This window comes from Sphingomonas sp. Leaf343 (assembly GCF_001423765.1).
Lineage (GTDB): Bacteria > Pseudomonadota > Alphaproteobacteria > Sphingomonadales > Sphingomonadaceae > Sphingomonas.
Window position 1 is genome coordinate 1 of sequence record NZ_LMPG01000003.1, and the last position, 47,230, is coordinate 47,230.

The 47,230-nt window shown below is 63.1% G+C and carries 49 protein-coding genes and 1 riboswitch; of the genes, 19 read left to right on the plus strand and 30 right to left on the minus strand.

Translation table 11 applies throughout. The annotated features are described in order from the left end of the window. Positions 1–659: 659 nt before the first annotated feature. Entirely contained in the window at positions 660–1,223 is a 564-nt protein-coding gene (locus ASG07_RS04735; protein ID WP_031392880.1) for a recombinase family protein, read from the minus strand. 146 nt (positions 1,224–1,369) lie between these two features. Beyond that, positions 1,370–1,840, minus strand: a complete 471-nt coding sequence (locus ASG07_RS04740; RefSeq protein ID WP_031392881.1) for a hypothetical protein — start codon at positions 1,838–1,840, stop codon at positions 1,370–1,372. Between the two features lie 201 nt (positions 1,841–2,041). Between ASG07_RS04740 and parA the strand changes: the two genes are divergently transcribed. Continuing rightward, complete coding sequence (gene parA / locus ASG07_RS04745) at positions 2,042–2,719, plus strand: ParA family partition ATPase (protein WP_031392882.1); 678 nt, start codon at positions 2,042–2,044, stop codon at positions 2,717–2,719. Between the two features lies 1 nt (position 2,720). Further along, on the plus strand, positions 2,721–2,990 hold the full coding sequence (locus ASG07_RS04750) for a ribbon-helix-helix domain-containing protein (RefSeq protein WP_031392883.1): 270 nt from the start codon (positions 2,721–2,723) through the stop codon (positions 2,988–2,990). A gap of 282 nt (positions 2,991–3,272) precedes the next feature. On the opposite strand, the gene ASG07_RS04755 is transcribed toward ASG07_RS04750, so the two are convergent. Next, positions 3,273–4,691: a YncE family protein gene (locus tag ASG07_RS04755; RefSeq protein ID WP_051916163.1), complete on the minus strand. Its 1,419-nt coding sequence runs from the start codon at positions 4,689–4,691 to the stop codon at positions 3,273–3,275. Continuing rightward, positions 4,688–5,164, minus strand: a complete 477-nt coding sequence (copM, locus tag ASG07_RS04760) for a CopM family metallochaperone (RefSeq protein WP_234387257.1) — start codon at positions 5,162–5,164, stop codon at positions 4,688–4,690. The genes ASG07_RS04755 and copM overlap by 4 nt, the downstream gene beginning before the upstream one ends. A 165-nt stretch (positions 5,165–5,329) precedes the next feature. On the opposite strand from copM, the gene ASG07_RS04765 reads away from it, so the two are divergent. The 6 genes from ASG07_RS04765 to ASG07_RS04790 all read left to right on the plus strand — a co-directional run bounded on the left by ASG07_RS04765 (position 5,330) and on the right by ASG07_RS04790 (position 11,480). Continuing rightward, the gene (locus ASG07_RS04765) at positions 5,330–6,499 is read left to right on the plus strand and encodes a hypothetical protein (protein ID WP_051916164.1); all 1,170 of its coding nucleotides are present in this window, start codon (positions 5,330–5,332) and stop codon (positions 6,497–6,499) included. Positions 6,500–6,545: 46 nt separating this feature from the next. Then, complete coding sequence (locus tag ASG07_RS04770) at positions 6,546–7,529, plus strand: malate dehydrogenase (RefSeq protein WP_031392887.1); 984 nt, start codon at positions 6,546–6,548, stop codon at positions 7,527–7,529. Between the two features lie 88 nt (positions 7,530–7,617). Then, positions 7,618–8,490 (plus strand): LysR family transcriptional regulator, encoded by an 873-nt coding sequence (locus ASG07_RS04775; protein WP_055843145.1) that lies wholly within the window; start codon positions 7,618–7,620, stop codon positions 8,488–8,490. Continuing rightward, positions 8,487–9,638: a TDT family transporter gene (locus ASG07_RS04780; RefSeq protein WP_055843147.1), complete on the plus strand. Its 1,152-nt coding sequence runs from the start codon at positions 8,487–8,489 to the stop codon at positions 9,636–9,638. Before ASG07_RS04775 ends, ASG07_RS04780 begins: the two co-directional genes overlap by 4 nt. A gap of 107 nt (positions 9,639–9,745) precedes the next feature. After that, positions 9,746–10,990 (plus strand): molybdopterin-dependent oxidoreductase, encoded by a 1,245-nt coding sequence (locus ASG07_RS04785; protein ID WP_197977952.1) that lies wholly within the window; start codon positions 9,746–9,748, stop codon positions 10,988–10,990. 13 nt (positions 10,991–11,003) lie between these two features. Next, positions 11,004–11,480 (plus strand): hypothetical protein, encoded by a 477-nt coding sequence (locus ASG07_RS04790; protein ID WP_031392891.1) that lies wholly within the window; start codon positions 11,004–11,006, stop codon positions 11,478–11,480. Between the two features lie 9 nt (positions 11,481–11,489). On the opposite strand, the gene ASG07_RS04795 is transcribed toward ASG07_RS04790, so the two are convergent. From ASG07_RS04795 to ASG07_RS04830, 8 genes are all read right to left on the minus strand, one after another. After that, entirely contained in the window at positions 11,490–12,854 is a 1,365-nt protein-coding gene (locus tag ASG07_RS04795) for a voltage-gated chloride channel family protein (protein ID WP_031392892.1), read from the minus strand. A gap of 23 nt (positions 12,855–12,877) precedes the next feature. Then, positions 12,878–12,954, minus strand: a riboswitch (Fluoride riboswitch). A 240-nt stretch (positions 12,955–13,194) separates the two neighbouring features. Continuing rightward, positions 13,195–13,635 carry a YidH family protein gene (locus ASG07_RS04800; protein ID WP_051916165.1) on the minus strand — a complete coding sequence of 147 codons (441 nt, stop codon included), beginning with the start codon at positions 13,633–13,635 and terminating at the stop codon, positions 13,195–13,197. Beyond that, positions 13,635–14,720, minus strand: a complete 1,086-nt coding sequence (locus ASG07_RS04805; RefSeq protein WP_055843150.1) for a sulfite oxidase — start codon at positions 14,718–14,720, stop codon at positions 13,635–13,637. Before ASG07_RS04805 ends, ASG07_RS04800 begins: the two co-directional genes overlap by 1 nt. A 555-nt stretch (positions 14,721–15,275) precedes the next feature. Beyond that, a complete protein-coding gene (locus ASG07_RS04810; RefSeq protein ID WP_031392895.1) occupies positions 15,276–16,151 on the minus strand; it encodes a replication initiation protein in 876 nt (291 codons plus the stop codon). Between the two features lie 702 nt (positions 16,152–16,853). Beyond that, positions 16,854–18,404, minus strand: a complete 1,551-nt coding sequence (locus ASG07_RS04815) for a type IV secretory system conjugative DNA transfer family protein (RefSeq protein WP_201780962.1) — start codon at positions 18,402–18,404, stop codon at positions 16,854–16,856. Then, positions 18,404–18,685, minus strand: a complete 282-nt coding sequence (locus tag ASG07_RS04820) for a hypothetical protein (protein WP_055843152.1) — start codon at positions 18,683–18,685, stop codon at positions 18,404–18,406. The genes ASG07_RS04815 and ASG07_RS04820 overlap by 1 nt, the downstream gene beginning before the upstream one ends. Beyond that, on the minus strand, positions 18,682–18,906 hold the full coding sequence (locus tag ASG07_RS04825; RefSeq protein ID WP_031393026.1) for a conjugal transfer protein TraD: 225 nt from the start codon (positions 18,904–18,906) through the stop codon (positions 18,682–18,684). The genes ASG07_RS04820 and ASG07_RS04825 overlap by 4 nt, the downstream gene beginning before the upstream one ends. A 13-nt stretch (positions 18,907–18,919) precedes the next feature. Next, positions 18,920–19,249 carry a conjugal transfer protein TraD gene (locus tag ASG07_RS04830; protein ID WP_031393025.1) on the minus strand — a complete coding sequence of 110 codons (330 nt, stop codon included), beginning with the start codon at positions 19,247–19,249 and terminating at the stop codon, positions 18,920–18,922. A gap of 174 nt (positions 19,250–19,423) precedes the next feature. Here ASG07_RS04830 and traA point away from each other — a divergent pair, with 174 nt between their 5' ends. Together traA and ASG07_RS04840 are read left to right on the plus strand one after the other, a co-directional pair. Continuing rightward, a complete protein-coding gene (gene traA / locus ASG07_RS04835) occupies positions 19,424–22,396 on the plus strand; it encodes a Ti-type conjugative transfer relaxase TraA (protein WP_055843154.1) in 2,973 nt (990 codons plus the stop codon). A 61-nt stretch (positions 22,397–22,457) separates the two neighbouring features. Continuing rightward, positions 22,458–23,186 carry a DUF6118 family protein gene (locus ASG07_RS04840; RefSeq protein WP_192143182.1) on the plus strand — a complete coding sequence of 243 codons (729 nt, stop codon included), beginning with the start codon at positions 22,458–22,460 and terminating at the stop codon, positions 23,184–23,186. 49 nt (positions 23,187–23,235) lie between these two features. Here ASG07_RS04840 and ASG07_RS16820 read toward each other — a convergent pair whose 3' ends face one another. Then, on the minus strand, positions 23,236–23,673 hold the full coding sequence (locus ASG07_RS16820) for a MerR family transcriptional regulator (protein WP_056677700.1): 438 nt from the start codon (positions 23,671–23,673) through the stop codon (positions 23,236–23,238). Positions 23,674–23,709: 36 nt separating this feature from the next. On the opposite strand from ASG07_RS16820, the gene ASG07_RS04845 reads away from it, so the two are divergent. Then, a complete protein-coding gene (locus tag ASG07_RS04845; protein WP_055843156.1) occupies positions 23,710–24,372 on the plus strand; it encodes a cation transporter in 663 nt (220 codons plus the stop codon). 79 nt (positions 24,373–24,451) lie between these two features. Here ASG07_RS04845 and ASG07_RS17460 read toward each other — a convergent pair whose 3' ends face one another. Then, positions 24,452–24,598, minus strand: a complete 147-nt coding sequence (locus ASG07_RS17460; protein ID WP_156349056.1) for a hypothetical protein — start codon at positions 24,596–24,598, stop codon at positions 24,452–24,454. A gap of 194 nt (positions 24,599–24,792) precedes the next feature. Here ASG07_RS17460 and ASG07_RS04850 point away from each other — a divergent pair, with 194 nt between their 5' ends. Genes ASG07_RS04850 through ASG07_RS04865 form a run of 4 tightly spaced genes read left to right on the plus strand, consistent with a single transcriptional unit; the run spans position 24,793 to position 31,151 of the window. Next, a complete protein-coding gene (locus tag ASG07_RS04850; protein WP_055843158.1) occupies positions 24,793–26,058 on the plus strand; it encodes a TolC family protein in 1,266 nt (421 codons plus the stop codon). Next, positions 26,055–27,224: an efflux RND transporter periplasmic adaptor subunit gene (locus tag ASG07_RS04855; protein ID WP_031393019.1), complete on the plus strand. Its 1,170-nt coding sequence runs from the start codon at positions 26,055–26,057 to the stop codon at positions 27,222–27,224. The genes ASG07_RS04850 and ASG07_RS04855 overlap by 4 nt, the downstream gene beginning before the upstream one ends. Positions 27,225–27,227: 3 nt before the next feature. Continuing rightward, complete coding sequence (locus tag ASG07_RS04860; RefSeq protein ID WP_055843160.1) at positions 27,228–30,461, plus strand: efflux RND transporter permease subunit; 3,234 nt, start codon at positions 27,228–27,230, stop codon at positions 30,459–30,461. 3 nt (positions 30,462–30,464) lie between these two features. Further along, complete coding sequence (locus ASG07_RS04865; protein WP_031393017.1) at positions 30,465–31,151, plus strand: ZIP family metal transporter; 687 nt, start codon at positions 30,465–30,467, stop codon at positions 31,149–31,151. A 243-nt stretch (positions 31,152–31,394) separates the two neighbouring features. Here the strand turns inward: ASG07_RS04865 and ASG07_RS04870 are convergent, their stop codons facing one another. From ASG07_RS04870 to ASG07_RS04935, 14 genes are all read right to left on the minus strand, one after another. Continuing rightward, positions 31,395–31,583, minus strand: a complete 189-nt coding sequence (locus ASG07_RS04870) for a hypothetical protein (RefSeq protein ID WP_041394287.1) — start codon at positions 31,581–31,583, stop codon at positions 31,395–31,397. A gap of 451 nt (positions 31,584–32,034) precedes the next feature. Then, a complete protein-coding gene (gene arsH / locus ASG07_RS04875; RefSeq protein ID WP_031393242.1) occupies positions 32,035–32,793 on the minus strand; it encodes an arsenical resistance protein ArsH in 759 nt (252 codons plus the stop codon). Next, positions 32,793–33,116, minus strand: a complete 324-nt coding sequence (locus ASG07_RS04880; RefSeq protein WP_031393241.1) for a YnfA family protein — start codon at positions 33,114–33,116, stop codon at positions 32,793–32,795. Before ASG07_RS04880 ends, arsH begins: the two co-directional genes overlap by 1 nt. Next, positions 33,113–34,399, minus strand: a complete 1,287-nt coding sequence (locus ASG07_RS04885) for an arsenic transporter (RefSeq protein WP_055843162.1) — start codon at positions 34,397–34,399, stop codon at positions 33,113–33,115. The genes ASG07_RS04880 and ASG07_RS04885 overlap by 4 nt, the downstream gene beginning before the upstream one ends. Beyond that, complete coding sequence (arsC, locus tag ASG07_RS04890) at positions 34,399–34,827, minus strand: arsenate reductase (glutaredoxin) (RefSeq protein ID WP_082445493.1); 429 nt, start codon at positions 34,825–34,827, stop codon at positions 34,399–34,401. The genes ASG07_RS04885 and arsC overlap by 1 nt, the downstream gene beginning before the upstream one ends. An 11-nt stretch (positions 34,828–34,838) precedes the next feature. Next, positions 34,839–35,171: an ArsR/SmtB family transcription factor gene (locus ASG07_RS04895; RefSeq protein WP_055763316.1), complete on the minus strand. Its 333-nt coding sequence runs from the start codon at positions 35,169–35,171 to the stop codon at positions 34,839–34,841. Positions 35,172–35,344: 173 nt separating this feature from the next. Continuing rightward, positions 35,345–35,788, minus strand: a complete 444-nt coding sequence (locus ASG07_RS04900) for a DUF411 domain-containing protein (RefSeq protein ID WP_055763320.1) — start codon at positions 35,786–35,788, stop codon at positions 35,345–35,347. Positions 35,789–35,842: 54 nt separating this feature from the next. Next, positions 35,843–36,232, minus strand: a complete 390-nt coding sequence (locus tag ASG07_RS04905) for a DUF305 domain-containing protein (RefSeq protein WP_235516307.1) — start codon at positions 36,230–36,232, stop codon at positions 35,843–35,845. A 36-nt stretch (positions 36,233–36,268) separates the two neighbouring features. Then, the gene (locus ASG07_RS04910; protein ID WP_055763323.1) at positions 36,269–37,021 is read right to left on the minus strand and encodes a PepSY domain-containing protein; all 753 of its coding nucleotides are present in this window, start codon (positions 37,019–37,021) and stop codon (positions 36,269–36,271) included. Beyond that, positions 37,012–38,223 (minus strand): copper resistance protein B, encoded by a 1,212-nt coding sequence (locus ASG07_RS04915; protein ID WP_055843164.1) that lies wholly within the window; start codon positions 38,221–38,223, stop codon positions 37,012–37,014. Before ASG07_RS04915 ends, ASG07_RS04910 begins: the two co-directional genes overlap by 10 nt. Further along, positions 38,220–40,157 carry a copper resistance system multicopper oxidase gene (locus tag ASG07_RS04920; protein ID WP_055843166.1) on the minus strand — a complete coding sequence of 646 codons (1,938 nt, stop codon included), beginning with the start codon at positions 40,155–40,157 and terminating at the stop codon, positions 38,220–38,222. The genes ASG07_RS04915 and ASG07_RS04920 overlap by 4 nt, the downstream gene beginning before the upstream one ends. A gap of 43 nt (positions 40,158–40,200) precedes the next feature. Next, positions 40,201–40,794 (minus strand): RNA polymerase sigma factor, encoded by a 594-nt coding sequence (locus tag ASG07_RS04925; RefSeq protein WP_055763333.1) that lies wholly within the window; start codon positions 40,792–40,794, stop codon positions 40,201–40,203. Next, positions 40,791–41,231: a periplasmic heavy metal sensor gene (locus ASG07_RS04930; protein WP_055763336.1), complete on the minus strand. Its 441-nt coding sequence runs from the start codon at positions 41,229–41,231 to the stop codon at positions 40,791–40,793. Before ASG07_RS04930 ends, ASG07_RS04925 begins: the two co-directional genes overlap by 4 nt. Beyond that, positions 41,228–41,500, minus strand: coding sequence for a hypothetical protein (locus ASG07_RS04935; RefSeq protein WP_055763369.1), 273 nt, complete (start codon positions 41,498–41,500; stop codon positions 41,228–41,230). The genes ASG07_RS04930 and ASG07_RS04935 overlap by 4 nt, the downstream gene beginning before the upstream one ends. Before the next feature lie 122 nt (positions 41,501–41,622). On the opposite strand from ASG07_RS04935, the gene copC reads away from it, so the two are divergent. The 4 genes from copC (at position 41,623) to ASG07_RS04955 (ending at position 45,906) form a co-directional block, all read left to right on the plus strand. Continuing rightward, positions 41,623–41,994, plus strand: coding sequence for a copper homeostasis periplasmic binding protein CopC (copC, locus tag ASG07_RS04940; RefSeq protein WP_055763339.1), 372 nt, complete (start codon positions 41,623–41,625; stop codon positions 41,992–41,994). 1 nt (position 41,995) lies between these two features. After that, on the plus strand, positions 41,996–42,925 hold the full coding sequence (copD, locus tag ASG07_RS04945) for a copper homeostasis membrane protein CopD (RefSeq protein WP_055763342.1): 930 nt from the start codon (positions 41,996–41,998) through the stop codon (positions 42,923–42,925). 318 nt (positions 42,926–43,243) lie between these two features. Continuing rightward, positions 43,244–45,526, plus strand: a complete 2,283-nt coding sequence (locus ASG07_RS04950) for a heavy metal translocating P-type ATPase (RefSeq protein WP_200909707.1) — start codon at positions 43,244–43,246, stop codon at positions 45,524–45,526. Beyond that, a complete protein-coding gene (locus ASG07_RS04955; RefSeq protein ID WP_055763348.1) occupies positions 45,523–45,906 on the plus strand; it encodes a MerR family DNA-binding protein in 384 nt (127 codons plus the stop codon). Before ASG07_RS04950 ends, ASG07_RS04955 begins: the two co-directional genes overlap by 4 nt. Positions 45,907–46,127: 221 nt before the next feature. Here the strand turns inward: ASG07_RS04955 and ASG07_RS04960 are convergent, their stop codons facing one another. Together ASG07_RS04960 and ASG07_RS04965 are read right to left on the minus strand one after the other, a co-directional pair. Next, positions 46,128–46,700, minus strand: coding sequence for a PIN domain-containing protein (locus ASG07_RS04960; RefSeq protein WP_055763351.1), 573 nt, complete (start codon positions 46,698–46,700; stop codon positions 46,128–46,130). Continuing rightward, positions 46,700–47,182: a helix-turn-helix domain-containing protein gene (locus tag ASG07_RS04965; protein WP_055763354.1), complete on the minus strand. Its 483-nt coding sequence runs from the start codon at positions 47,180–47,182 to the stop codon at positions 46,700–46,702. Before ASG07_RS04965 ends, ASG07_RS04960 begins: the two co-directional genes overlap by 1 nt. Positions 47,183–47,230: the final 48 nt, after the last annotated feature.

A 47,230-nucleotide genomic window follows, 5' to 3' on the forward strand; every position in this document is an offset into this window, starting at 1 on the left:
GTGTGCAGTAGGCTCGTAGGCCTCGTCGATATTGAAGGCCACGGCGGCCATGTTTCATCTCCCAGGGCGGAAGCCATCTAGTGACTGCGAGTTGTAAACGCAATAAGTGAAACGAGTGTCAACGGGAAGACGTTCCACTGCGGTGATCGTCGAGCATGCTGAGCGGGGTGGGCGTAATCCAGTCGCCTCCCAGCTTGGGGTATGGACCGTAGAACAGATCACCCAGCGCACGCCGATAGTGCGCGTTCATCCAGCGCCGGCGTCGATGCTCCGGGCCATCGTGGAGCATGTGGCAGCGTTGGCAGAGCGCTGCGAGCTGGTGAAGCGCACTGTCGCTCGGATCATGGTTAAGGTGCGCACAGGCCAGGACCACCGGTGTCCACCGGCCTTGTACCAGAATGTTTTCCGTAGGCCGTCGCACGCGCCGGCCCCGGCCATTGCGCCAGCATTGCCGGTTCCGATCCCACCACCGTCCGTCGCCTAGGTGGAAGACCTTCTGCCTGTGGGGACGTCCACAATGCTCGCAGTGTCCCCCCGCCCGCACGAAGCGTACCTGGTGTGATAGCTGCACCCAGTCGATCGGGTACAAGAACACGTGCTCGGGCCGGATAGGCATCAGGCCTTCCCTGCCGAAGTGTCAGGCTGCGCAGTCCACCGCATTATAAAGCCACCGTCGCTGCGGTCAGCGCCCGGTAGAGTGTGGCATGGTGGCATTTGAGCAGCTTGGCGGCTTCGCGCACCGATGTGCCTTCGCTTATCAATCGTTCGCCGAGCGTGATCTGATCGGGGGTGAGCTTTGGCGGACGGCCAAAGCGGACTCCCCTCGCCTTAGCCGCCACTCGTCCGCTGCTGGTGCGCTGGTGGATCAGCTCACGCTCGAACTCAGCGATGCCGGCGAACACGGTCAGCACCATGCGACCAGCTGGCGAGGTCGTGTCGGCCCAGGGCTCGGCCAGCGAGCGCAGGCCGGAACCAGCCTCCTTCAGCTTCTCGGCGATGTCCAGCAGGTCGCGCGTCGAGCGCGCCAGTCGGTCGAGCCGCGTCACTACCACCGTGTCGTCGTCGCGCAGCTGCTCGATCATCTTGGCCAGCTCGGGCCGGTCACGCTTCGCGCCCGAGATCTTCTCCTCGAACGTCCGCTTGCATCCGGCCTCCTTCAACGCGGCGCGTTGCAGCCGGAGATCTTGGTCATCGGTGGACACACGAGCATAGCCAATCAGCATGTTGCAAAATTGTATCGTAATAAAAGTATTTTGCAACCGACTTTTGCGACATCAGCACATGAGAGAACACGAGCTCTAAGGGCTCTGTTGCGAAACTTAGAACATTTGAGACAGTCGACAGTTGCTATCCTGCGGCCCTCACAGCCTCATTCTTCAAGCCTGCCTGTGCGAGCCTCCTTCTTCGACTTGTCCCATTCCTTCTTGATGAGCCGTTGGGCTGCTTTCTCGACCGTATCCGCCTTTTTGAGCCAATCGGGCTTTGGAGTATGCCGCGCACTCACTAGCTCCTCGACTGCGCGGAAGAGCGCGCGATCCAGGGCATGTTTGTCCTCAGTCCCTACGTCGCGGCAGGCCGGGTTTAGGCGGAGTACGATACCAGCGCGCGCGGCATGTACCTTTCGCCAATTCACCGGCTTGGCAGGGCTAACTGCACCACGCCGCACCTCGGCCGTTAACTCTACAACCAGCCCTCGCATTGCTTCTCGCCATACCGCGCGCTCGCTGGTGACGATCTGGACGAAGATGGCCTTGTCTGCGTTCTCCTTCCCGGCCTGCGCGCCAAAACGCGCGCCAAGGTAGGCAAGCACGCCCGCAAAGGCCGTTCCGAAGCCCTGCACCCACGTCCAGCCGCCTGATCCTGACCCCCCTGATATTCCTGTCACGTATGCTCCCTTATGCCGCGAACCTCGGGTGCAGCTTACGACCACCCAACCACGCTGCTACAGGCCACGAAGGCTATCAGTTCACAAGTGAGATTGTTATCTTGCTCACTTGTGTGCTATCCATCATGTTCACACGCGAACACGTGCAGGGGCTACATGAAGACCATATCTATCATCAGCCAGAAGGGCGGAGCGGGTAAGACCACGCTTGCCATCCACCTTGCCGGTGCCGCCACCAGTGCGGGCCTCTCCGCGCTGATCCTCGACGCGGACCCGCAAGCGACCGCTAGCCAATGGAACCACTGGCGAGGCGGCGCGGACCCTGAGGTCGTAGATTGTGCCTCCCCCACCCTCCTTCCGCGCAAGGTGCAGCAAGCAGCCGATCTAGGCGCGGACCTAGTCATTATCGATACGCCCCCACACGCGGACATCATGGCGCGCGAGGCGTGCAAGGCTGCGGACCTGATCCTTATTCCTTGTCGTCCCCAAGCGTTCGACTTGTCAGCCGTTGAAACGACGGCCGAGCTGGTGAAGGCAGCAGGCAAGCCGGCCTTCGTGCTCTTCATGGGCGGTCCTCAGCGCGCGCCAACTACTTACAGAGACGCGCGGGAGCTGATTGAGGGCAGCGAAGGCGTTGAGGGTATGGGTGTGCCGGTCGCGCCCGTCATGCTCACGATGCGCGCGATCTATCACCACAGCACGGCGCAAGGGAAAACCGCGATAGAGGCGGAGCCTGACGGTAAGGCGGCGGAGGAGATCGCCGCGCTATGGACGTGGACAAGCGAACGTGTGAACTTGCCCACAAGTAAGCAGGGCAGAAAGAAGCGAGGCTGACATGAGCAAATTTGGCGCCATGAGGCAGCAGCGTGCAGAACGCGCGAAGGTGGAGCCGAGCGTCTCGACCCCAGCCATTGAGGGCTCGGCGTCGGTGCGATCGGCGGCGCGGCAGGGCAAGAAGGCTGTCAGCGCATACTTTAGTCCGGAAGTTAGCCGAGGCTTAAATGTGCTGGCGGCCGAGAACGGAACTACCCTTCAGGCCTTGATGGGCGAGGCAATCGACCTTCTCATGCGCCAGTACGGCAAGCACCCGTTCGGGGAGCGGTGACGCGCAGCTTTGAAGAGGGGTCTGCACATAGAACGGACCCAGATGTACGCTAACGCGATCGGGTGTCAGCAAACCCCCAGATTCGGGTTTCCGTACAGCTGACCAAAGCGACAGGGTTTGTCGCACACTCTGCCATCTGTTGGCGCCACGACCCAAGGCCGGAGCGCACCCTGTCCGAAAGCATGTGTTTTCCGACAGTCTCAAAACGCTGCGGCAGCCTATACCAGCGTCATGACCAAGATACCGGATACGGACAAGAGATCGCAGGTTTCACCGGAATCCTCATTTTTGCACCTGAACGACGGCGCCCGGCATCATCGGGTCGCCCGGAGCAATGACGAGGTAACGGCGCATGTCGCCTTTTGCGTCGCTGACGATCTGGCGGAGCGGTCCGAGCGTGTTGACTATCGCGCCGCCCGCCGGATTGGTCATGAACTTCGCCAGAGGCTGGATCACGCCGCTGCCATCAGCGCGGGAGGATAGCCCAAGGACATAGGGCATCTTTGGACTGAGGCCCGCAACCGCCGCCTGCAAAATCTGGACTTGGCCCTGATCGAACAGCGTGACCTGGCTGCGCCCAGTCCCGGAAAGAGTCAGCTGGATCTTCATGCCGGCCTGGGCGAGCGGCATCAGGTTTGCACGGCCATCGCCTACCGGCACCGCGCCGGGAACGTAGGCCACGCCTTGGGGCCCCTGACCGATCGGAATCGTCGCGATAACGGTGTTGCTGGCGGTATCGATCGCCGCGACTGCGTCGGCGTTCTCCAGCCCGACATACATCCGCGTACCGTCGCCCGACGGCCAAAGGCCGTGCGGGAGCGCGCCGACCGGGATGTTCGCGACCTGCGCGAAGTCGGTGGTGCGGAACACCTTGACGACGTTCTCGGTGCCGACCGTCACATAGGCGAACTGGCCAGCCTTGGTGCGGGCGATGTTGACGTGGTTGGTGATCGCGCCTGTGTCGAACGTCTTGAGCACTGCGAAGGGTGGCTTGGCGTCGAACACCATGACTTTGCCGACGTCTTTCAGCGTCAACCAGACCTGCTTGCCGTCGGGCGTCGCGGCGATGTCGGGGCAGAACGGGCTCGCCTGCTTGACGCGACCGACGATCTTCTTCGAGGCGGTGTCGATCACAACGGTCTCGGGAGAAAAGCTCGAACAGACGTAACCGTATTTCCCGTTCGGCGAGAAGATCGTCATGCCGGGGCCATTAGGAACGGGGATGCGCGTAGTCGGCGCGAAGGTCTTGCCGTCGAGCACCTGGATATAATCCTCGCCGCGCACCGCGACCCAGACTTCGCGACCGTCGGGGCGGAAGAACGCTTCGTGCGGCGATCGGCCCACATAGGTCGTATGCTTCACGGCATTGGTCGCAGTGTCGATGAACGTCACCGAGTTCGAGCCGATCGAGATCGCCGCCAGCGTCTTGCGATCAGGCGAGAAGCCCATGCCGTGGACGAGCAGCTGTCCCTTGTAGAGCGGGCTGAGGTTCGCGGGGGTCTGGTCGCCGAGTTTTATCACGCCGAGCAGCGTGTTGGTCGACGGATCGATCACCGACACGGTGTTGGAGAACTGGTCCGAGGTGTAGAACCGGTCCTGCGCGCTGACGGGGACGTCGGGGGTCGCGTTCGGCACTTGCTGGGCAAACGCAGGGCCCGAGAAACACAAGGCGGCGCAGGCGGTTAGGGTGAAACGCTTCATGGACGGTCTCCGTGATGGGGGTGACCGGTCGCGGTCGGTTCGGTGTGAGGCAGCAACGCGCCGCCTTCGGATAGGATGCCCTGCATCACCGCGATTTCCTGACGCTGTTCGACGATGATTCCCTGGGCGAGCCGGCGCAGGCGTTCATCCTTGCCGAACCGCAGTTCGACTTCGGCCATGTCGATCGCACCCTGATGATGCGGGATCATCATTCTTGCGAAGTCGCGATCGGGATCGCTTGAATAACCGGTCATCATCGCGCCGTGCATCCGCGCCATCGCCGCATCCATTGCGGACGCGAAACCGTCCGTTTGCGCTAACGCACCCGTCGATACGGACACGGCTATCGCCGTTAGCAAGGCCGTGCGAGATTTCATCGTCATGCCTTTAGTATTCCCATTTATGACACGCGAGCGATGAATGCCGAGCGTGACAGCGTAAATGATCGCGGCGCAGCCATCGATCCAACGCATAAGCATGGTTGTTCTGATCATCTAAAAAGAACGGTAGACAATCTATGATCGCGTTTTCGTATTGAAACCATCGTTACCATGCGTTGGACGCAGGGGAGATATCGGTCGATCTAGCGGCATCGGACTGGCACGATCACCCGCCGGATCCGCGATAAGGATCAAACGATGAAAGCTGCGATCGTTCTGGTTGCCGCGATGTTGGCCTCCGTAGCCCCAGTCCCGGCGATCGCTCAGGCCTATTGGGCTGCACCTGCGGCGGACGACTTTCCCTGCGATATCAAGGCGGTTCAGGCACCGTGGTCGAAGGCTGATATCGACCTTAGTCATCATGACCGGATCTATGTGTCTGACCCGACATCGACAAAGATCGTTGTCATCGATCCTGCAGCGGGCAACGAACTGGGACGCATCGACCTCACCAAAAGCGCGATAGCTGAGCCCAGCTTTTCCAGCCCCAAAGTCCAGCACCTGGCTGCAACGCGTGACGGGCGGACCCTGGCGGTATCGGCATTAGCGCAGCACAGTGTGACGCTCGTAGATCTGGCCACGAACACGGAACGAGGCCGGACCGTGTTCCAGACGTCGCCTACCGCCGTCGCGTTTACGCCCAATGGGCACGAACTCTGGGTTTCGCTCGGCGATGAACATGCCATCGCAGTCGTGGATCCTAAGACCGCGCGGGAGATCACCCGCGTACCAGCAAGTGGCGGAGCGGGCGCGACCATCCTGTCGCCAAACGGACGCTATGCCTTTGTATCGCTTACTGAAAGGCCGTCCATCCTGGTTGTCGACGTCGAGCATCGGCGCGTCGTCGGACACGTTGCCAGCAACGGTGCAGGTGAGGGAGCAATCGCGGTCTCGCCAGATGGCAAACAGATTTGGGCAACACGCCGCGAGAGCGGCACGACCACGGTTTTTGCTGCCAAACCGCCGTTTGCGGTACGCGAAGTGATAAACACTGGTCCAGCAACGGGCGCGGTCAACTTCGCCCAGCGCGCGGACGATTCCTTTGCCTATGTCAGCATTGGCGGCGATCAACCTGCAATCAAGGTCTATAGAACCGACAGCCTGGAGGCTGTGGCAACCGTCCCGCTACAAGCGGCTCCAAGTGCGGTTTGGCCGTCGGGCGATGGTACGAGAATCTATGCCAGCCTGGCCGGAACCAACAAGGTCGCTGGGATCGACACGCTGACGTACACCACCGTGTCGACAATCCCTATCAGTACGGATGCGCAAAGCCTGATCTACGTTCCTGGTGCCGTGCGATCAGGAAAAGGTCTCGCCAATCTGGTGCCATCCGGGCGCGATGCGGCGCTTGCCGTGGCGGCGCGTTGATCGGTCTTACACCGTCTGTAATTTCCCAAGGAAAGCCCTTTCTAAAATGACCAAGCCCCCCGTCAGGATCGCGATCAGCGGTGCCGCAGGACAAATTTGCTATTCGCTGCTCTTCCGGGTTGCGCAGGGTGACGTGTTCGGACCGGACCAGCCCGTTATCCTTCAACTGCTCGACGTGCCGCAGGCTATGGACGCCGTACGCGGCGTGGTCATGGAACTGGAGGATTGCGCGTTCCCGCTACTGGCAGGTGTGATCATTACTGATGATCCGATGGTGGCTTTCAAGGACATCGATGCGGCCATGCTGGTTGGGTCTCGTCCCCGCTCAAAGGGCATGGAGCGCCGTGATTTGCTCGCTGCCAACGCAGCGATCTTCAAGACGCAGGGCGCAGCATTGGACGCAGTGGCCAAACGTGACGCCAAGATCCTGGTCGTCGGCAATCCCGCCAACACAAATGCCTGGATTCTTGCGCAAAGCGCACCGGGTTTTCCTGCCGAAAACATCACGTCGATGATCCGCCTCGATCACAACCGCGCGCAGGGACAGCTTGCGGCCAAGGCGGGTGTAGGTGTCGATGCGATTACAAAGCTCGTCGTCTGGGGAAACCATTCGCCGACGATGTTTGCCGACTGGGGGAATGCCGAACTCGATGGCCAAAAGCTTGCCGACCGTATCGGAAACGAGGCCTGGTACCGCGAAACCCTGATCCCCACCGTTGCGCAGCGCGGAACCGCGATCATCGAAGCACGGGGTGCGTCCTCGGCCGCGTCGGCCGCAAATGCAGCGATCGACCATCTGCGCGACTGGGTGCACGGCGCAGGCGATAATTGGGTGTCGATGGGCGTGGTGTCAGATGGCTCCTACGGTATCCCGCAAGGACTGGTGTGCGGCGTGCCGGTGCACTGCATGAGCGGTGGGTATGCGCGTATCGAAGGCCTGACCCTCGATCCGTTCCAGCGATCGATGCTCGATCGCACGATTGCCGAACTGGTCGATGAACGTGAGGCGGTTATCGACATTCTGAAATGACCAATCGGTATATCTGATTGGAATGACCGTAATCTTTGGTTGGTTCGATTGATCTCCTTTCCCTATCATTGGGGCAAGGAGATCGGGCATGACCCTCGAACAACTCAGGATTTTCGTCGGTGTCGCAGAGCGCGAGCACATGACGCGCGCTGCCGAAGCGCTCAATGTGACGCAGTCGGCCGCAAGCGCTGCCATCGCCGCGCTAGAAGCTCGGCACGGCGTGCCGCTGTTCCACCGGGTCGGCCGCGGGATCGAACTGTCCGAAGCGGGCCGCATGTTTCTGATCGACGCGCGCGCCGTCCTTGGCCGTGCGGCGAGCGCGGAACTTGCACTGGCCGAATATGCCGGGCTGGAGCGCGGCACACTGCGGCTGGTCGCAAGCCAGACGATCGCGGGCTATTGGCTGCCCCGCCAGCTAGCGGCGTTCCATGCGCGCTACCCCGCGATCACGATCGAACTGGCGATCGACAACACGGAAGGGGCCGCGGCGCGCGTGCTCGACGGCGCAGTCGAGCTCGGCTTCGTCGAAGGTGTGATCGACGAGCCCGCGCTCGCGCATTGGACGGTCGCGAACGACCGCATGGTGCTGGTTAGCAACCGCGCTGCCGACACGATCGACGAGGACTGGATCCGCGCCGCGCGCTGGATTATCCGCGAGCAGGGATCGGGCACGCGCTCGTCGTTCGAGGAGGTGTTGCGCCAGCGCGGCGTCGATCCGTCGGACCTCACCACCGCGCTGACCCTGCCGTCGAACGAGGCGGTCCGCAGCGCGGTCGAGGCTGGCGCAGGCGTCGCGGTCCTGTCGCAGCATGTCGTCGCACCTGCAATCGCGGCCGGAACGTTGCACGATCTGCCGCTCGGTCTGCCGCGGCGTCCGTTCTACGCGCTGAGGCACAAAGAGCGCTATCGTACCCGGGCGGCCGATGCGCTGACCGATCTCATCAAGGAGACTGGCAAGTGACCGCCGATTTGAAACCCGTTCTCGATGGCCTGAAGCCGCTCAGCCGGCTCGACTCTCCACGCGAGATGATCCGGCAGTTCACCCCCAACTGGTTCGCCGCGACGATGGGCACCGGCATCCTCGCGCTGGCCTTGCCGCAGGTTCCGGGGGTCGGCGCATCGCTGCACCCGGTCGGCGAGGCACTGTGGTATTTCAACATCGCGCTCTTCACGCTGTTCGCCGGGCTCTACACCGCGCGCTGGACCATGTTCGGGCACGAGGCGCGGCGGATCTTCGGGCACAACACCGTATCGATGTTCATCGGTACGATCCCGATGGGCCTCGCGACGATCATCAACGGGTTCCTGGCGTTCGGCCTGCCGCGGTTCGGCGCCGGCGTGATCCCGATCGCCGAGACATTGTGGTGGATCGACGTCGCGATGTCGCTCGCCTGCGGTGTAGCGATCCCCTACCTCATGTTTACCCGGCACGAACATTCGCTCGACGGCATGACCGCGGTGTGGCTCCTGCCAGTGGTCGCGGCCGAGGTCGCAGGCGCGAGCGGAGGCCTGCTCGCACCGCATCTGGCCGACGCCCATCATCAGTTCGTGGTGCTGGCGACCTCCTATGTCCTGTGGGCCTATTCGGTGCCGGTCGCGTTCGGCATTCTCGCGATCCTGATCCTGCGGATGGCTCTCCACAAGCTGCCGCACGAGAGCATGGCCGCCTCGAGCTGGCTCGCGCTCGGTCCGATCGGCACCGGTGCGCTCGGGATGCTGGTGCTCGGTAGCGACGCGCCCGCGATCCTCGCCGCCAACGGCCTCGGCCAGATCGGCGCAGTGGCGCAAGGAATCGGCACGATCGCCGGGCTGTTGCTCTGGGGCTTCGGCCTGTGGTGGCTGGCGCTCGCGACGCTGATCACGATCCGCTACTGGCGCGCGGGCATTCCGTTCAACCTTGGGTGGTGGGGCTATACCTTCCCGCTCGGCGTCTACACGGTCGCGACCTTCAAGCTCAGCACGACGCTCCAGCTCGGCTTTTTCGGGATCGTCGGCACCGTCCTCACGATCGCACTCGCCGCGATGTGGCTGCTGGTCGGCGCCAAGACGGTCGCAGGCGGCTGGCGCGGAAACCTGTTCGTGTCGCCCTGCATCGCCCAAGCCAATTAAAGGGCCGAACTGATCGTCCTGCCGGATCGAACCGGCGCATCCGATCGACCCGTACCGGGCAGACCGGCGGACAGGTCGCGCATACAGATCATGACAGAAACGGGAGAATGTTGGTGGACAGCCTGGATATGAAACTGGCGCAGGAGACGAACCGCCGTCGCTTTCTCGCAGAGGCTGCGATCGGCAGCGGCGCGCTGATCGCCGCACCCGCGCTGGCGCAGAGCATGGTCGACCTGCATCTGCCGGGTGGCCCATCGGAACGGCCGATGACCAGTGCGTTCCCCGGCAAGGGCAGCATGATCCTCCAGCGGATCCACCCGCCGCTGCTGGAAACGCCGATGAGCGTGTTCAATGGCGACGTCTTTACGCCGAACGACCAGTTCTTCGTCCGCTGGCACTGGGCCGACATTCCGACCGCGATCGATGTCGAGGCATTCCGGATCAAGGTGCACGGCGCGGTCACGCGGCCGCTGTCGATCTCGCTCGCGCAACTGCTGAAGTTGCCGCGCGTCGAGCTGGCGGCGATCAACCAATGCTCGGGCAATTCGCGTGCGCTGTTCCAGCCGCCCGTCGCGGGCGCGCAGTGGCGCCACGGGGCGATGGGCAACGCCAAATGGCTAGGCGTGCGGCTGCGCGATGTGCTCGACATCGCCGGCGTGAAGCCGGGCGCGGTCGCGGTACGGTTCGGTGCGCTCGACCAGCCGGTGGTTGCGGGCGCACCGGATTTCGCCAAGTCGCTGTCGATCGACCACGCACGCGACGGCGAAGTGATGCTCGCCTTCGGGATGAACGGTGAACAGATGCCGCTCCTCAACGGCTTCCCGGTCCGGCTGATCGTACCCGGCTGGTATTCGACCTATTGGGTCAAGATGCTGAACGACATCGAGGTGCTTGCCGCGCCCGACGACGGTTACTGGATGGCTAAGGCGTACAAGATCCCTGACACTCCAGGCGCGAACGTGCGGCCTGGCCAGAAGGATTTCCCGGCCGTCCCGATCAACAAGATGATCCCGCGCAGTTGGGTCACGAGCCTCGACGAAGGGCAGGCGATCGCGTTCGACCGGTCGATCCCGCTGGGCGGCATTGCGATGGGCGGCGATTGCGGCGTCGCCAAGGTCGATGTGTCGACCGACAACGGCAAGACCTGGTACAAGACGACGCTCGGCCCCGATCACGGCAAATACAGTTTCCGCCGCTGGGACGCGCAGGTGCCGCTCACGCATGCGGGTCCGACCAGACTGATGTCGCGCTGCTGGAACACCGCCGGCATCGCGCAGCCGATGACGCCGATCTGGAACCCGGGCGGGTTCATGCGCGGCAACATCGAAACCACCAACATCGTCGTCGGCTGAGGAGCGCTCCCCCATGAAAACGCCTTCCATCGGCACGCTGTCGTTCGGGTTCGTCGGCGCGACCGTCGTTCTTCTACTCGCGATCGGTGCCCCGAACAGCCGCATCGCCCCGCCGCCTGCCGCCCCGACCGCACCACCGCCGCCAAGCGTTTCGGCGCGCGGCTTCTCGCTGGCGTCCACCTCGGTCGATCTCCCGACCGACGAAGGGCAATATCCCGCCGGCCCGCATGCCGACGTCATCAACGCCAACTGCACCTCGTGTCATTCGGCGAGCATGGCGCTGAACCAGCCGCCACTCTCCTCCGATCAGTGGACCGCGGAGGTCACCAAGATGCGCGAGGTCTACAAGGCTCCTGTTGCACAGGCTGACGTGCCGGCGATCGTCGCTTATCTGACCGCCATGAGCGCAAAGCAGCCGGGCGCCGCGAAGGGCAAGGCGCAAGACCCCGATCCGAAGGCTGCGCCCGACGTATCGGGGGGATCAGGCTAAGCACATCACTCACGACACGCGGTTCTGCGCGCGAAGTGCTGTGCGGCGTGTACGTGTCTCGCGCAGTGTTGCATTGGGCGCGAGGCCGTTCGCGGGCACCTTGGGTATCGCAACGCGCTGCGACAGGTAGATGCCATTGTGGCCCGAGCAGAGATAGGCCACGAAACAGGCGACGGCGATCGGCACCGCATAGCTGGCGCCAAACAGTTCAATCCCCATGAAGGTGCAGGCGAGCGGGGTATTGGCAGCCCCGGCAAAGACCGCAACAAAGCCGATCGCGGCGAACAGGCCCGTCGGTACGTCCAAGAAAGGCGCCAGCGCGTTACCGAGCGCCGCGCCGATGAAGAACAACGGCGTGACTTCACCGCCTTTGAAACCCGCACCGAGCGTGACGACAGTAAACAGCAGCTTGATCGCCCAACTCCACGGATGCGTGTCTGGTCCGAAGAAGCTGGCGATGGTAAGGCTCTCGGGCCTCGCTGCCAGGACACCCAGGCCTAGATAGTCGCGCGTGCCGAACAGGAAGACGAGCGCGATAACGACGACCCCGCCGATCACTGGACGTAGCGGACCATAGGGGACGATCCGCTTCAGACATCCCCCGACCACGTGGTTGGCTTCGGCGAAGGCCAAACCGACCAATCCGAATATGATCCCCGCAATACCCGCCTTCGTCACGAGCAGCGCATCGACCGGTATCAACGCACCGATCGGGTAGACACCGTGATGGATACCCCAGGCGAGGCACGTCCAATCGCCGACTAGCGCTGCAACGAGGCAAGGCACTAGCGCGGAATATTCAACGCGGCCGATCGCCAGCACTTCGAGCGCGAAGACCGCGCCTGCGATCGGCGTGCCGAAGACCGCGCCGAACCCGGCTGCGATACCCGTCATCAACAGGATGCGCGTGCCGCCCGCATCGAGGCGGAGCGCGCGGCCGAAACCGCTGGCAAGGCTTCCACCCAATTGGACGGCGGTGCCCTCACGTCCGGCCGAGCCACCGAAAAGATGCGTCACCACTGTGCCGAAGAAGATGAGCGGCGCCATCCGCAGAGGCACCCCGCCGCCAGGCTCGTGGATCTGCTCGACGATCAGATTGTTGCCGCCTTCCACTGTGCGCCCGGTGACATGGTAGAGGAATCCGACAACGAACCCGCCCACCGGTAGCAGATAGAGCAGCCAAGGCGATGCAAACCGCAGTCGCGTAACGGTATCGAGACTCAGCAGGAACGCCGCACATAGCGTCCCGACGAGTGCCGCCATGGGCAGCAAGATCAGCGCCCAGCGCAGGACAGAGATCGCATGGTCGTGACGATCGCGCATGAATGCCGCGACATTCAGCGTGCCGACGAGATTGCGAAAGGTAGCGCGCACAATTCCTCCTTGCTGCCTGAAGGCGCCAAGTAGGAATCATCAGCTCTTATCAGAGCGGTTCGGCCAAATTGCCCGGCAGAAATCCATTGCCAAAGTCGATCTATGAGACGTTTGCCCCAACCGTCAATGGGCATGTTGGTCGGGCAAATGCTCGGACCGGGCAGTCGGCAGCGTCTATCTAAGCCCGTTATTATGTACCGACCCCGGGTACGCTGCATGCGGGACCGATCGGCTTTGGCCCACGTCGTTTTTGGGCTTCGTCACAAGGGGGTGATACCGCACGAAAGCCGCGGATGCGCTGCGGGGTCTGATCGGCTCGCAGCAAACCTAGGGATGGCTGCTACGAGCGTGCCGTCCAGATGCCGACGAGCGCGGCCAGTGACACGAGCATGAGAAACCCGTTCATCACTAGGAGCAACGTCGCTGGCAGGCGCTTGATGTCCGGTCGTGGCGGCGGGGCGCCTGCGCCCATCTCTCGCCACACCGCAGCGGCGAAGCAAAAGGCGCTGAACAAGATCAGCATGGTCCCGGTCGCCGTCGCCAGCCACGGGAACACGACGTCCTTGAGCAGCGCGCGCGCGCCGATACCGGAAGCGAGCGCCGCCAGTCCGGTACGTACCCAGGCAGCATAGGTGCGTTCGCCGGCGAGGATTGTGCGGTCCGCGGCAAGCTCTGTGCGACGGTCGGCGCTGTCCACCTGCTGGACTGCGCTGTCCTTCAGCTTGCTCGCGCTCTCCGCCAGCTTCGCATGGGCCCGATCGGCGTCGTGCGGCGCGTCCATCAGCCAGCGGTAACGGCGATGCGATGCCAGGCAGTCGAGAGATAGCCGGCGAAGTTCCAGATCGCCTCGGGCCGTTCGGGCTGCATCTGCCCGGCACCGTCAACGGCGCGCACGATCAGGACGTGGAGTCCGGGAGACAGATCGACCGTGACGTGCCACTGCGTCCAGCTCCAAGGCGCATCGGGTTTTGCAGTCAGTTCCGCCTGCAGCCAGTCGGTGCCGCCATTGACGGAGACCTCGACGCGCGAGACCGCTCGGCCGAAGGCGACCGCATAACCCGCGATTTCGCACGCGCCGGCGCTGACATGCGCGCCGTCCACCGGCGCGCAGATCGCAGCATTGAGCGGCATCTCCTCGATAGTCAGACCCCGATCCCAGTCCGCGTCCTCCTTCGCTACCGATGCCGGAAAGAGCTTGTAGTCCTTGGCCTGGATCGGCGCATCGGACGGGCGATCGCGCACCTCGATGCGCGTCAGCCACTTGGCGCTACGAACGCCCGCATAACCCGGCACGACGAGCCGCAGCGGTGCGCCATGTTCGGGGGCCAGCGCCTCGCCATTCATGGCCCAGACGATCAGCACGTCGGGCTCTAGCGCCTTGGCGATCGAGATCGAGGCACCGAACGGTGCCGTCTCACCATCGACATCCACGTTGTCGGCCCCCGTAGTGCCGACGAACGACGCGCCGTCCTGGATGCCGGCTGCGGCGAGCACGTCGCACAGTGCGACGCCGGTCCACGCCGCATTGCCAATCGCGCCCACGTCCCAGGGATCGCCCGAAGTCTTTTCCACGTCTTGAAGATGTGCCCGACGATTGCCGGCGCACTGCATGGTCGCGGTCACTGTCCGGGTCGCAAATGCCGTTTGAAGTTCGGCAACCGTGTAGGAGCGCGGGCGGTCGACTAAGCCGTCCAGCGCTATACGATGATCGTCGGCCAGCTCCGGCGTTGGTCCGTGACTGCGGATGTAGAAGTTCGCCTGCGGCGTCAGGAAGGACGTGATCAGTTTATCCGGGGGCGTTTCCGCATTGAGCGGCTCCGGACAGCGGAGGATCAGATTCTGTTCGGCGCGATCGGATGCGGTCATGCAAGCGGCCTACCATGATGAAATCAGTAGCGAAATCGATCGTTTTGCTGGGCGATGTCACCCAGACTCTTTCGATAGCCTATCCCTTTCTAGACGGCGGTGGAGCGATCACCATGCCGTCGCGCGAAAGGCGCCGAGCGCCAGACAGCCTTTCCCGTAGATCGTCGCGATGTGACTGGACTTGCTACGACGGCTTTGTCCCAAAAGTCGTCGCTAGGTACTAGGGATGACGGAAAACCCTGTCGCCATCGCAGATGCGCGACAAACGGGTGATTTGCGCCGCCTGAACCCGGATGAGGGCGCTTAACGTATATCTGGGTCCGTTCTATGTACCGACCCCGAAGAGGGGGCGATCCGAATGATCCGTCCCGAGTGGAACATGCAAGGGCTGGGTGAATGCCCGGCATCTGTAACGGGCACCCCGGAATCCGCCAGCCCACTTGTTGGCATGTGAACATGATAGCACGAGAACACGAGAACACGATGGAACGTGAACACGTGTCTGGCATGTAGAGGTTGGTAGCAAAGCCTATCGGTGAGTTTTGGGGTAGCGGCTCACCTTTGGGCCGACGCGCTGAAATCTACCAGCACGGGCAGTTCGGGAATTCCGCCGCGCAGCTTTGCCCGTCGTACAATGCTGTGCTGGTCGATCAGGTTCTGTGCGTCGCGCTTGCCGCTGGACGTTTTTGGGAACCAGTGGAGTGCCACCCGTTCGACCTTGCGCCCGTTCTTGATCGGCGTGAAATCGACATAGAAGGGGCAAAGCTTGTTAATTTCCTCGACAGCCACCTTCAGACAATATTTGTTCATATCAGCGAAGCGTTCGAGTTTACCTTCAGGCACGTTAAGCAGGCCGCGCAGCTCTTCGATCGTAAACTCCTCTTTCTGTTTGTATTCGAGACCAATGCGCCGCTCGATCATTTCATAGAGACAAAGTGCGTATTTTGACTCGAAGCAATACATTACCTGCGTCTTGAGACGGGCATAAACCTGACTGTTCCGCAGTATCTCGATTAGCTCTTCTGGGATACGATAGTGAAGGAAGCCGTCTTTTTCGAGGCTTTCATCACTTGGGCCGAGCAGCTGGACACGGCGCTTGTAGCTCTTGCCATCCTTGCGGATCGTGACGATCGCGATGGTGCCCATGAGGCGCAGCAGTGAACTCTCTATGCGCTCGTTGCCTTGGTGCGTCCCTTTCAGTCCGGATTTCGCAATGCGATGGATGATCGGCTCGCCAATGCGTTCCCAGGCATTGGCGATCAGCAGGTTGTAGATACGGCGATCCGCGAGGGTGAGGGGGCTTAGCTCTACAATATCGACCAACTCGCCGGGCTTGACGATTTCACCGTAGTTGGCGGGATCAAAAGGATTTCCACGTCCCTTCTGGGCCAGCGTGCGGAATGTCATATCGACCACGGCAGGTTGCGACATAGGCTTGACCAACGGTGAGCTAGAGGAACTTACCAACTCACCCTAATCACGAAAAGTGAGCTAGGCAAATGTTTCAGCTCCCCCGTGGAGCAGAGAGGCGGATACCCCAAAACTCACCGATCCTTTTAACCCAACCATTGGGGTACCCCAACACTCACTGGACCCTGCCCGAACACTCACTTTTACCGACCCCAAAGCTCACCGCATGCTACCCCGAAACTCACGCGAATCGACCCCAACGCTCACTATTGGAGGCATTTTTCGGCAGAAATACGGACCTTTCAGGGCTCTGAATCTTGAATCAGAAGAATTAGAGAATCTGAACGGCGAAAGGTGAGCTTTGGGGTGGCGAGCCTGTGGATAACCACCGTCAGAATAGGCAAATGGAATCGGCCTAATGGCCGATGCACTATTCGTCTGGTGCCAGCTGCGCTGTCACCAGAGCGGCGCAAACGCCGCGTGCTTAGCGGAAAAAGAAGAAAGGCAAGCTGGCGACCAGATACTACGCCAGAGCCGACCAAGAGCGCCATGAGGGCAGGGAAGAGGGCTTTGCCACGATCCGCACCCTTGCAGCACCGAACCTCGCTGTTGGTGCTTAAATCAGCTCCTTCGCGATCGGTTTCGTAGATCGTCAATCCGATCACCAGCTCCGTCACCTTCGGAAGGTGAGGCGCTACCCCAAAACTCACCTTTCGCACATCGTCACGCAGGATCGAACAGGCCAGTGAACTCGCGTTGATCGTAGTAGCGGATTTTCTCGACCGCGAGCGGGTTTTCGCCCTGGCGGAGCAGCAGAAGCTGATCGGGCCGCATTCGCATGATTTCGTCCGGTGTGGCGAGCCGGCGAGCGGAGACGTGCCCGCTGACACTCTCCGAGGGACCAGCGCGGTTTTCGCCCCAGCCGGTGCCGCGCGACGTGCTGACGGTATCATATTCGATCGTGGTGTCGCCGATCGTGCGCGAGAGCATGTCGGCGGTGGCATGATCGTTGACCCCGAACGTCTGGATCACGCCGGCGTTGGACATGAAGGTGCCGGCGCGCTCGCCATAGGTGGCCTTAAGCTGGTGCATGTCCTGGAGGATCGGCCAGAGCTGGAGGCCATAGCCCGCCATCAGGCCCATCGCGCGTTCAACCGGTTCGAGACGGCCGAGCGCGGCGAACTCGTCCAGCAGGAACAGCACGGGCCGGGCAGGACGGGCGGTGGACCGCGCCATGTCGGTGACGGCCTGGCTCACCAGCAGCCGCAGCCAGCGCGCATAGGTGTCGAGCCGATCGGGCGGCAGGCACAGGAACACGGTGGCGGTCGTGTCCTTCAGCCCCGCGAAGGTGAAATCCGACGCGGCGGTGCTGGCGACGATGCGAGGGCTGTCGAGAAAGTGGGTATGGCGCTGTGCCGAGGACAGCACGCCAGCGGCTTCGCGATCGGACTTGCCGAGCTGGCGGTTGGCCGCGCGCGCTATCAGGCCACCGGCCCCGGCGCTGTCCTGCATATCGGCCAGCAACGCGGCGAAGCCAGCAGGGGCGAGCGTCAGCTTGTCGCGTATCGTTGCCAGCACGCGGCGATCGGCGGGTTCGTGGACGACGGTGTGCAGAATCAGCCCGGCGATCAGCGCCTTGGCTTCCTCGTTCCAGTGCGCTTCGCCCGATTGTCCCGGCGCGTCATGCACCAGCGCGTCGGCGAGGGTGTTGGCATCTTCCGCGAGATCGAGGCTGGCGGGATCGAGCCGGTCGAGCGGATTGTAGCGGGCAGGCGGCTGACCCGACACGCCGAACGGATCGAGGCACCAGACCTTGCCCTTGGCGGCACGCGCACGGGCGGTGACGCGAGCGTTCTCGCCCTTGGGGTCGATGCAGATCACCGAGCGATCGAGCAGCAGCAGGTTGGGGATAATCGTACCGACACCCTTACCTGAGCGGGTGGGTGCCATCGTCAGCAAATGCGCCGCGCCGTCGTAGTGCAGCAGCTTCCCCGACCTCGCCGAGCGGCCGATCAGAAGATCCCCGTTCGCTTCCAGCTTCCGCACGTCAGCACGGTCGCCAAAACGGGCGGAGCCGAGCAGATCATTGCGCTGGTTGGCGGCACGCCGGTTGAAGCGCCACGCCAGGAACAGGATCGCGCCGGCCAGCAGGAACGGAATGTCGGTCGCTATCTCGCCATAACCGAAGATGCTCTTGAGCCAGGCATTGCTCGCCATCAGCACCACAAAGGCGACGAAGACGGCGAGAAGCGGGCTGATCCGTCGCCTGGGCATCAGTGCGCCGCCATCGGCGTGATCGGCAGAGACCGATCGGCGTCGGGATGATCGAGCAGCCGAAGCAGGATTTGCGAGACGAGGGGAGGGGGTACACCCTCATCCAGCATCATTGTGAAAAACGCATCGTCGTTAGGCGTCGGGATCATGTCCTCGATGACCAGGTTGGCGCGCGAGTCCGCCATGTCCTCATGCCACATCGCGATTTCCGCCGGCGTGCCGCGCACGAAATTCATCGCGCGGACTTGGGCACGGATCGTCTCGATATCGAAATCGCTCATTGCGCTTCGCTCCCTTCCGCTTCCGCGTCGAACGCCCGCTTGCCGCGCCGCTTCCATAGCGCCAGCACGTCGCCAGCATCGTCGCCGCGACCACGCCCGGCGAGATCGAGCAGCGCGCCGTAGAGCGTGGCGCGATCGTCGTCGGTCAGCTCGACCAGCCCGGCTTTCTGGACCAGCCCGCCCAGTTCAATCAGATGGCGTGTTCGTTCGCGACGTTGCACGACCCAGCCCCTGCTATCCGTTCGCCGTTCCGCCGCTTCCGCCCGCAGCGTCGCCGCCTGGTTCAGTCGCAGTGCCCGATCCGTCGATTGCAGCAGCGCCGCCACCTTTGCGCCCACGTCGTTGAAAGAAGGCCGCGCCCTTCGCGCGCCATGCCTCCTTCGCGCCCGCATCCTTTGATCCGATCGCATCGAGCAGCACCCCGGCGAGGGTTTCCGGATCAAGCGCATCGGCCCCGGTCGCAACGACGAGCTGGCCAAGCTGTTCGACCCGCTTTGCCTTGAGCGCGCGGGCCTTGTCACCCAGTGCCTTCAGCTCGGCATCGTAATCGCGAACCTTCCGCATCGCCTTTACCCTTCCGCGTATCGCTCATCAACATCTTAGCGCGCCGAGCATATGGGTAAAGCCAGAACGAGCAGAACGCAGCACCAAGTCAATCAGGAGGAGCGAAGCGGAGGATGAGTGCGCGCTTATACGTCGTTGCCGACGTGCGCTCAGAAGTGCAATAAGCAGGGCGTCATGGCGATCTACCATTTCTCCGCCAAGGTTGTGAGCCGCGCGAACGGATCGAGCGCCGTCGCGAGCGCCGCCTATCGCTCCGCATCCGAGCTGCACGACGATCGGTTGAACCGGAATCACGACTTCAGCAACAAGGCAGGCGTGATCCACTCCGAAGTGATGTTGCCACAGGGCGCACCGGAGCGTTTAAACGACCGCACGACCTTGTGGAACGAGGTGGAGGCAGGCGAGAAACGCAAGGACGCGCAGCTTGCCCGTGAGGTGGAGTTCTCGATTCCGCGTGAGATGAACGAGAAGCAGGGCGTCCAGCTCGCACGCGATTTCGTGAAGAAGCAGTTTGTCGATCGCGGGATGGTCGCTGATCTGAACGTGCATTGGGACAAGGCGAAGGACGGCACGCCCAAGCCGCACGCGCATGTCATGCTTGCGATGCGCGACGTGGGGCTGGAGGGGTTCGGGAAGAAGAACCGCGACTGGAACTCGACCGAGCTTTTGAAGGACTGGCGCGAGGCGTGGAGCGCCCACGTTAATGAGCGCATGGCCGAGCTTGGGCTTGAGGGTCGCATCGACCACCGCAGTTACGAGGCGCAGGGGATCGGGCTGGAGCCGCAGCACAAGATCGGCCCGGCCGCATCGCGTCGTCCGGAGCAGGGGCTTGAGGCGGAGCGGATCGAGGATCACACGCGCATCGCTCGTGAGAACGGCGAGAAGATCATCGCCGATCCCAATGTCGCGCTGGACGCCCTCACGCGGCAGCAGGCCACGTTCACCGTCCGTGACCTTGCGACGTTCGCGTTCCGGCACAGCGACGGCAAGGAGCAGTTCGACCAGGTGATGGGGGCGGTGCGCGCCAGCCCTGAGCTGGTCGCATTGGGGAAGGATGGACGCGACCAGGAGCGGTTCACGTCGCGCGACATGATTGCGGTGGAGAACCGGCTTGAGCGTGCCGGCGACGATCTGGCGGGCCGGGGCGAGCATGGCGTCGCCGATCGGCATCGTGACGTCGCGATCGGCGCGGCCGAGGGGCGTGGCCTTGTCCTGTCGGGCGAGCAGCGCGACGCCTTCGATCATGTGACCGGCGACGCGGGGCTGGCGTCCGTCGTCGGCTATGCCGGCAGCGGCAAGTCGGCGATGCTTGGCGTGGCGCGCGAGGCATGGGAGGGGCAGGGTTACACGGTTCGCGGCGCGGCGTTGTCGGGCATTGCGGCCGAGAACCTTGAGGGCGGATCGGGCATCCAGTCCCGCACCATCGCTAGCCTGGAACACGCATGGGGGCAGGGCCGCGAGCAGCTAGGCCCCAAGGACGTGCTGGTAGTGGACGAGGCTGGCATGATCGGCTCGCGCCAGATGGAGCGGGTGCTGTCCCAGGCACGCGATGCTGGGGCCAAGGTCGTGATGGTCGGCGATCCTGAGCAGTTGCAGGCGATCGAGGCGGGCGCGGCGTTCCGCAGCGTCACCGAGCGGCACGGCGCGGCCGAGATCACCGAGATACGCCGGCAGCGCGAGGACTGGCAGCGCGACGCCACACGTGCGCTGGCGACCGGGCGCACCGGCGAGGCGATCCACGCCTATGACGGCAAGGGCACGGTCCACGCGGCCGACACGCGCGAGGCGGCGCGGGGCGCGCTGGTCGATGGTTGGGATCGCGCGCGCCAGACCGAGCCGGGCAAGAGCCGCATCATCCTCACCCACACCAACGCCGAGGTGCAGAGCCTCAATGGCGAGGCGCGCGACCGGTTGCGCGCGAGCGGCGACCTTGGCGATGACGTGACGGTGAAGGCCGAGCGCGGCGAGCGGCAGTTCGCGACCGGCGACCGCATCATGTTCCTTCGCAACGAGCGCGGCATGGGGGTCAAGAACGGCACGCTGGCGACGATCGAGCGGGTATCGCCCGAGGGCATGGCGGTGCGCCTCGATGACGGGCGCGGGGTCGCGTTCGACACCAAGGATTATGCCCATGTCGATCACGGCTATGCGGCGACGTTCCACAAATCCCAAGGCGTGACGGTCGATCGCGCCCATGTCCTCGCCACTCCGGGCATGGACCGCCACAGCGCCTATGTCGGCATGTCGCGGCACCGCGACGACGTGCAGCTTCACTATGGCCGCGACGACTTCACCGACCAGCGCCAGCTTGTTCGCGCTCTGTCGCGCGAACGCGGCAAGGACATGGCGGGCGATTACGCTAAGCCCGAGCAGGATCAGGCGCGGGCGTTCGCCGATCGGCGCGAGATCCGGTTCCCGGAACTCGCACGCCAGATGGTCGAGAAGGTGCGCGACAAGGCCAAGGGCATGTTTGCCGGTTTCCGGCCAAAGCTGGCTGTCGCGAAAGAGGGGGCGATTAACACTGCCCGCGATCACGGGCAGGGGGGTCCGATTAACACCGCCCGTGATCGCAGCCAGGGGGGTCCGATTAACACCACCTTGGACGTCTCTCAGGCCAAGGCGATCGAACGCTATGCACGTGCCGCGGGCGATATCGGCCGGATGCGCAACAAGGGTCTGCCCGTGCTGCCGCATCAGGAGAGCGCTTTGCAGAAGGCTGGCGAGAGGCTGGACGCGACCCGTCCCCATGCCGCGCGCGACCTTGCATCGGCGCTTGCGCGTGATCCGAAGCTTATCGAGCAGGTGTCGGGCGGCAATACAGTTGGCGCGGCACGCGCGATGGCCGACGAGAAGCGTGTGCGGCTAGACCCGGACGCGCGTGCCGAGCGGTTCGTGGAAGGCTGGCAGAAAATGCAGCAGGCGCGGGCAGGCATGGAGCGGGCCGGCGACAGTGCCGGTGCCGAGCGGTTGCGCGAGCGGATGGAGAAGGCGGCGGGCGGGCTGCACCGTGACCCGCAGCTCGAATCCGCACTGCGTCGCCATGCACCCGACCTGGCGCTGAAGCAGGAAAGCGAGCGGTCGATCGGCGATGCGCTGTCGTCGTCGCTCGATCGTGGGCGCGACCGGGATCGGGGGATGAGCCGGTGACGGTTCGTGCTTTCGGGTACGATCCGGTTTGTGGTTTCATGCAGTAAAGGGGAAGAAGTGCATGAGTGACGATCACGAACCGGACGCCGCAGCGGAGGCGTTTGAAGGTGTCCGCGGTGAGCTTGCGCTGTTGCGCCGCGCCGTCGAGCGGCTGTCCGCGGAGCGCGCCGAGGTGCCGGAGATACCCGATTACAGCGAGACGCTGGGGAAAATGGCGAAGGCGCTCAACGCGACCATGCAAAATGTCGGCGTGCTGGCGAAAACGGCCGAGGACAATGTCGCGCCGCGCTATGTCGCCGACCGGATCGTCGCGGCTGGCGGCCATGCCCGCGACGAGGATCGGCGCATGATCGCGACCGCCGGTGAGAAGATGGACAAGGCGACGACCGCTTTGCACGGTATCGGCGGTTCTGCCCGCCGTGCGGACGAGCAGCGCCGTACCTTGTGGCAGGTCGGTGCGGGAGCGTGCCTGGGCGGGGCGCTGCTATGGACGATCGTGCCGGGGATCATCGCGCGCGAGCTCCCGGGGAAGTGGCAGGTGCCCGAGTGGATGGCAGCGCGCACGCTTGACCTACCGAAATGGGAAGCCGGGCAGCGCCTCATGCGAGCTGCTGGGCCGGATGCTTTCGCCAACATCGCGGCAGCCGATCGGATCATCACCGCAAATCGCAAGGCTGTGCAAGCCTGCTACAAGATAGCTGTGAGGACTAAGAAGACGGTGCGCTGTACCATCGAGATCAGTCGGGATGACGTGGCGGCAAGAAGTGCGATCGTCAGCTCCACGGATTGAAGTGCCCAAGCGGTGCAAGCCGATCATTCCACCGGACAGCAGCGATGCGCTATGCGGAAGGGGCAAGTGCTTCGATGATCCGGCAGTCGGCGACGGTGTTGCGGCTACAGGAATCTATTAGCGCGTCGAGTTCACCAGCAAGCGCGGTGAGGTCTGCAATTTTGCGTCTAATCGCGTCGCGGTGTTGGTTGGCAACGACATCGACGGCGATGCAGGACTGATCGCGCCGATCGGCAAGCCCCATAAGCTCGCGCACCTGATCGATTGAAAAGCCAAGATCACGCGCGCGACGGATGAAGGACAGGCGGCGTAGATGCGCGCCCTCATAGGTCCGATAGTTCCCCGCCGATCGCTCAGGAGCCGGCAGCAAGCCAATCTGCTCATAGTAGCGGATCGTCTCGACTTTCGTGCCGGTCGCACCAGCCAGTTTTCCGATCGTCAGTTTCTCAGACACAGCGCTTGACCCTCTAGCGACTAGAGGGTGCATATAGGCTGTCAGATCGATTCTATCGAGGTGGCGAATATGGCCTGCACAAGCTGCGCGTCCGACAAGGCGGACACTCTCAACGACCCTAAGTGGCGGCGCGCGCTATGGATTGCGCTCGCCATCAATGGCGGCATGTTCGTTATCGAGATCGTTGCCGGCATCACGGGTGGATCGAAGGCGCTGCAAGCCGACGCGCTCGACTTTTTTGGGGATACTGCGAACTACGCAATCAGCCTTGGCGTTGCCGGAATGGCGATAGCCTGGCGCGCACGCGCTGCGATGTTGAAGGGGGCGACGCTTGCTTTGCTAGGCGTCTATGTCTTGTTCGCGGCGGGATGGGGGGCGCTCCACGAAGCAACGCCCCATGCCGAAATTATGGGCGTGGTCGGCATCGCCGCGTTGATCGCGAACCTTGTAGTCGCGGTCATGCTGTACCGCTTTCGAAGCGGTGATGCGAACATGCGGTCAGTGTGGATTTGCTCGCGTAACGACGCGATTGGCAACATCGCCGTCGTACTGGCCGCAGGCGGAGTGTTCGGCCTCAACAGCGCGTGGCCTGATCTCGCCGTCGCCACCTTGATGGCTGTGTTGGGAATATCGGGCGGTGTTCAGATCATGCGGCAGGCACGCGCCGAAATGCGTAGCGAGCCCTCACCCGCCCCCGCTACTTACCAGCAGTCGTTACATGGCAGTCGGTAAGCTGCTAAGGCGCGGGCCGATGCACCGCCTCTCCGCCCTGTTCCTCAGTTTCATGCTCGTGCTTATGCTCGGGCTTGGATCAGTCGCGCATGCGACCGAAGGCGTGACGTGCGTTGATACCACAGCGGTCAGCTCCCTCGATCATTGCGACGGCGATGCCGACCAAGTGCCGGCAGACGCCGACAAGGCTTATCCTCACCATCATGGTGGTTGCCACGGCCATCATGTCGGCGTGCCGATCGCGTCCGATTCAACCGGACCAGCCAGCAGCGTTCGTATGACTGCATCGATGTGGCGCAATGCGCCCAAGGCCCCGGTAGCGTCGGACCCAGCCCTACGTCCTCCCCAAGCCTGACCAACGCCTAATTCCGCCGGGAAAGCCCGTGCGGATGCCCAAGGTTCGTCAGGAGTCCGTTACCCATGCACCGTTTTATTGCGGCCTTATTGGCCGTGGCGTCGTGCGCGTCGATCGCACAGGCGCAGTCAGCCGATCCAACATCGACCAGTCCCCCGCTCACCCTTGAGCAGGCGCTTTCGCTTGCCGGAGCCAGCGCCCCCAGCCTTGAGGCTGCCACGGCTGGCGTCCGGGCAGCACAAGCAGGCCGCACGGTTGCCGGCTACCGCCCGAACCCGTCGATCGTCGCCGAGACCGAGAACATTGCCGGCAGCGGCCAATATCGCGGTCTTCGAAGCGCCGAGACAACGGCAGGTCTGGCACTACCGATCGAGTTGGGTGGCAAACGATCGGCACGGATCGCTGTCGCAGATGCGATTGGTAATCGAGCGAGGATAGGCACGGCGTTGGCCGAGGCTGATCTACGGCTTGCCATCACGCAGCTCTACATCGAGGCGACCGCAGCGGAACGCCGACTGGTGACCGCGCGCGAGCAGGCCGGTATCGCCCGCGAAGCATCGCGCGCAGCCGGCGTCCGCGTTCAAGCGGGGCGAGCATCACCGCTCGAACAACAGCGCGCCGATGTATTGCGGATCAACGTGGAGACGGCTGTGGAGCGCGCAGAGCGGCTTGCCGAGGTCGCGCGGAGCAATCTTGCCCGACGGATCGGCCAACCCCTCACGGGACCGTTGGACTTGGTGTGGTTCGGCCGTGTCGAGGGCTTTGGTCCAGCGCGGCCGATCGAGACCGCCGGGACGCTGGCATTGGCGGCGACACGCGCGGACGTGACAACGGCAGAGGCACAGGTGCGGCTTGCTAGGTCGCAGCGCATTCCCGACGTGACACTCAGCGCCAGCGCACGACGGCTTGAGGCTACGAACGACGTGGCAGCGGTGTTCGGGCTGTCGATCCCGTTCCCACTGTTCAACAACGGCAAGGCGGCAGTGGCGCAGGCGCGGGCGCAGACTGATCAGGCGCAGGCGCTACGTCGCGCGGCCGAGCTGGATACCGCGCAGGATATCGCAAGCGCACAGGCGAACGTCGCGAATGCCGCGACGACCGCTCGCAACGCCAGCGGGCCGGCATTGGCGTCGGCAAGCGAAGCCGCTCGGATCGCCCGGATCGGCTACCGGGAGGGCAAGTTCGGTCAGCTCGATTTGCTCGATGCCGAACGTACCCTGTCCGAAACACGAACCGCCGCGATCGATGCGCTCGCCACCTATCACGACGCCAAGGCACGCCTCGAACGGCTCGTTGCCGCAGCGCCCTCGCCCGAGGAAACCAATCAATGACGAAGACCATCATGCGGGCGCTCGCGCCTGTGACCCTGGCTATCCTCCTTGCCGGATGCGGCGGGGGTGGCAGCAGCGAGGCCGGTGAGAAAGCCGGAGCCGAGAAGGCGGAAGGTGCCGAGGCCGGCGAAGCCAAGAAGGGCCCAAAGGATATTGTTACCCTGTCCGCCCAGCAGATCGCGGATGCCGGGATAGAGGTTACGCGTCCTACCGTGGGCGGCGTGGCCGGAGCGATCGAGCTGTCGGCAACGATCGAGGGCGATCCTCAAGGTGTGCAGGTTGTGTCCACCTCCGTAGGCGGTCGGCTCGTTTCCCTCACCCGCAATCTCGGGCAGTCAGTCAGCCGGGGCGACCCACTGGCTATCATCGAAAGCCGGGAAGCGGCATCACTGAAAGCGGAGGTAGAGGCCGCGCGCGCGCGTTCCGCGCTCGCCCAATCCAACCTTCGCCGCGAACAGCGGCTGTTCGCCGAACGCGTTTCGCCAGAGCAGGATCTGGTCGCGGCGCGGACGGCCGCGACAGAAGCCAGCATTGCCCTTCGCCTGGCACAGCAGCAGTTGTCGGCGACGGGTAGCGGGGGCGGTGCGCTTAACCGCATCGCGGTTCGCTCGCCGATCGCCGGCCAGGTCATCGCGCGATCGGCCACCCTCGGGCAGGCAGTCGCGGCCGATGCAGAGCTGTTCCGTGTCGCCAATCTGTCGAAGGTCACTGTCACCACCTCCCTCGTCCCCACCGATGCCGGTCGGGTGAAACCCGGCGTGCGTGTCGAAGTGACGGCACCGGGGCGGCGTCAGGAGGGGCGCGTCACGTTCGTGTCCCCCATTCTGGATGAGACGACCCGATTGGTGCCGGTGATCGCCACCCTCGACAACGCCGGCAGCACATGGCGCGTCGGCGAGACGGTCAACGTATCGATCCTCGTTCCTGCGACCGGGGACCGCACCGTCGCCGTGCCATCGGCCGCAGTGCAGATGATCGAGGACAAGTCGTTCGTGTTCGTCCGCACCGCGACAGGTTTCCGGGCAATCCCGGTGACGCTTGGCCGCACCAATGGCGGGCAGGTCACTGTAACGGCAGGCCTTACCGGCTCGGAGCGCATCGCTTCCACCAACAGCTTCACGCTCAAGGCCGAACTCGGCAAGGGCGCGGGCGGGGATGAGGACTGAGCCATGATCGGTCGCATCGTCACCCTATCCGTCGAGAAGCGCTGGCTCGTCCTGCTTCTCACCATCGCGGCTGCATTGCTCGGAATTGGCGCGCTGCGTCAGCTTCCGATCGACGCCGTACCCGACATCACCAACAACCAGGTGCAGATCAACGTCGTTGCTCCTGCCCTCTCTCCCGATCAGATCGAGAAGCAGGTTGCGTTCACGGTCGAAACCGCGCTCGCTGGCATTCCCGGCCTTGATTATACTCGATCGCTAAGCCGCAATGGCTTTGCCCAGATCACAGCGGTGTTCACCGAGAAGACCGATATCTACTTTGCGCGGGCGCAGGTCGCGGAACGCCTGCGAACCGCTGAGGAAGACCTTCCCGAAGGTGTGAACCCCGAGATGGGGCCGATCGCCACGGGCCTTGGCGATATCTTCATGTGGACGGTCGAATATCGCGAGCTGGATCAGGTCCATCACCGCAACGGCGAACCCGGCCTGCAACGCGATGCCAGCTATATCACCCCCGAGGGGGATCACCTCGTCAGTGACGCCGACAAGGCGACCTACCTGCGCACTGTGCAGGATTGGATCGTCACGCCGCAGCTAAAAAGCACGGCCGGGCTTGCCGGCGTCGACTCCCTTGGTGGCTACACCAAGGAATATCTCGTCGTTCCAGACGTACAGCGCATGGCAGCGATGCGGCTAACGCTTCAGGATCTAACGACCGCCCTTCAGCGCAGCAATACCAGCGCGGGCGCGGGCGTGGTCAACCGCAACGGCGAAGGGCTGGCGGTTCGATCGGATGGGCGTGTCCGCAACGCCGACGAGCTGGCCCGTACCGTCGTTGCCACCCGCGAGAGCGTTCCGATCCTGCTCAACCAGATTGCGACCGTTCGCACCGGACAAGGGCTGCGCATGGGATCGGCGTCGGAAAACGGCCATGAGGTTGTCGTCGGGACCGCGGTCATGCGGATCGGGGAAAATAGCCGCACGGTATCGACTGGCGTTGCCGAACGGCTGACGCAGATCGGCCGCTCGTTGCCGGTCGATGTGGTTGTGAAGCCGGTGATGAACCGGACCGAGCTTGTGAACTCCACAATTTCGACGGTTGCCCGCAACCTTGCCGAAGGTGCGGTGCTGGTGATCGTCGTCCTGTTTGCGCTGCTTGGCAATTTCCGTGCGGCGCTGATCGCGGCCTGCGTCATTCCGATTACGATGCTGCTGACCAGCATCGGCATGTTGGAGGCGGGCGTTTCGGCCAATCTGATGAGCCTTGGTGCGCTCGACTTTGGTCTGATCGTGGATGGCGCGGTCATTATCGTGGAGAACGCATTACGGCGTTTGGGCGAGGCGCAGCATGGTCGCGATGACGTGCTGACGATCGAGCAACGTCTCGGGATTGTCGCGGCATCGGCGCGCGAGATGATCCGCCCATCGGTGTACGGGCAGGCTATTATCATCTTGGTCTATGCGCCGTTGCTCACCTTCACGGGTGTCGAAGGCAAGATGTTCGAGCCGATGGCGCTCACCGTCATCATTGCTTTGGTGTTCGCCTTCATCCTGTCGCTGACCTTCATACCGGCAGCGATTGCGATCTGGCTCAGCAAGCGGGTCGAGGAGAAGGAAAGCCGCGTCGTCACGTTCCTCCGGCAGCGCTATGAGCCGGGACTTGATGCGGCGATGCGCCGGCCCACCCTTACCATCGGCGTTGCGATCGGTGCGCTGGCGCTTGCCGGGGCAGCTTTCACGACATTGGGGCAAGAGTTCTTGCCGCAGCTCGATGAGGGCAACATTCTCGTGCAGGCAGTTCGCATCCCCGGCACATCGGTCGATCAGAGCCAGACAATGCAATTCCAGGTGGAAAAGGCACTCGCCAAGGCCCCTGAGGTCCGTTTCGCCTTCTCCCGCACCGGCACGTCCGAAATCGCATCGGACCCAATGCCGCCTAACGCGACTGACACGTTTGTCATCTTGAAGCCGAAGAAGGAGTGGCCCGACCCCGGCCTGTCCAAGGAAGAGCTGGTGGAGCGGCTGGAAAAGCGCCTCTCCACCCTGCCGGGCAACGCCTATGAGATCACCCAGCCAATCCAGATGCGATTCAACGAGCTGATTGCAGGCGTGCGCGGCGATATCGCGATCAAGGTCTTTGGCGATGACTTTGGCGAGATGAACGCGACCGCAGATCGGATCGCCGGCATCCTTCGAAAGACGCGGGGTGCAGCAGACGTGCGGGTCGAACAAACCGAAGGTTTGCCGATGCTCGATATCCGGCCGAACCGTACCGCCATGTCCCGCGTCGGGGTAACGGCCGGTGACGTGCAGGACACGGTTGCCGCAGCCATTGGCGGCCGACAGGCTGGCGTGATCTTTGAAGGCGATCGTCGCTTCCCCGTCGTGATCCGGATGGCAGAAAGCTCACGATCCGATTTGACGGCGGTTGCTCAGGTGCCGGTGCCGACCGGCAGTGGCGGCTTCGTACCGCTATCGACTGTGGCGGATATCGCCGTGGTCGATGGTCCCAACCAGATCAGTCGCGAGAACGGCAAGCGGCGTGTCGTGGTGCAGGCCAACGTGCGCGATCGAGACGTGGCGGGTGTCGTGGCTGATGCCCGGTCAGCCATCGACGCTCAGGTGAAATTGCCGCCCGGCACGTATCTCGAATGGGGCGGTCAGTTCGAGAACCTGGCATCTGCCCGCGATCGGCTCAGCGTTGTGGTGCCGATCTGCTTCGTGGTCATCATGTTCCTGCTCTACGGCGCGCTTGGTTCCGTCAGGGATGCGTTGATCGTGTTTACCGGCGTTCCGCTGGCGTTGGTCGGAGGCATCCTTGCGCTGGTGCTAAGAGGCATGCCGTTCTCCATTTCAGCGGCAGTCGGCTTCATCGCGCTATCGGGTGTCGCGGTTCTCAACGGGCTGGTCATGGTGTCGTCCATCCATGATCTGATGCGGCAAGGCATGGATCGTGCGGTAGCGGCGCATCAAGGCGCTCTGGCGCGGCTCCGGCCGGTTGCGATGACGGCGCTCGTCGCATCGCTTGGCTTTGTGCCGATGGCACTTGGTCATGGTGCTGGAGCCGAGGTGCAAAAGCCGCTGGCGACCGTCGTCATTGGTGGCCTGATATCCGCAACCTTGCTCACCTTGTTCGTGCTGCCGACGCTCTACGCTCGTTTCGGACGGCGCGAGCTGCCAGCCCCATCAGGGGGACACATCGAACTGCCGCCTTTGAATCATGACAGCGTGAGGGCTTAAGCTATGCAGGCCGTTGCCTTCACGCTCATTCCCGTCGTCGCCGTACTGATCGGCTCGCTATTCGCGGTATCGAGACGGCCAAGTGATGCCTTCGTAAGCGCTATGCAGCACTTGGCGGCAGGCGTCGTGTTCGCCGCAGCGGCAGCCGAGATCTTGCCCCAGGTGATGCACGAAGGTTCACCGATCGCGACATTCACAGGCGGCGCGCTTGGCATTCTCGTGATGCTGTCGCTCAAAGCTCTTGAGGGTCGCGCCAGTGGCCCGATCGCTATGTTGGGCGCGGTCGCAGTGGATATCCTGATCGACGGGCTTGTTCTCGGGTTGGCGTTCGTCGCTGGCGGGAAGGCCGGCGTGTTGCTGACGATCGCGTTGACGTTGGAGGTGCTGTTTCTCGGACTGACCGTGACGACCGAGTTGGGCGAGACGATCAAGTCCAAGGCGCGGATCATCGCGATTACGATGGGGATCGCCTTGTTGCTGCCGATCGGTGCGGCGATAGCGACTCCCGTTGCGACGTTTCCGCCCGTCGTGATCGCCGGGTTTCTCAGTTTCGGTCTGATGGCGCTGCTCTACCTCGTGACGGAAGAGCTGTTGGTTGAGGCACACGAGAAGCCGGACACTCCGCTTATCAGCGCGATGTTTTTCATCGGGTTTTTGGGCCTGCTCCTGATCGAGGAGGTATTGGGCTGACCGCTCGACGTGGAACGTCTTGGACCGATAATGATGACGCCGAGCTTCGTCGGCGTATCGAGGCCAAGCAGACTCTGGCGGTAATCGCGCGCGAGATGGGACGAACGATGGATGCGGTTCGGGGGAGAGCCTCAACCCTGAAGGTAACTCTCCGCTCGTCGCAGCGACCGTGGCGGGACGGCGTGCCGCGCCGAGTAGACGTAGACTAGAAAAATAGGGGCGGTTGCCCGCCCCTATCCAGCTTCAGCCGTGCTTCATGCCGCCCTTAGCATGATCGCAGCAGTCCGCGGCCTTGGCTTTTGCGCCATCCTTGCAGCAGTCCGCACCGTCCTTGCAGCACGCCATGTCGGCGCAGCAATTGGCGACAGCGGCGAATGCGCCAGTCGACAGAGTGAGGGCGAAGGCAGCGCTGATGAGCTTAAACTTGGTCATGATATTCTCCGAAACTTACGTGTGATGATGTTCAATTTCACACGGTTTGCGGAGGGGGTGTGGCCGGAGCGTATGCCACGCCTAAAAGGCCCGTCTGTGGAGCTGGCCATGGCGATAGACGGGAGGACGGAACCAGCTCGATATGTTCGACGGTTTCGCCGGCAACTGCAACGCACGGTATAGCGCAAGCCGACGCAGGCGCCTTTTTGATGGGAGCGCCTGCTGATTTGCTGGCGCAGTCCATCATCGCGGACGCAGCCGGAGGCGCGGCCATCGCCATCGTCTCGCAGAGCGGGCCAAGCCGGACCAGCAACATCACGGCCAGGACGAAAAACGCCATGGAATGCAATATCTTGGACAGTGGGCGAGCCCGGCGTTTCATTGGATGCATCTAGAAGCACACTCAGTGATGCACAATGTCGCAGGAGCGGTTTGCCACACTAAGCGGACTTTACTGGCCTTTCCGATACGTTGGTGAGGTTGCGATGCTCGAAAGGTCCGTGGCGCTATCGATCGGCATACCTGCCTCCTTTCGCTCGGAATAGCGATCGACAAGCTGCGTGGTGTGCGGGCGTAGCAGGACCGTGAAGCGCACCAGCTCCTCCATCACATCCACGATCCGATCGTAATAACTGGACGGCTTCATCCGACCGGCGTCGTCAAACTCCGCAAACGCCTTGGCTACGCTGGATTGGTTGGGGATCGTCACCATTCGCATCCAACGGCCGAGGACGCGCAGGGTGTTCACGCTGTTGAACGACTGCGATCCCGCCGACACCTGCATGACGGCAAGCGTGCGGCCTTGCGTTGGGCGCATGCCGCCCATCGACAGCGGCAGGTGATCGACTTGCAGCTTCATGATGCCAGTAATCTGGCCATGCCGCTCGGGGCTGCACCACACATGCCCCTCCGACCACATCGACAGTTCGCGCAGCTCGTGAACGGCCGGGTGGTCGTCCCCCGTCACCTGATCGGGCAACGGCAACGTCGAAGGATCGAAGATCCGCGTTTCGCAGCCGAAGAATTGCAGCAGGCGAGCAGCTTCCTCGACGCATAGCCGCGAAAAGGATCGCTCCCGCAGGGAGCCGTAGAGCAACAGTATGCGCGGAGGTGGATCACCAGCGCCCAGCCCAAGGGCAGGACGATCGAGCGCATAGCGCCGATCAAGCGCGGGCAGATTATCAGGATCGGAGAGAGTGCGGAGCGGCATCAGGCGGTCCTTGGGCCAAGCAGAATGATACAGGTGCCGATCAGGCAAAGTGCAGCTCCACCCGCGTCCCAGCGATCGGGCCTTACCCCTTCGACAGCCCAGAGCCAGATCAGCGATGCGCAGATGTAGACGCCGCCATAGGCAGCATAGGCCCTCCCCGCTGCGTCGCTATCCACGCGTGTCAGTAGCCAGGCGAACAGCATAAGTGAGACCACGCCCGGAGCCAGCCACAGAGGCGATTTGTCCAGCCGCAACCATGCCCAAAAGGCAAAGCACCCTGCGATTTCCGCAAGCGACGCGGCAAGATAGACGAGTGCCGTCATACCATGCTGATCCTGATCGCGAGTGCCGCGAGCGTTACCAGCAGCACCGGGATCGTTAGTGTCGCACCAACCTTGAAGTAATAGCCCCAGCCAATCCGGATGCCCTTTTGCCCGAGGACGTGCAGCCAGAGCAGCGTCGCGAGCGAGCCAATCGGTGTGATTTTCGGGCCAAGGTCGCACCCGATCACGTTGGCGTAAATCATGGCTTCCTTGATCGCGCCCGTGGCGTGCGTCGCGTCGATCGACAGCGCACCCACCAGAACGGTCGGCATGTTGTTCATCACCGACGACAGCAGCGCGGCAATGATCCCGGTGCCGAACGCCGCACCCCAAACGCCGCCTTGCGCGGTGCGATCGAGCAGGCCGGCAAGATGGTCGGTCAGTCCGGCATTCCGCAGGCCATAGACGACCAGGTACATGCCGAGCGAGAAGATCACGACCTGCCACGGCGCGCCGGCCAGCACCTTGCGCGTCTGGATGACATGGCCGCGCGCGGCGATGACCAGCAAGAGCACGGCACCGGCAGCAGCGACGGCGCTGACCGGCACGCCGATAGGTTCGAGCAAGAAGAAGCCGGCGAGCAGCAGGGCGAGGACGACCCAGCCCGCCTTGAATGTGGCATGGTCACGGATCGCATCAGCGGGCGCGCGGAGCTGCGCCACATCGTAGCTGGCGGGTATGTCGCGCCGGAAGAACAGCAGCAGCACGACCAGCGTCGCGGCGATCGACGCCAGATCGACCGGCACCATCACCGAGGCATAATCGGCAAAGCCGATCCGGAAGAAGTCGGCCGACACGATGTTGACGAGGTTGGAGACGATCAGCGGCAGGCTTGCGGTATCGGCAATGAACCCCGCCGCCATGACGAACGCCAGCGTCGCCTTGTCCTTGTATCCCAGGGCCCTCAGCATCGCGATGACGATCGGCGTCAGGATCAGCGCGGCGCCGTCATTGGCGAACAGCGCCGACACCGCCGCCCCGAGCAGGACGATCAGCACGAACAGCCGACGACCATGCCCCCCGCCCCAGCGCGCAACGTGGAGCGCCGCCCATTCGAAGAACCCGGCTTCATCGAGCAACAGGCTGACGATGATGATCGCGACGAACGTCGCGGTCGCGTTCCAGACGATGCCCCACACCACCGGCACGTCAGAGAGCGAAACGACCCCGACGAGTAGCGCGACGGCCGCGCCGCCTAGCGCGCTCCAGCCGATGCCCAGGCCCTTGGGCTGCCAGATGACGAGCGCGATCGTGACGACGAAGATAGCGAACGCGAGCAGCATCAGGCGATGCGCTGGCCCGAAGCATCCACAACCTGTTCGCCGTCTTCCTTGGCAAACGCGCCCTGTTGGGCATCAGGCAGCAGATCGAGGACCGCTTCGGACGGTCGGCACAGCTTCACGCCGAGCGGCGAGACGACCAGCGGCCGGTTAATGAGGACCGGATGCGCCATCATCGCGTCCACCAGCGTGTCGTCTGACAGCGCATCGTCACCAAGGCCCAGCTCCGCATAGGGCGTCCCCTTCTCGCGTAGCAGATCGCGGGGCGTGATCCCGGCGCGGTCGATCAGCTCGACCAGCAACACGCGCGAGGGTGGGGTTTTCAGATATTCGATGACGTGCGGCTCGATGCCAGCATTGCGGATCATCGCCAGCGTGTTGCGCGACGTGCCGCACTCGGGGTTGTGATAGATCACGATATCGACGGCCACGGGGCGTCCTTTCAGCAGCAGGGGGTGAGTTCGGCCAGGAGCGGCGCACACAGTTCAGGCGAGCCGGCACAGCAATCCTTGACGAGGAACAGCGTTAGCGCGCGCAGCCCGTCTAGATCGGCACGGTAAATAATCGACCGGCTATGCCGTTCCGAGCGCACGATGCCGGCGCGCGCGAGAATGCCGAGGTGCGCGGACATGGTGTTCTGCGGCACGTCGAGCTGACGGGCAATTTCACCCGCCGCCATGCCGTCCGGTTCGTGGCGAACCAGCAGGCGAAACACGTCGAGGCGTGTGCCTTGCGCGAGCGCACCAAGCGCAATGATAGCCGAATCGTTATCCATGCATCCGGCATAGCGGATATGTTAAGTTATGAAAGCTCTCACGATCTTCAAACCACTATCGATTCCGACAACGCCCTGCACCGACATGAAAGCGGCAGGCGTAAAGACCATGCCGGCCACGACATGTCGGGCATGAAAAGTAAATGGGAGGGAGGCGTCCGCGCCTCCCTCTTTTAATGGCGGGCGAACACCTTGCGTCCGGTTGGTCCGAACGCGATCACCTCATAGGGCTGTGCGTTCATGCCCGGCATTTCCATGCCAGGTGATCCCACCGGCATACCCGGCACGGCAAGCCCGTTTACGCCTTTGGGATGCTGGGCAAGCACCCGTTTCATGTCGGCAATCGGTACATGGCCCTCAAATGCCATACCGTCGACTACCGCGGTGTGACATGAACTGAGGTCGGCGGGGACACCCATCTTGCGCTGAAGCACATCGCGGTGAGCGTCATCGATGATCTGCACGTTGCGCCCGAACTGCTGACGGACCTGCTTGGCCCACTGCTCGCAACAGCCGCACCCTGGATCGCGGTGCATGGCAATGCTGTTCGCCGCTAAGGCCACAGCCGGGGTCATCATCGCTGCGGCGACGATCGCACTCCGGATCGTAAACTTCATTGCTAAACTCCTTTGGTGAAGCCCCGCCCGGGGGCGGGGTTCCTGCCAGCGGCCTTATTGGGCGCGCTTGCCATGCGACTTGAGCCAGCCCTGAAGCTCGGCGATGTCCTTTTCCTGCTTCGTAATGGTCATCTGCGCCATCCGCTTCGTGTCGGCATCCTTCGCGTCCCGAAGCGCCACGCGCGACATGGTAACGGCTCCACGATGATGTTCGATCATCTTGCGGGTCCACATCTCCGATGCGTCTCCCTGCTTCGCGGCCATCATCTTCTGATGCATGTCCATCTCGGATGCGGCGTAAGGATTGCCCGGATCATTCATCATCTTGGAATGATCCATTCCCTGCATCTGGCTATGATCCATGCCCGCCATACTGCTCTGTGCGGCAAGCGGACTGGCGGCGAGCGCTGCGGCTAACATGCCGATCGTGGTAATGGTCTTCATAGTCGTTCTCCCGAGGTATCCCCCACCTAGAGAGAGTTACGCGGCAACGTCGTGCACCCCTTGGACTTTTCTTTGCCTGCGGCGCGGCCAGCGCATGTAGAGCAGCACCACGCCTGCCACCGCAAGGGCTAGCCCCCCAGCTGCAAATGCCATCATCCAAGGGGTGTTGAAGTTCTCATGGTTTTTCCAGTCCATGATGTGGAGGCCCCAGAAAAAATCATAGAGCCGCCACGTACCCGTTCGGACACCGACAATCCTACCGTTCTCCGGTGACACGAACACGCGCGTCGTCTCGGCGTCCTCGAACTCCACACGCCAGACCGGCAGTTTGCCACGAAACTCCGTGCTCGCTGTTCGAGCAAACATGACGGACGCAACAGGGACACCGGGGCCGCGATATGCCGCGCGTGCAACTCGTAGCGCAAAGGGCGCATCGATACGCTGCATCGGCAAACCGGTCCGGGCGTCGTGCATCCGGACCGTGCCGTTAGCCATCGTCAACTCGGCGACGGGTTGTCCGAACAAGGTCGTGTAGCGCAGTTCGCGCACCGGGCCGGGGGCAGCGCCCAACACCGATGCCGGGGAAGCAAACTCCTGAGCCGGATCGATCGTCGCCGTGTTCTCGCGTGCAACGAGGTGTTCTCCTCGTACCCGCTCGATCGGCAGGATGCTCATCAACAAGCCGCTGGAGAACCAGAGCAGTAGCTGCACCCCGATAATCAGTGCCAGCCAGCGATGAAGCTTGCTGGCACCGACATGAAGGCGGAGCCTGCCGCTCCTCAGAACCAGGTCCTCACGCCGGCAACGAAGCTGAAGCCGCCCGTGTCATCACCGCGTGCTCTCGTGAAGCGTGCCGTGTCGCCGAATTGCCTTTCCCACGACACGCCGATGTAGGGCGCAAACTCACGCGACTTTTCGTAGCGCAGCCTGAGCCCGAGTTCGAGGTCCGTAAGCCCCGATCCGATGCCGTCCTGGCGCACGTCTTGGGCTGCAAAGTTGGCTTCCACGCGAGGCTGAAGGACGAAGAATTGTGTCACTCGCTCGTCGTACCATGCCTCGGCTCGGCCAAGCACGTCGCCCTTGTCAGAAAGGAACAGTGCCCCCTCGACGTCGAACCAATAGGGCGCAAGCCCCTCGATCCCGACCGTCGCGTAGGTGCGAGAAGGGTTCGGCTTGAAGTCGTAGCGGACGCCCGCCTGAAGGTTCCAATAGGGATCGAGCGCACGGCTGTAGAGCGCCTGCACCTCGGCCGCTTCGAGCGGTTTGCCAAATGTGCCCTCGCCTTCGCTCTTCAGGGTGAGACGGTTGATGTCTCCCCCGATCCAAGCCTCGCCATCCCATCGATAGCCGTCCCCGCCTTTGCGCGCCTGATACTCGGCAAGGTTGAAGAGCACTTGGTAGTAGGTCATTCCGCCATGCTCGCGGCGCAGGTCGCGGTTGGCATCGCTCATGGCTGCCTCGCCGTAATAGCGAGACGCTGCCAGCACCGGAGATGGTGCAGGCGCGGGCGCATTGCCCGACTTCAGGTCTGTACCGACAGGCACGGTCGCCATTCCCGGCATTGAAGACATGTCATGCTGCGTTGGCTGGCCGGGTGCCATATCCATGCCGGGCATCGCCGACATATCATGGCCGGTGTGCTCGCCTGTTGCGGTAGCCGGAGCAGGGTTCATGCCTGACATTTGGGACATGTCGTGGCCGGCGTGCGGATCGGCCGCGTTCGCACCGCTCATGTCCATGCCGGGCATCGTGTGTTCGGCATGTGGATCGGCTGCAGGCTTGGAGGGACGCTTTGCCGGGACCTTCCTAGTCGCTGCCTTCTTGGCAGGGGCCCGCTTTGTGGCCGGTCTCGATCTAGCGGTCGGTTTTTTCGCCGGCATTTTCATGCCCGGCATGCTCATGCCCGGCATCATTGAATGGTCCATCGTCTGCGCCGTGGCAGGTGCCGTGGCGACCAGCGCGCCGATCCCGGCGAGAAGCAGCGCCTTCATGCCGCCTCTCCCTTCGCCGAACGGACCTGGACGACCTGCATCATGCCCGCGTGCATGTGGTAGAGCATGTGGCAGTGGAATGCCCAATCGCCCTCGTTGGCGGTCACGTCCCAACTGACCTTGCCCCCCGGTTGGACCATGACGGTATGCTTTCTCGGGCTGTACGCGCCGTGCCCCGTCACCAATTCGAAGAAGTGGCCGTGCAAGTGGATCGGGTGGCCCATCATCGTGTCGTTGACCAGCGTGACGCGGACGCGCTCGCCAGCAAGAAATGGGATCGGTGCCTTCACCTCGGACAGCTTTTCACCGTCGAGCGCCCACATGTAGCGTTCCATGTTGCCGGTAAGGTGGATCTGCACCTCGCGCGACGGCGCGCGCAGATCGGGATTGCGATCGACCGCGACCAGATCGCGGTAATTCAGCACACGATGCCCGACATTCTCCAGACCCTGACCGGGGTCGCCGGTACGATCCATCGGCATCGGCGAGATGGTCTGGACACCCGGCCCCTTCTTCACGCCCGGCGCTTTCGAAAAGTCGCGCATGTTCATGTCCATGCCCGCCATGCCGCCCATTGCCATACCACCTGCGGCGTCGGGCGCACCTGCCATGCCTGGCATCGTAGCACCCGACTGCATCGCGCCGTGATCCATCCCGGCCATTCCGCCCGCGCCGGCACCGGCAGCACCGTGGTCCATCTGCGCGTGGTCCATCGCAGCGGCGGGCTTTTGAGCCGTGGCCATTGATCCGTGATCCATTCCAGGCATGCCACTATGGTCCATGCCCTGCATCGAACCGCCGCCCGACATATCCATGTTCATGTCCATCCCCATGTCCTTCATGGTGGCGACAGGGCGCTTGCGAAGTGGAGGGACTTCAGCGGCCATGCCTTCGCGGGGGCTTAGCGTTGCGCGCGCCATGCCGGACCTGTCCACGCTCTCACCGACCAGCGTGTAGGCGCGCTCGTCCGATGGAGTGACGATCACGTCGTAGGTCTCGGCCACGCCGATCTGGAACTCGTCGACCTCAACGGGACGGACGTTGAGGCCGTCCGCCTGGACAACGCTCAGCTTCAACCCCGGAATCCGGACGTTGAAGGTCGTCATCGCGGACGCATTGATGACACGCAGCCGCACCCGCTCGCCCGGCCTGAACAGCCCCGTCCAATTGTCCTGCGGCCCATGCCCGTTGACGAGATAGGTGTAGTTTGAACCCGTCACGTCGGCGACGTCGGTCGGGTCCATCCGCATCTTGCCCCAATCGAGGCGATCCTTGAGCGGCTGGTCCTCGCCCTTGAGCAGGCCGGCGAGCGTCTGCTGCTGCCGGTTGAAATAGCCCGACTGCTTCTTGAGCTTCATGAAGATGCGATGCGGGTGGAGCTGGCTGTGGTCGGACAGCACGATAACGTGCTCGCGATCCGACTGGATCGGGTCAACGCCCTTGGGGTCGATCACGATGGGGCCGTAGAGCCCCATCTGCTCCTGCAACCCGGAATGGCTGTGATACCAATAGGTGCCGGCCTGCACGATCGGGAACTCGTAGGTGAAGGTCGTGCGCTTATCGATGCCGGGGAAGGCAACGCCCGGCACGCCGTCCATCTGGAACGGCACGATCAGGCCGTGCCAGTGCAACGAGGTCTGCTCATCAAGACCGTTCTCGACATGCAGCCGCACGGTCTGACCTTCCCGCAGCCGGATCAGCGGTGCGGGCACAGTGCCGTTAATGCCGATGGCGTGGCTCTGCCGTCCGTCGATCATCATCATCTGGTGCGCGACCCGGAGCCGGATTTCATCACCCGATACAGTAGGCAGCGGCTTCACAATACCAGCGGAAACAGGCTGCGCCCATGCCGGCATATATGCCGACAGCGCAACACCGCCTCCTGCAAGAGTGGCACCGCGCAGCAATTGGCGGCGGTCTAGAACGCGCGACATGGTAGCTCCTTGGGATTGAGCCGCTGCCGGCCCGTCTCACCTCTTACGCGTCCCGTGCGCCTACCCCTTGGTTCTCTTTCAAATTTTCGGCGAGGCGCGCGCGAGCCCGATATAGCCTGGTTTCGACCGCCTTCTGGCTGATCCCCAATACATCGGCCGTTTCCGCCTGGCTCAAACCCTCGATCGTGCGGAGCACCAACGGTTCTTTGAGATTCATCGGCAAGGTCGCGATGGCGCGCGTCACTTTGGCAAGTTCCTGCCGATCGGCTGCTGCGTCATCGATTGCTACCTGATCGTCCGCGATCGTCTCGGCCTGTTCGTCGAGCGGTGCGGCAAAGGAGAAAAACCGACGGACCGCGCGCTTCCTTGCCCAATCCCGGCATTTGTTGACGGCGATCGTAGAAAGCCATGCTTTCATCGCCCGCTGTGTATCGTAGCGCGGCATCGCCTGATGCGCCGCGACAAACGTCTCTTGAACCAAATCGAGCGCTTCGTCGGCCTCGCCGACAAAGGCGCGCGCGAGCCGGAATATAGGCTGACGATAGCGACGCATGATTTCGGAGAATGCCGCTTGTCGGCCAGCGATGCTGAGCGTCGCCAGTTCGCCGTCGGACAGGGTGGTCCAATCGAGGCTCACCCCTGGTCGTCGGTGAGCGCCTTCACCACCGCAGCATCGAATTGGGGGGTCTGATCCGGGCGCAAAAGCTGCCGCATGGCGAAGATATGCGCCAACGTTGCCTTCTGTAACTCGCCCATCGCCGCATGACTCTGATCGACCGCGGCGGTCACCTTGGGGCCGTTGCCATGCTCGGTCTCAATGGCCTCGGCTAGCCGTGCATTGTCCGCGCGCATTTCCAATTCCAGCGCGTGGCGTTGCACCGCGAACCGGTCCTCTAGGCTTTTCAGCCGGGCCTGCTGATTGCCATCAAGCGCCAGCTTATGGTGCAGGACCTCGTGCAAGGCGGTGCCCGGTTGCTTAGGCTGGGGCAGCAACACGCGCGCAAGAAATACGCCTGCGATAGCCGCGAGGAAGGCCAGTACAACGCAGACGATAAGCCGCTTGGTCGATGTCATGGCTCACCAATCAGCAAGACCGATGGCGCCAGTGGTGATGCGCCCCCGAGCGGCGAAAGCGACACCGCAGGGCTGGCGGTCGCCGGAAGTTCCGCGCCAACCATGCCGATCGCGAGCGCTGCGACCATCACGCCCCCGACGCCCAATCCGGTCAACCGTGCGACGGGCTGCGCACCGATGCGTGCGAACACCTGCGCTTCGATCCCGTCCAGCGATGCCGGCACGGGTGCGCCCGCGAGCCTCGCCAATGTTCTGTCTAGATCGTCCATGCTGTCCACTCCGCGCCTCTACCACTTGTTACGCAGCGATGCCCATCACCCCTCGACTTCCGTCATGAGGGGCGAGCGGCCGGGCCGCGTAGAACAGGCACGAACCTGATCGGAGTATTCCCATGCGTCGCGTCTTCCTTCCTACCGCTGTCGTCCTTCTCGGCCTTGCCGGAGCCGCCCAGGCCCATCCCAAACTCGTATCCGCATCCCCGGCACCGAATGCGATGGTCGCGAAGCCCGCCAATGTCACACTGCGCTTCAGCGAGAAGCTGATGCCCAAGTTTTCCGGTGCGGATCTGATGATGACCGGGCATGGCGGCATGACGCACGCACCAATGAAAGTCGTCGGGACCGCAACTGTCGGCTCGGACGGTCGCACCCTCGTCGTCACGCCCAAGTCGCCGCTCGGCGCGGGTAGCTATAAGCTTGCCTGGCATGTGGTCTCGACCGACACACACCGCATCACCGGAAACTACGCCTTCACGGTGAAGTAAGGTGGAAGCCGACTGGCCGCTGATCGCGGTTCGCTTCGCGCTTTACGTGACGCTGAGCGGGCTGTTCGGCCTCTCGGCATTCGGCCTCTACGGGTTGAAGGTCGGTGAGCGCGGCAACGCGCTTGCCTTCCGCCCTTGGCTGTTCGGGACCGGGCTTCTCGCCCTGCTATTCTCCGGCATAGCGGTCGCGCTGCTCGCAGCCGCGATGGCAGGTGCACCTCCGTGGCCGATCGATCGGGAAGCAGTCGGAATGCTGCTCTCTGACTCCGCAACGGGCACGGCATGGAAAGTACGCATGATCGCGCTCTTGGTGGCGTCTATCGCTGCCCTAATAGCGGCGCGGCGCACGATGCCGCTTGGCTTGGTCGCCATCTTTTCCGGCGTCGCTCTCGCAACGCTCGCCTGGACGGGGCACGGGGCGATGGACGAAGGCGCGACCGGGTGGGTGCATCTGGCGGCCGATATCCTCCATCTCCTGAGCGCTGGTGCGTGGGTGGGAGCGCTGCTCGGGCTTGGGCTGCTGGTGACACGACCAGCGCGGCGCACCGATGCCGCCCACCTCGCACTGACCTATCGAGCGCTGCACGGGTTCGGTCTGACCGGCACGATTGTCGTCGGTACGATCGTCATCACCGGCCTCATCAACGCTTGGCTGTTGGTTGGCCTTGGCAATCTCCCGACCCTCGGCACGACGGTCTACGGCAGGCTCTTGATCGCCAAGCTTGTGCTGTTGGGTGGGATGCTCGGACTCGCTTCCCTTAACCGCTTCCGCTTTACACCGGCATTCGAACGATCGGTGTCAGCAGGCGATTATAAAGGCGCGCTGCGAACCTTGCGAACAAGTCTTGCAGTCGAGGCTTCGTGCGTGGTCGCGATCCTCGTGCTGGTAGGTTGGCTCGGCACGCTCGAACCCCCTGCGTCGGCCATGTAGCTATTGGTTTGAGGGCAATCGAGCTTTGCGACGTAATTTAATTAGGTGCCGTGAGTCGTTGGAAGGGGGGCTTGACCCTGACACGGTGTCAGACCCTACATGCTCTCGGGTTGAAGGAGTTTTTCTATGAACGACCCTGATTTCCACGCCCATTTGGCCGGGGGCTGCGGGTGCTCGAACAAGCAAGCTGATAAAGCTGCTGCGATCGAGCGCGAGGCGGGCGCGTCCTGCTGCTCGTCCTCCAAATCTCCGGCTGTTCCACAAGCTGCCAAGGAAGGATGCTGCTCAGGGAAAGCGGGCGGAGAACCTTCTGCCACAGTGACCGACCCGGTATGCGGCATGACCGTTGATCTGGCAAAAACAGCGCACCATGCCGAGCATGCCGGGCACGAGTATCATTTCTGTAGTGCAGGGTGTCGAACCAAGTTCGTCGCTGACCCTGATGCCTACCTTGGGGCCAAGCCAAAGCCCGAGCCGGTGGCAACCCCGGGAGCGATGTGGACGTGCCCCATGCACCCTGAGATTCGTCGGGAAGGGCCGGGAACGTGCCCCATTTGCGGCATGGCCCTCGAACCGGAAGAGCCGTCGCTCGATGACGGTCCCAATCCAGAACTAGTCGATTTCACCCGGCGTTTGTGGGTAGCAGGAGCGCTCACCGTTCCGCTGCTCATTGTTTCGATGTTCGCCGAGATGTTTGGGCTCCATGTTGTTAGCCCTACCGCTTCGCCTTGGGTCCAACTCGCACTCACTGCGCCAATTGTGCTGTGGGCGGGATGGCCGTTTTTCGAGCGGGGGTGGATGTCGCTTCGCACCCGCCATCTGAATATGTTCACGCTGATCGCGATCGGCGTCGGTGCGGCATTCCTCTACAGCCTGGTCGCAACACTCGCGCCCAGCATCTTCCCTGCGACGTTCCGGATGCACGGGGGCATGGTCCCAGTCTATTACGAAGCTGCCGGCGTCGTCGTGACACTGGTGTTGCTCGGACAGGTTCTCGAATTGCGCGCCAGAGCGGCGACTGGCCGCGCGATACGCGCCCTCATGGACCTCGCTCCCAAGACAGCGCGACGGTTGCGGTCTGACGGGTCAGAGGAAGAAGTCAGCCTTGCCGACGTGGCAACCGGAGATCGGTTGCGGGTCCGCCCCGGCGATGCGATCCCGGTCGATGGCGTGGTGGTCGAGGGTCGCTCCTCGGTCGATGAATCCATGCTCACCGGCGAGCCGGCCCCCGTCCTCAAGGAAGTCGATGCCGCAGTCACGGGGGGGACGGTGAACGGCACGGGCAGCCTCGTTATGGAAGCCGGCGCGGTCGGTTCGGACACGATGCTGGCGCGCATCGTCCGCATGGTCGCGGAAGCGCAGCGCAGCCGTGCCCCGATCCAGGCGGTCGCCGACCGGGTATCGGGCTGGTTCGTACCTTTGGTCGTGCTGATCTCGGTCGCGACCTTCGTGGTGTGGTCGCTGGTCGGTCCCGAGCCACGCATGGGTCACGCCCTTCTTAATGCGATCGCCGTGCTGGTGATCGCCTGCCCGTGCGCGCTCGGGCTCGCGACCCCTATGTCGATTATGGTTGGCACCGGCCGCGGCGCGCAGGCCGGCGTGCTCGTCAAGAATGCCGAAAGCCTACAGGCACTCGATAAGGTCGATACGCTGGTCATCGACAAGACGGGCACGCTAACGGAAGGCAAGCCGTCGCTGGTCGCGATCGAGGCAACCGGCACCGTTGGAGAGAACGACATGCTCGCGCTCGCTGCGGCTGTCGAAGGACAGTCCGAACACCCGCTAGCCCACGCGATCGTCGTCGCCGCCAAGGAACGCGGATTGCAACTCGCCACGGTCGCAGACTTCGCTTCGCAGACCGGCATGGGTGTCAGTGCCACGGTTGGCGGCCGATCGGTGGTGATCGGCAATGCCGCACAAATGAGCCGGGTCGGTGCCGATCCCCAGTCACTCGACGCTTCGGCCGATCGCCATCGGAGCGAGGGAGCCGGCGTCATCCTGATCGCGATCGACGGCGCACTCGCGGGCTTGCTCGCGGTTGCTGACCCGGTGCGCCCTTCGGCGCGCGACGCCATCGCGGCTCTTCGCAAGGAAGGTCTGCGCGTTATCATGCTGACGGGCGACAATCGCGGGACGGCCGATGCGGTTGCGCGCGCCGTGGGCGGCCTGGACGATGTACGCGCCGATCTGCGACCGGAAGATAAGGCGCGGATCATCGGCGAATTGAAAGCTGATGGTGCCAAGGTTGCAATGGCCGGCGACGGTATCAACGACGCCCCGGCGCTGGCCGCTGCCGACGTTGGGCTCGCGATGGGGACGGGAACCGACGTAGCGATAGAAAGCGCGGGCATGACGCTCACACGCGGCGATCTTTCGGCGATCGTGCGCGCGCGCAAGCTCGCCCGTGCGACGATGCGGAACATTCGGCAGAACCTGTTCTTCTCATTCCTGTTCAACGGGGTCGGCGTGCCCGTCGCGGCCGGCGTGCTCTACCCCGTTGCCGGCATCCTTCTGTCACCAATGCTGGCTGGCGCTGCGATGGCCCTCTCTTCCTTCACCGTCGTGCTCAACGCGCTGCGTCTGAACACGGTGAAACTATGAACATCGGGGCGGCGTCGGAGGCCAGCGGCGTCTCGCAACGCATGATCCGCCACTACGAGAAGATCGACCTTGTGCCCGCACCGCTCCGGCGCGGGAGCTACCGGGATTATTCGGAAGTGGACATTCATCGGCTGCGGTTCATCGCCAACGCGCGAGACCTTGGGTTTCCAATCGAGGAGATCCGCACGCTACTCGGCTTGTGGTCGGATCGGGATCGGTCGAGCGCCGAAGTTAAGGCGCTGGCGAAAGCGCGCGCTGCCGAGCTGGGCCGCAAGGCGCGCGCGTTGAAAGCTATGCAATTGGCGCTGATCGACTTGGTTGAGCGCTGTCACGGCGATGATCGCCCGGAGTGCCCAATTATCGAAAGCCTCGCTGAATAATCCGATCGAGCGCGGCGCTTAGCGTGCCGCGCTCTACCGCCTGTGGGCGTTCGCAAGCGGTTCTAGTGTTCTCCCTTCTCGTGTGAAAACGGCTTTTGGGAAAGATCTATCGTTCCCAAAAGACCATCGTTTTCGAGGAAGCTTTGTGTCAAAACCGAACGGTTCTGACGCTTGAGATAGGTCGCCGCCTTTCAAGCGCTTACTGGTGTCAGAACCCTCATTCAGAATAGCTCGACAAGGGGTTGCAGTCGGTGGCTTGCTTGGACCAAATCGCTTTTCCGAAAGCGGTCGAGGTAATCTTCGGCGGTGACAGCGGGATTGTGAAACTGACGGCGTTGGTTTCCGATTGCGGTCAGCGCCTTGGCCGTATCGAGGTCGATGACATTAACGATGAAGTCGTCGGGATGCTTCACCTCGATACCGTGGCGGGCGGCTGCTTCGACCGGAAAATCCTTGAGGTTGTACGTGACAATCGCGTCGGCTCTGCCGTGAATCGCTGCGGCAAGAACATGGACGTCCTTGGGATCAGGCAGTGTCAGGGCAGGCATCAGCGGTTCGTAGCCTTCCACCAGCGCCTCTCCGAAGCTGTCCATGTAGGTCCGCTGGCGTTGGAAATGGTCAGCTGCCAGATCGGCAAACCGTCGCCTTAAGCTTTCCTCCCACTCGGCCAGGATGGCCTCGCTCCAGAGCGGCCGGAACAGCCGGCTGGCGGCGAACCACAAAAGCGCACCCCGCACGATGGAGGGGTGCATGACGTTGGCATCGAGCAGGACGGTGTAGCGGCCGACCAGCATCAGGGACGATCGAGAGGCGTGTGATCGTCGAAGAGGCCAGCTTCCTGATCCAGATCCGCCATTTCCTGCAGGGCCTCATGCCGGGCCGCATCCATGCGGCTGCGGTAGGTCAGCACGTCGCGTCCGAGCAGCTTACGATGCGTGCCGACCATCCGGAACGGCAGATCACCGCGTTCTAAGAGCTTAATGAGGTGTGGACGCGACATGTTGAGCAGGTCGGCTGCTTGGCTAGTTGTAAGCTCTGCCTGTACCGGCACGACAGTGACGGCATGACCGTTGCCGATCTCAACTAGCATCTTGACGATGCTGTTGAACACACCAGACGGCAGGCTGATAACGTCCTCACCTGCCCCTTCTACAGTCAGGTGAATAGGGCGGCTGGAATCTACCCTCGACAGTGCACGCGCGGCGTTACCGGCCGCCTCGATCTCGTGTGCAGTAGGCTCGTAGGCCTCGTCGATATTGAAGGCCACGGCGGCCATGTTTCATCTCCCAGGGCGGAAGCCATCTAGTGACTGCGAGTTGTAAAC

Excerpts from the sequence above, each read along its gene's own strand:
- ASG07_RS04800 (WP_051916165.1), bottom strand. The coding sequence starts at position 13,635 with ATGGACGCGCCGCACGACGCCGATCGGGCCCATGCGAAGCTGGCGGAG.
- ASG07_RS04930 (WP_055763336.1), bottom strand. The coding sequence starts at position 41,231 with ATGACATCGACCAAGCGGCTTATCGTCTGCGTTGTACTGGCCTTCCTC.
- ASG07_RS04765 (WP_051916164.1), top strand. The coding sequence starts at position 5,330 with ATGAAAGCTGCGATCGTTCTGGTTGCCGCGATGTTGGCCTCCGTAGCC.
- ASG07_RS04895 (WP_055763316.1), bottom strand. The coding sequence starts at position 35,171 with ATGGATAACGATTCGGCTATCATTGCGCTTGGTGCGCTCGCGCAAGGC.
- ASG07_RS04885 (WP_055843162.1), bottom strand. The coding sequence starts at position 34,399 with ATGCTGCTCGCGTTCGCTATCTTCGTCGTCACGATCGCGCTCGTCATC.
- ASG07_RS04870 (WP_041394287.1), bottom strand. The coding sequence starts at position 31,583 with ATGACCAAGTTTAAGCTCATCAGCGCTGCCTTCGCCCTCACTCTGTCG.
- copC (WP_055763339.1), top strand. The coding sequence starts at position 41,623 with ATGCGTCGCGTCTTCCTTCCTACCGCTGTCGTCCTTCTCGGCCTTGCC.
- ASG07_RS04770 (WP_031392887.1), top strand. The coding sequence starts at position 6,546 with ATGACCAAGCCCCCCGTCAGGATCGCGATCAGCGGTGCCGCAGGACAA.
- ASG07_RS04860 (WP_055843160.1), top strand. The coding sequence starts at position 27,228 with ATGATCGGTCGCATCGTCACCCTATCCGTCGAGAAGCGCTGGCTCGTC.
- traA (WP_055843154.1), top strand. The coding sequence starts at position 19,424 with ATGGCGATCTACCATTTCTCCGCCAAGGTTGTGAGCCGCGCGAACGGA.
- ASG07_RS04785 (WP_197977952.1), top strand. The coding sequence starts at position 9,746 with ATGTTGGTGGACAGCCTGGATATGAAACTGGCGCAGGAGACGAACCGC.
- ASG07_RS04855 (WP_031393019.1), top strand. The coding sequence starts at position 26,055 with ATGACGAAGACCATCATGCGGGCGCTCGCGCCTGTGACCCTGGCTATC.
- ASG07_RS04735 (WP_031392880.1), bottom strand. The coding sequence starts at position 1,223 with ATGCTGATTGGCTATGCTCGTGTGTCCACCGATGACCAAGATCTCCGG.
- ASG07_RS04905 (WP_235516307.1), bottom strand. The coding sequence starts at position 36,232 with ATGAAGACCATTACCACGATCGGCATGTTAGCCGCAGCGCTCGCCGCC.
- ASG07_RS04965 (WP_055763354.1), bottom strand. The coding sequence starts at position 47,182 with ATGGCCGCCGTGGCCTTCAATATCGACGAGGCCTACGAGCCTACTGCA.
- ASG07_RS04920 (WP_055843166.1), bottom strand. The coding sequence starts at position 40,157 with ATGTCGCGCGTTCTAGACCGCCGCCAATTGCTGCGCGGTGCCACTCTT.
- ASG07_RS04755 (WP_051916163.1), bottom strand. The coding sequence starts at position 4,691 with ATGAAGCGTTTCACCCTAACCGCCTGCGCCGCCTTGTGTTTCTCGGGC.
- copM (WP_234387257.1), bottom strand. The coding sequence starts at position 5,164 with ATGCGTTGGATCGATGGCTGCGCCGCGATCATTTACGCTGTCACGCTC.
- ASG07_RS04775 (WP_055843145.1), top strand. The coding sequence starts at position 7,618 with ATGACCCTCGAACAACTCAGGATTTTCGTCGGTGTCGCAGAGCGCGAG.
- arsH (WP_031393242.1), bottom strand. The coding sequence starts at position 32,793 with ATGCCGCTCCGCACTCTCTCCGATCCTGATAATCTGCCCGCGCTTGAT.
- ASG07_RS04915 (WP_055843164.1), bottom strand. The coding sequence starts at position 38,223 with ATGAAGGCGCTGCTTCTCGCCGGGATCGGCGCGCTGGTCGCCACGGCA.
- ASG07_RS04960 (WP_055763351.1), bottom strand. The coding sequence starts at position 46,700 with ATGCTGGTCGGCCGCTACACCGTCCTGCTCGATGCCAACGTCATGCAC.
- ASG07_RS04805 (WP_055843150.1), bottom strand. The coding sequence starts at position 14,720 with ATGACCGCATCCGATCGCGCCGAACAGAATCTGATCCTCCGCTGTCCG.
- ASG07_RS16820 (WP_056677700.1), bottom strand. The coding sequence starts at position 23,673 with ATGCACCCTCTAGTCGCTAGAGGGTCAAGCGCTGTGTCTGAGAAACTG.
- ASG07_RS04955 (WP_055763348.1), top strand. The coding sequence starts at position 45,523 with ATGAACATCGGGGCGGCGTCGGAGGCCAGCGGCGTCTCGCAACGCATG.
- ASG07_RS04900 (WP_055763320.1), bottom strand. The coding sequence starts at position 35,788 with ATGAAGTTTACGATCCGGAGTGCGATCGTCGCCGCAGCGATGATGACC.
- ASG07_RS04810 (WP_031392895.1), bottom strand. The coding sequence starts at position 16,151 with ATGTCGCAACCTGCCGTGGTCGATATGACATTCCGCACGCTGGCCCAG.
- ASG07_RS04815 (WP_201780962.1), bottom strand. The coding sequence starts at position 18,404 with ATGCCCAGGCGACGGATCAGCCCGCTTCTCGCCGTCTTCGTCGCCTTT.
- ASG07_RS04850 (WP_055843158.1), top strand. The coding sequence starts at position 24,793 with ATGCACCGTTTTATTGCGGCCTTATTGGCCGTGGCGTCGTGCGCGTCG.
- ASG07_RS04820 (WP_055843152.1), bottom strand. The coding sequence starts at position 18,685 with ATGAGCGATTTCGATATCGAGACGATCCGTGCCCAAGTCCGCGCGATG.
- ASG07_RS04935 (WP_055763369.1), bottom strand. The coding sequence starts at position 41,500 with ATGGACGATCTAGACAGAACATTGGCGAGGCTCGCGGGCGCACCCGTG.
- ASG07_RS04750 (WP_031392883.1), top strand. The coding sequence starts at position 2,721 with ATGAGCAAATTTGGCGCCATGAGGCAGCAGCGTGCAGAACGCGCGAAG.
- ASG07_RS04845 (WP_055843156.1), top strand. The coding sequence starts at position 23,710 with ATGGCCTGCACAAGCTGCGCGTCCGACAAGGCGGACACTCTCAACGAC.
- ASG07_RS17460 (WP_156349056.1), bottom strand. The coding sequence starts at position 24,598 with ATGATGGCCGTGGCAACCACCATGATGGTGAGGATAAGCCTTGTCGGC.
- ASG07_RS04840 (WP_192143182.1), top strand. The coding sequence starts at position 22,458 with ATGAGTGACGATCACGAACCGGACGCCGCAGCGGAGGCGTTTGAAGGT.
- ASG07_RS04865 (WP_031393017.1), top strand. The coding sequence starts at position 30,465 with ATGCAGGCCGTTGCCTTCACGCTCATTCCCGTCGTCGCCGTACTGATC.
- ASG07_RS04830 (WP_031393025.1), bottom strand. The coding sequence starts at position 19,249 with ATGCGGAAGGTTCGCGATTACGATGCCGAGCTGAAGGCACTGGGTGAC.
- ASG07_RS04790 (WP_031392891.1), top strand. The coding sequence starts at position 11,004 with ATGAAAACGCCTTCCATCGGCACGCTGTCGTTCGGGTTCGTCGGCGCG.
- ASG07_RS04880 (WP_031393241.1), bottom strand. The coding sequence starts at position 33,116 with ATGACGGCACTCGTCTATCTTGCCGCGTCGCTTGCGGAAATCGCAGGG.
- parA (WP_031392882.1), top strand. The coding sequence starts at position 2,042 with ATGAAGACCATATCTATCATCAGCCAGAAGGGCGGAGCGGGTAAGACC.